Genomic DNA, 57,671 nt, shown 5'->3' with positions numbered 1-57,671 from the left:
ATTTGTGACTGTAAGTAACCCTCAAAGCACTCGCCCTGTTCGGTTTCCAGCCGCCAACTAAAGTCACTTTCTCGCGCACTGGTCCCTAAATGAAGCGCAATTTCGACTGGCTCATTCTCCTGTACCACTTGCACGGGCGCGAGCACATCCGCTTTATGTTTCTTCGCCGCCGATGCCAATAGCGCCTCGTCATTTCGTGTGTCATAGCCAAGTGACGTTAGTAAGTCATGTAAGGTACTGTCCGGCACGGCCGCTTCTGAGCCCCATGCACTGATATAGCGATCAGCGAGGTTGGCCATTTGTGCGACTGTCTTCAATGCAGATTCTTTCATCGCTTTCTCCGAGGGGTCTGCCCCCTTCTTTTATTGGGCAATATTGTTGTCATTATTGTTAGATGGCAAGGCTCATTCCCTGCCATCTATGAGGTTGTTAACCCATTATTTTGCAATTAGCGCTTAATCGCTTCTAACTGCCAAATGTTATTAACGTAATCACGAATTGAGCGGTCTGAGCTAAATTTGCCCACTAACGCGGTATTCAAAATCGCTTTGCGTGCCCACTGAGACGCGTCACGGTAATCACGGTCAATGTCATTGTGTGCGCGCACGTAATCGGCAAAGTCAGCCAAACACAGGTACGGGTCGCCGCTACCCATGACACTGTCAAAGACAGGACGCAACGCCCCAGGCTGACCTGGCGTAAACGTCTCATCCAACAGACTGTCCAAGGCGGCCTTCAATAGAGGCTGTCTATGATAGACCGCTTCAGGCTGATAGCCTTTTTTGCGCAACGCCGTGACGCCATCGACATCAAGACCAAAGATATAGATGTTGTCGTCACCCACTTCTTCACGGATTTCCACGTTCGCGCCATCCATGGTGCCAATGGTGAGCGCGCCGTTGAGTGCCATTTTCATGTTCCCCGTGCCAGACGCTTCTTTACCGGCCATAGAAATCTGCTCAGACACATCGGCAGCAGGAATAATGATTTCCGCCATACTGACACGATAATCAGGAATAAATACCACTTTGAGCTTGTCACCGACTCGTGGGTCATTATTAATGGTTTCAGCCACCTTATTAATCGCATAGATGATCGATTTTGCTAATTCATAGCCAGGTGCCGCTTTCGCAGCAAAAAAGACCACACGCGGCGCCATATCGAAATTCGGCTCATTGATGAGGCGCTGGTACAGTGAAATGACGTGTAATAGATTAAGGTGCTGGCGCTTATATTCATGCAGACGCTTAATTTGTACATCAAAAATCGCATCGGTATTTAGGGTGATATCGAGGTGCTCTTTGACCCATCCCGCCAAACGCTGCTTGTTGCGCTTTTTGACATCCATAAATGTCTTTTGAAAAGCAGTGTCATCCGCATATTGTGCTATCTGCTCGAGTTGCTCCAATTGCGCTGGCCACTGCTCACCGATTTTTTCACTGATCAAGTTGGACAAATCAGGATTACAGAACTTCAACCAACGACGCGGTGTGATGCCATTGGTCACATTTTGAATACGCCCTGGGTATAGCGCGTCAAATTCTGGGAATAAATCACGCTTAACCAACTGAGAATGCAAGGCGGCAACGCCATTCACCGCATAAGAGCCAACCACACATAAATTAGCCATGCGCACCATGCGCTCACCTTTGTCGTCAATCACAGACAACACCTGCTTTTTGGCCACATCGCCGGGCCACTTCGCTTCTACCTCTTGCATGAAGCGATGGTTGATCTCAAAAATGATCTCCATATGACGCGGCAGCAAACTGGCAATCAACGCCTCACTCCAGGTTTCCAGCGCTTCGGGCAGTAAGGTGTGGTTGGTGTAAGCAAAGGTACGACTGGCGATGGACCAAGCCTCATCCCAGCCCAGACGATAATCATCCAGCAATACGCGCATCAGCTCAGGAATAGCGATGGTGGGGTGAGTATCGTTCAACTGAATGGTTTCGTAGTCTGGTAATGCGGCCAATGCATGCCCTGCCTCTAGATGACGACGGAGAATGTCTGCTACAGAAGCTGCACTGTGGAAATACTGCTGCATTAAGCGCAATGTTTTACCCGCATCGTGGTTATCGTTGGGGTACAAGACTTTGGTCAAATTCCCTGCAGCGATGGCGGATTGCTGAGCCTGGGTATAGTCACCGTCATTAAAGGCATCAAGGGCAAACGGCGTTAACGCCCGTCCTTCCCACAGGCGCAATGGGTACACAGTATTGCTTTGATAACCCACAATCGGCAGATCCCAGGGCATGGCCTGAATTTTCATGCCCGGCACCCACTGACGGTACGTGTGCCCTGAGTCCTCAATCACCTCTACATGGCCATAAAAACCAATGGTTTGCGCTAAGTCAGGACGTACCACTTCCCACGGGTAACCTTCAGGCTCACGCCACGCATCCGGTGCTTCTTGTTGTGCGCCCTCTTTGAATGACTGGCGGAACAAACCATATTCATAGTGCAAGCCATAGCCGACCGCAGGATACTGTTGGGCCGCCAATGAATCCATAAAGCAAGCGGCGAGACGCCCCAAGCCGCCATTGCCCAAAGACGGATCACGCTCTTGTTCAAGTAAATCCGTTAACCCGAGGCCAAGCTCACTCACGGCATCGGCAATCGCATCGTACAAGCCCATGCTAATTAAATTGTTGCCGGTTAACCGACCAATCAAAAACTCGAGGGATAAATAGTTAACACTTTTAGCTTGTTTAATGGCTTGATCGTGTTCGGTGGCTACCAGATCACTCGTGGTATGTTCGGCTAATGCACGGCCCAGTGCGAGGTACCAGTCGCGTAGCTGAGCGGTGTCTGGTGCGTGACCTAGCTGGGTTAGGTGTTGAACCATACTGATTTTAAACGCACTTTTATCAAACGCATGTTGCTGTTTTGGTGTCATGTCGTCGCTCTCGATAATGGAATGAAACCTTGATGGTTATTCATCCTGCCCAACCCGAGCACGGCAAACATCCTCCCACGTCATTCTCATCAAAGGAGGAGACCACAGGGCGTAGAGAGCCAGGTCACATAGCAATAGTGAGCCGCCTCTCATCAAATCCATGAGCAGCCCTTTATCGAGTGACCTAAGTCACGCTATGAAACAAAAAAGGGGCTACGTCCACGGTGAAAAACATCGCTTTCCTTTTGTGATTTTTGTGCGCTAACGCAAATTAAGCCCTAATAAACCGAGATGGATGTGTATCTCAATCATTAAAAAGGCCACCAATATCACGTTTAAGTGATATAAATCACAATTAAAAGGCGTAGCTGCACTAAATTGGGGCATCCGTTAAGAGATCAGGGATAGATCATAGTTTGTGCGTTTGAAGTTACATACACTGCAATCAGGACAGAGGTGCGCACCAAAAAGGTCGCACCGCATTTGCAGTGAAGGACAGTGTCTTATGTGGATCCCATCAAAGCTGACTCGGCCTGGACGGCTTTATAACGCGATATTACGCCCGCGTGTGCTCGATATTTTACAACAAGCCCCTCACTATAAGCTGGTGCTGTTTCGCTCTCCGGCCGGATATGGCAAAACCACCATGGCTGCACAATGGCTCGCGGATCAATCCAATGTCGGCTGGTTTAGCATTGATGATAGTGACAACGACAGCTTTCGCTTCATTAACTACTTACTGCAAGCGCTGCACCACGCTACCCAAGAGGGCTGCGCCAACACGATAAAGCTGGCGGAAAAACGCCAATTCTCATCACTTCGTGCGCTCTTGTCTGATGTCTTTGCTGAACTGGCAGGGTTTCATGCCACTAGCTATTTGGTGTTGGATGACTATCAGCTCATTGATAACGAGGAGATTCATGAGGCGATGCGCTTTTTCATTAAGCACATGCCAGATAATCTCACTTTGGTGGTCACCTCACGCGCCAACCCTCCACTGGGCACCGCGAATTTACGCGTACGCGACTTGATGATTGAGATCGGCAACGAGCTTCTCGCGTTCGATAACGAAGAAACGACGCGCTTTTTTAATCAACGTGTCGACGATGGCGTGGATGAATCCACGGCGAACGCATTATGCAACTACGTTGAAGGTTGGCCGTCAGCCTTGCAGCTCATTGCGATTCAAGCGCAGCACCAAAAGCGCACCCTGATGCAAAGCGCCGCGTCTTACGCTGGTTTTAACCATGCCCACCTTTGGGACTATTTGGCCGAAGAAGTGTTTGATTTGCTTGATGCTGAGACACGACAATTTCTCATGAAAGTCTCCGTACTAGAGATGTTTAATGACGAGTTGGTTTTCGCACTCACTGAACGCGAAGATGCATTGAATATGCTCGAGTCACTGAATCGTTATGGCTTGTTTATTTATCCACTTGAGGGAGATAACAACTGGTTCCGATTCCACCATCTATTCGCGGAGTTTTTGGCTCATGAGCGCCAAGCACGGATCCCTCACCAACAACAACCCTTGCATAGACAAGCCGCACTGGCATGGTTGAAGTTACAATCTCCCCATCAAGCGTTGCGTCATGCACGCTACGCCAAAGACGATGCATTGTTGGCCGATATACTCAATCAGCACGGCTGGCGTATGTTTAATCGTGGTGAATTGTCGACACTAGAAGCCGCGATTATCAAACTCAGTGACGAGCTTTTATACCAATACCCAAATTTAAGCCTGCTACGCGCTTGGTTAGCGCAAAGTCAGCACAGGTATCATGAAGTTGGCGAACTTTTAGCCAGTGCAGAAAAAGCCTATCAAACCCGACAAATCCCACTTGATATCGATTACCAAGGCAATGCCAATGCGTTGCTCGCCCAAGTGGCCATTAACGCGAATAATCCTGAGCAGGCGATGCAGCTGGCAGAAAAAGCGCTCGAGCAACTCGATAGCGCCAATTACCGCGGTCGCATTGTCGCTACCTCGGTTGTGGGAGAAGTGAATCATGTGCTCGGTGAGCTGGATCGCGCCTTATCCATGATGCAACAAACCGAGAAATTAGCGCGGCAACATCAAGTTTACCATCAAGCACTTTGGGCGATTTTACAACAAAGTGAGATCTTACTTGCGCAAGGCTATGTGCAAGCCGCGTTTGAGTTGCTCGACAGCGCCGATCAGCTCATTGAGGATCAACAACTGCATCAAGTCCCTCTCCACGAGTTTGCCTTACGTCTACGTGCCCAAATCTTATGGTGTTGGAACCGGCTTGATGAAGCCGAAGCTTGCGCCTACAAAGGACTGCAGGTTTTAGAAAATCAGCCACCGAGCAAGCATTTGCATAGTTACTCCATGCTCGCACGCGTGGCCGTTAGCCGCGGTGAGTTAGATAAAGCGGCCAAAAGCATTGAGCACATAGAGCACCTTCTTCGAGAATCAGTTTATCATGTTGATTGGACCGCTAACGCGTCACTCTCGCTATTGCTCTATTGGCACGCCAAAAACGAACTGACCAATATGGATGAGTGGTTACATCAAGCCGTTCGCCCCGCGACCGCCTGCAACCACTTTAGCCAGCTTCAGTGGCGAAACATTGCCCGTGCGCATCTGCATTTGGGTCAGTATGACCAAGCACGTCAAGCGATTGATTTTCTGCGCCGCGAAGCGAACAGAGCCAATTTGGTGACCGATAAAAACCGCAATTTGATTGTTGAAGCCGTCCTTGCCAGCAAAGAACAAGAGACAGAATACGCCAAAAGCCTCTTGCAAGATGCGCTGATCCTCACCAATCAAACCGGCATGATGGGTAACTTTTTGATTGAGGGCGAGGCGCTCTCCCCGCTCCTGCATGCGTTAATTGAACAACACGCACTCGGCGCCCTCGAACGCCACCGCGCGCAACAACTCCTCAAGGAAATTGCGAGCCATCAACGCTCTCGTTCAACGCACTTTGATGAAGCCTTTGTCGAAAAGTTGGTCAACCACCCTAACGTGCCAGAGCTCGTGCGAACCAGCTCATTGACACAACGCGAGTGGCAAGTGCTCGGCTTAATTTATTCAGGCTTCAGTAACGAGCAAATCGCCCATGAATTGGATGTCGCGGGAACAACGATCAAAACCCATATTCGTAATTTATATCAAAAGCTCAATATCGCTAACCGCAAAGAAGCGGTCGTCACCGCCGAAAACCTTTTACAACTTATGGGGAATTAGTCAACCCTGTCTACGCCCTCAGGCTTTTCTTGGGGGCGTAGAGGCCTCGCGCTCTCCCCCTACCTTTCGTGATACTTTGCTGAATTTCATCATCTTTTCTGTAATGACACGCTGAATTTTAACCCGATCACGCATGGTAGATGCCCTCCTTGAGTAAGCTGCGCTCAGTATTGATAAATGAGGAAAGATCAATGAAGCGCACTCACTTTTTGCAACCACTCGGCACACCGGTCGCCGTTGCAGCTACCATAGCGTTAGCGGGTTGCAAAATCGAAAACGACCCCAATTTGCCCCCTAGAGACGCGGGCACCAGCGATGCCAGTGTGCTATTTGCTGACGCCGATACCCTGCTCACCCATCAAACTAACGCCACCTCGCTCACCTTGTATTACTCCGCTGATGGCACGATGCGCTATAACCCGGACACGCAGCAAGTGGAAAACGCCACTGCGAGTGTCGAGTCCACCCTTACCACGAGCGATAATTGGCAGACATCGTTTCCCCATTTGCAAGGTAACGTCAAAGGGTTCGATTTTGACTTTGTTAGCGCCAACATTGCCCTGAAGCAATGGCTTAAAGGACAGCTTCTCGCCATCGCCAAAGACGGTGATACCGTACTAACCGCAACCGATGTGCAACCGGCGCGGGCGCTTGATGCCTTGTATGCCGAACACGCCGAAAAACTTACCCTTGGTGCCATCCCTGACGCGGGACACACTGAATTTCGTATATGGGCTCCCACCGCACAGCAAGTCTCGCTAGTGCCCTATCAATCGACGAGCGAACAAAACGCGCCAAAGCAGCGCCAAACGCCAATTAAAATGGACTTCGACACCAACTCAGGAAGCTGGCATGTTGCCACCACGGCGCTGAATCATGGCGACTATTACCGCTATCAACTATCGGTTTATCACCCCACCACGCATCGTATCGAGCGTCTCGAAGTCACTGACCCTTACTCACATAGCTTATCGACCAACTCCAGCTATTCGCAGGTGGTGGATCTAAATGCGCCCGCGCTTAAACCCAGTGGCTGGGATACGCTGAGTGCACCTCACTCGCAGCAAAACCCTGCCAACAGTGTGATTTATGAGGCGCACGTGCGTGATTTTTCCGCACTCGATCAATCCACACCAGACAATCTACGCGGTAAGTATCTGGCTTTTACCCAAAATAGCACCGCCCCGGTCAATCACTTAAAAGCGCTTTCTCAATCCGGCGTCACCCACTTACACCTGCTCCCCGTGTTTGATATTGCCTCCATCAACGAAGACACGGCGCAACGTATCGATTTAACCGACCGTTTCTCCACGCTATGTGACAAAGCACCTTCGCTGAAAGAGACGCCAAGGCTGGCGAGTGAGTGCGACAACAACCAAACCATCCAAGCGGCCTTGACGGATTTAGCCACCCAAGACAGTGCGGATACCCCCTATGTGCAAACCGTGATGGCGGCGATGCGTCAGTACGACAGCTTTAACTGGGGTTACGATCCTTTCCATTACACCGTGCCCGAAGGCAGTTATGCGACCGAGCCTGAAGGCACCGCGCGTATCCTCGAGTTTCGTAAAATGATCATGGCAATTAAACAGAATATCGGCATGAATGTGGTAATGGACGTGGTCTACAACCACACCCACCAAGCAGGCTTAGGGCCCTATTCTGTGCTGGATAAAGTCGTGCCTTGGTATTATCAGCGCCTTAACCCCGTCACTGGAGACGTTGAACAATCCACTTGCTGCTCAAACACCGCGCCTGAGCATCGCATGTTTGCCAAACTGATCGATGACTCGATTGCCACCTGGGTGAAAGACTACAAAATAGATGCCTTCCGTTGGGATTTGATGGGTCATCATCCGCTGGCCCAGATCGAGCACACACTTGCCGTTGCCCGCGCCATCAACCCAGATGTGTATTTCTATGGTGAAGGTTGGAACTTCGGTGAAGTCGCCAACGATCGCCAGTTTGTCCAAGCCACCCAAACAAACCTTGCAGGCACAGGCATTGGCTCGTTTTCTGACCGACTTCGGGATGCGGTTCGTGGCGGCGGTCCATTCGATGGTGGCGAGTCTCTACGCAAAAACCAAGGCTTTGGCAATGGTCAGTGGGTCGCGCCCAATGATTTACAACAGCAAATCAGCGGGGAAAGAGCCAGTGCCCTGCATAATGCCGATCTAGTTCGTTTGGGCATGGCGGGTAACTTAAAAGATTTTCAGTTACAGATTGCCAATGGGGATACGGTCCGAGGCGACCAGGTCGATTACAACGGTCAACCGGCTGGTTACGCGCAAGATGCATGGGAAGTTCAAAACTATGTCTCCAAACACGACAACCAAACCCTGTGGGATAACAATCAATACAAATTCCCTTATGCCATGCCGCTCGCAACACGCGTTCGCGCCCAAGCCGTGTCACTCTCAACGGCACTGCTGGGACAAGGGATGCCTTTTATTCACATGGGCAGCGAACTGCTTCGTTCAAAATCCATGCAGCGTGACTCCTACGACTCAGGCGATTGGTATAACCGCGTCGACTTTACCCAACAAACCACGCAGTGGGATCAAGGGCTGCCGCGTGAAGATAAAGACGGCGACAACTGGCCAACGATTAAAACCGTGATTGCCAACCACAACAGCGAGGCCAAACCAACACCACAGGCAATCAGCAACATGGACAGCTACTTTAATGAGCTGGTGGCACTGCGCACTTCATCAGGGCTGTTCCACTTAGGCCAAGGCAGTGTGATCAAGCAGCGTATCAGCTTTCACAATACGGGCGACTCACAAATTCCCGGGCTAATTGTGATGCTGCTTGATAATGGCAGTCTGCACGACAGCTCGATTGATGCGACGCGAGACGGCATTATCGTCGCGATCAATGCCTCAAGCCAAGCCATCAATGACTTTGCCAACATCGACGCCACCGGCTATCAACTTCACAGCTTGCAAGCTAATGTGGGCAACCGCTCGATAGCGTATAACCAAAGGGCTGCTCAAGTGACCAACGGCAAACTCACCGTACCCGCTTGGTCCGTCGCCGTATTCGAGAAACCTCATCAACCTTAACTATTATATGGGGGAGTGCGGCTCCCCCGTTTCACTTGCCGCCCGGACATCTATCCGTAGCACAATCCTCATCGACCGCGTCCCCCCATTAAAAGGCCATTAATTACACTAGTTTTATGGCCCGCGCTCGCGTTATTTATAGTGATATCAACGCTTGAATACGCTTTGACAGTATTTCCTCGTTTTTTGTGTTGCTATTGGCATAAACGCTGATCGGTTCACTCAACACCCGAGTACAGGATGTGGTACGGTATTTCTCTCTAATTGGAACTGATATCACACTCATCAATAACCATTGATGAGTGTGAGCGGTCAACAAGGAATAAGTGAATGTTAAAAGATTTGGTCGTTGATGGGCGTTATAAAAAAACACTGGATCAGTCGATACACGCTATCGTGACCATCGACGAAAAAAATGACGTCATCTATTTCAACGATGCTGCGGAATCACTGTGGGGCTATCAGCGCAATGAAGTATTGGGTAACAACGTCAAAATGCTGGTTCCAGAAGAAATTCGGGGCAGTCATGACGGGTTCATTAATCATCACCGTATGACCCAAGAAAATCGCATCGTCGGCACCTCTCGCGATGTGCAATTAGAACGAAAAGATGGCTCTCGTGTATGGGTCAATATCTCGTTGAACCACATTAAACATGCTGGCAAATCCACTTACACCGCGTTTGTTCACGATATTTCTGCACAAAAACAAGCTCAAGAAATAGTCAACCAAACGCTCGAACAAGCATTGGATGCCGTGGTGACCATTGACGGTAATAACATTATCACCTTCGCCAACCGCTCTGCGGAGCGCTTGTGGGGATACACGCGTGAAGAGATGTTAGGAAACAATGTCAAAATGCTGGTGCCAGAGCAACACCGTCATGAGCACGATGAATTGGTCAACAAAAACCGCCGGACTGGCATCAATAAAATTGTGGGTTCAACGCGGGAAGTACCCGTTGTGCGCAAAGATGGTGAGCACCGTTGGGGCAGCTTTTCGATCTCGAAAATTGAACTCGACAACGAAATCCAATACACCGCGTTTGTCAAAGACGTCACAGAAGACGTTGAGCGTCGGGAAGAGTTCAAAATGCTATCGATGGTGGCGGATGAGACAGATAATTCAGTCATCATTACCGATGCCGACGGCTATACTCGTTATGTTAACCAAGGGTTTGAAAAACTCACCGGGTATACCATGTCGGAAATGCGCGGCAAAAAACCAGGTACCATGCTTCAAGGGCCAGGGACTAATACCGAAACAGTCGCGAAAATTTCACAGAAACTAAAAAACCGCGAACCCTTTTACGACGAGCTTCTTAATTATAACAAGCAGGGTGATGCCTATTGGATTTCTGTTTCTATCAATCCAATTTTTGATGACAACGGGCACTTATCTAGCTTTATTTCCATTCAAGCTGATATCACCGAAGCCAAGCAACGCTCATTGGAAGCAGAAAGACGCTTCGAAGCCATCAGTGTTAGCAACGGGATTATGCAGTGGCGGCTTGATGGTAAACCTGACTCGTTTAACTCGTATATGCTCGACCACTTGCGCGCAGAAACAGCATCAAACTCAGAAATTCTAAGCAACAACCTTAAGAATAAGCTCGGAGAGTCGGTGTTTAGTGATGTGCTATCGGGTCAACAAATAAAAGAAGTACTGCCGTTTACCGCTGCAGATGGAAGCGAACGCCGTTTCGATACTGTCGTCGCCCCCATTTTTGACTCCGAAGGAAACCCTGTTTACCTCGTCTCCTACGGCATTGATGTGACCAATAGAGCTCAAGCGGTTGATGTAACCGAGAAGGAGATGACAAAAGTCGAAGCATCTAGCAGCGAGATACAACAAATTATTGGTGTAATAAACGGCATCGCCGAACAAACAAACTTACTCGCGCTCAACGCGGCAATTGAGGCAGCTCGTGCCGGTGAGTCCGGCCGAGGTTTTGCCGTGGTCGCCGATGAGGTACGACAATTGGCACAACGCTCGGGAGAGTCTGCAGCAGAGATCCGCCGGCTAGTCGACCAAACCAACGAGCGCGTTCGCGCATTAGCCGATGCACTTCAAAATTTAAATGGCGAAGACGACTAGTCGTCCTGGCATAAGGAGGCCTATCACTCACCATTCATATCGGTATAATGCGCGTCTCAGCTTTTATCGATGAATGGCATTATGATCAAGAACCTGGTCTCAACTTACCTCAAAGGCATGGCGATGGGCGCTGCGGATGTGGTTCCTGGTGTCTCTGGCGGCACCATCGCATTTATTACTGGCATTTACACGCAGCTATTGGAGAGTATTCGGCGTATCACGCCGCGCCTTTTTACACTATGGCGCAAGGAAGGTTTCAAGGCGGTCTGGCAACATGTTAACGGTACCTTTCTTTGTGTACTCTTGGCCGGCATCCTGACCAGTATTGCCAGTTTGGCAAAAGGGATCAGTTGGACCCTCACCCATCATCCGATCCCGCTCTGGTCGTTTTTCTTCGGCTTGATCATCGCCTCAGCGTTGCATATTGCCAAACAGTTGCCCGCCCCCAAGGTTCGGCCTAAAACGGTTCTCGCCGTACTATTAGGGATTGGGTTTGCCTACTGGATTACCATTGCTAACCCGCTGCAGCTCACCGCGGGTCCGCTCACCGTCTTTCTCGCCGGTGCCATCGCGATTTGCGCCATGATTTTGCCGGGGATCTCTGGCAGTTTTATCCTACTGTTGCTGGGAATGTACAGCCCCATTCTGGATGCGGTTCACCAAGCGCAATTCGGCTTATTAGGATTGTTCGCTGTCGGCGCAGTAACTGGCTTACTGACGTTTTCGCACCTATTGTCCTGGCTGCTGCGCCGCTATTATGCACTGACGCTCGCGTTTCTCACCGGTCTGATGTTGGGCACATTGGGCAAAATTTGGCCTTGGAAACACACACTCACATGGCGTACAAATTCATCCGGTGAACAAGTCCCCCTCGTGCAAGATAACCTTTTACCCGGCGCCTACGAGGCAATCGTGGGACACTCGGCACAAGTTGGCTTGGCTATCGTTGCCATGATAGGTGGCTTTGTGCTGGTATTATTGCTGGAGCGTTTCTCGCCTGAGCAGGAATAGATGATGAATGAACCCTCCTCACGGCTCGCCGTGAGTCACCCCTTAATAATCACCGCCAGTATTGCGATGCTGACAGTGATAGCTTTTTTTCTCCCCTCGTGGCTGTCTGGCTTTTTCTCGACCGCCTCGAGTACAACTATCGCGCCAGCCGCCTACTGCTCGCTCAATCAGCAAACGTGCCAATACGAGGGCTATCAAGCTCGCTTGGGCAATCCGGATGTTCATCCACTACACGCCAATACCCTCACTGTGACCGCCCCCCAAGCGCTAAACACGGATACATTGCTCGTTAAGCTCAAAGGCGTCGAAATGAACATGGGTGAATATCGGCTGGTGCTTAAACAAACCGATAAACTGACTTATCAAGGGCAACTGATGCTGCCCGTTTGCACCGAAGACAGCATGACATGGGCAGGTTCGATTACGCTTGATCATGAAGCAAAGAAACATTTCCCTATCAAAGTACGCATGGAGCGACTATGAGTAAGAAAGCTTGGCTTGTCGCCATTATTGCCGTTTGTTTTGGCTTAGGTGGTCGCGCGCTATTTGATAACTATCAAACGTCACAAAAACAGGCTCAAGCAGGGGCATTACAATCACAAGGGCAACCGTTTAATCTTTACAATACCGATGACCCACGTCCGCGCATTGTTTATTTCGGCTATACCCATTGTCCTGATGTTTGTCCCACTTCGCTCGCCGTGTTATCTGCCGCGTTAAAATCGCTCCCTGAGTCGACACGAAACGCGGTGGCGCCAATCTTTATCACCCTCGACCCAAAGCGTGATACAAGCGAAAAAGCGGCGGAGTACGCGCATTTTTTCCATCCGGCCATCACCGGTGTCAGTGGTTCTGAGGCGCAAATTGCGCAGCTGGCAAAGCGCTACGGTGTGTTGTATCGCATCACCGAGCTGGAAGACTCCGCCATGGACTATGCCGTTGACCATAGCTCCTTTTTTTATTTTCTTTCACCGAACGGTGAACTCGTAGAGAAAGTCCCTCATACTTTAAACCCTGAAATGCTGATCGCAGCGATTGAACGGGTGACTGATCAAAATAAGGAATAACAATGACATCATTCAAATCTTTTGTTGCCGCTATCGCCTTTATGGTTGCACCATTCGTGCATGCCCATGGTGAGTTTTTTATTCATGATGCCTATGCGCGTGCCACTGCACCAGGCGCACCAAATAGCGCAGCTTTCATGGTTCTCGATAATCAAAGCAAGGTGCTAAAACGGGTAGTGAGTGCGAGCACGCCGGCAGCGAAACGAGTAGAGTTGCATGAGCATGCTATGGTGGATGGCATGATGGAAATGCGACAAATTGCGCAAATCCTGGTGCCTGAAGGCGAACAAGTGACACTAAAGCCAGGTGGCCTACATGTAATGTTGTTTGATCTGGCTCAGCCACTCAAAGTAGGCGAGCACATTTCATTGACATTAAACACCGCGGACGGTCATTCACTCACCAAGCAGATCCCAGTGAAATCGGTCATGGCGGGCATGAAACATCACAACAAAGAGATGCACGCAAACCACGAATAAGCACAATATCGGATACCTCTTACCTCGCTAAGTGTTAACTCGGTCAAGCTCTGCTATTTAAGTAAAGGATTATCCAGCAAAAATGCGTTTAAGCGTCTAAGGTTGACAATAGTCGCGTGGATGCGTGACCCTAATGACGCGATTGCTATGACAAACAACAATAGCGAGGTTATTTATGAAAATCCGTCCAATGGCGCTAGCTGCCGTCGCATCGAGCATGTTGCTCGTCGGTTGTACCAGCAACACAGCGTTACAGCAAAGCGTTGATGATTTATCAGCGAAAGTCGATGCATTATCGAATGATGTATCTATGATGAAAAGCGACGTGAGCGATACCAAAGATACCTCTCAAATGGCATATGACGAAGCAAAACGTGCCAATAAGCGCATTGATAATATGGCGCAGTCTTACACGAAATAGCGTATCGATTTAAACACCGATTACTCGCTGAACAAACAATGAATAACGGCGCGCGATGCGCCGTTTTTTTATGCTGTGATCTTATCCGGACTTTTACCGCTCAGATCGCGTCATTTGCTTGGCATCTACCTCCACACGCTCTAGACGCTGCCAGGCTTTCAACTGTGCTGGGGTCAGTGTAGCGATCTCTGTCGGCACGCCTTCTTGGACAGATAACGCCGCCCGGTAGCGCCGAGGTGACAATTCCAGCCGCGCTAAAATCGCTAACACCTGAGGATCAGGCTCAACCGACAAACGCGCTTTGGTCTCTTTTTCATTTTTTGACAAAGGACGATGCGCCTCTACTATCACTCGCCCATCAGGCTCAACGCTTAGCTTCGCGGGTTGATTGATAATTCTAACCGGGGTGTGGACATCCACTTGCTCAAACAGCCATGCCACATCGTCAGGTCGAAGCCGGATACAGCCAGCACTGACTCGCAGCCCAATACCAAACGACTTGTTAGTGCCATGAATCAAATACTCACCGTTACCGAAGCCCAACCTTAGCGCATGCTCACCTAAGGGATTGTTTGGCCCTGCTGGCACCACATCAGGCAAAATGATGCCGCGCTGTTTTTTATATTCCTCACGAATGCTCTGCGGTGGCGTCCACGTCGGATGTTCGCGCTTTTGGCTAATATAGGTGTTCATTGTGGGGGTTTCGCGACCCACTCTACCGATCCCGATGGGAAATACATGAACATCACGTTGCGCGTCCGTCTTTTCTCCCGTTACCTTAGCCCTAGCCTCTGGTTCAGGAAAATAATACAGGCGTAGTTCAGCAAGGTTGATCACTATCCCTGAGTGAGGTGGTGAGGGCAACAAGAGCTGGTTGGGTAAGCGCACCAGAGAGCCAGGCTCAGGCAAGTAGGGATCAATCCCTGGGTTGAGCGCTAAAAGCGCTAGAAACCCCATATCATAGTGTTTAGCAATGGCTTCCAAGTGCTCGCCCTCTTTGACGATGTGCGCCTCTGGATAGCCAACAAGTCGACTGCCGTCGGTGGGTAGCGGATACGGGGTGGCAAACGCTGTCGGCACAGCTAACACCCAAAGTACCACACAGGCTAATAATCTCTGTGTGGCGCCTTTGCCTACCATCGGCCAAGAGAGGTTAGAAATAAACTCGTGCTCCAGCAGCGCCTTCAAACTCAATATCGCCTTTCTCCTCCCAATACCAAGTGGTGCCCGCTTCTGCAAATAGTTCCACATCACCCGTACCCACCGGAAGAGTCACACCGAGCCCCGCACGTGGTCCCCACTGATGCGTTGAATCATCTACCCACTGACCTCCGGCATAGACATACATAGGCGCATATTCCATTCGCCCGAGCCATTCACCCAAATTCCAAGTCCCATCGACGGCCACTCCCACCTTATCGATGCCAGCTTGAATTTTAAATTGGTTTTGCTTCAAGGTCACACCAGACATTGGCGAACCAAGGAAAACCCCCGCAGCAAGGCCATCAGCCGCGTAAGAAGAAACGGGAAATGAGACAACAGCCAGACAGACTGCCGCACGAAGCCAAAGGTTAAAATTCATGGTATTCCGTTGTATTACTGTGATAAGCACATGGATTAAAGCAATTTTAGTGCCAAGGTTATAAAACCATAAAACAGGACTAGGTTTCCCTCTGAGCTAGGCAGGCAAAGCAAGAATACGGTGATCACTCGCGTTCCGAGGTGAACGCATCACCAAGCACCCACAGAAAGAGGCAATAATCTGCCAATACGGAAAGGTAAAAAGCGTACAAACCATGCCGCTTTAATCGGTCACAACATGACAACGATCGCCGCTCGCCCCGCCCATCGATGAGAAAGTGCGCACAAAGTAGCGTTTCTCCCTGATTTATTGGGCGATTTAAGTGATATACTGCATACTTTAGTCTGTGCGCCTTTATGAGTATGCGTGACAAGGCAGCATCCGCTTTCAAGACGTTTTTGGTAGGAGTAACGGGTTTTTGTTAGATGATCTGGTCTCGCTGGCACTGCGCCAGTTTCAGCAAGATTGTGTCAAATTGTGCGAGCATCACTATCCCACAGTCCACAATCGGGGAATGCGTGATCCCCACATGGGCAAAGCACTCGCACGTCGACTCATGCGGGTTCTCGAGGCGCATGACAAACCCGCAACGTTTAATTTGCTCGACGATACCCGACCACATAGCCAAACTGTCTATCAGCTACAACTTGACGGCAGCGCGATATACATACTGGCCCATCGCCTACTCAGTGGTAATAACGCCTGTCGTGATGCCTTGGTGCGTGACGTTGCTTGGCTACTGAATCATGGCATCACAAACCCTGCCGAGCCTGGGCGGGTCATTGTGGTCAGTGACCACTGGATTGATCGCACCAACGCCAGTAAGGCTGTTCCTTCTTGGTGGTTGGGACACCAACCTATCCACGCAGACGCCTATCGCGCGCAAGGAATACGCTTGACCAGCGCAACGTCGAGCCTGGCTGAGACCATCGCGCCCTTGGGTTTAACCGAGGGGCGATATCGTATCTTTCACCCTTTGTTTCGCAAAAAAGATGGCTTACCCCTGCACAAATACCTTTTGCTCACCGCCACCTTTCCGCTCGGTGTTGAAGAGGATAATAGCAGTCTTTAATGTGGTTTGTGCCACACGGCTTTGAAATCAAACCAACCCACCGCATTCGATGCCACATCTTGGAGATCTGGCGTCGCCATGACGCCCATCCAGATATGAAACAAGGGCACCATTTGATGCTCAACCAGGCGACGGGCTAAGTGCTCAGCACAGCTATCGTCTTGCGTCTCTCGCCAGCGCTGAGTATGACGCTCAATGGACTCGAGCATGGTATCTGTGCAGGCACTCAATACCAGATCATGCGTCCCTAGCCAGTTAAATAACCCCGCCTGCCCGCGTTCACCAAAGCTCATCGCCCCTAACCAGATGTCGATTTTGCGGCCATATTGACCACTAAAGTAGTCGGCGGATGACAATGCCAAGGTTTTCACTTGAATACCATCCTCAAGTAAGTGCGCGTGTATTGCCTTGGCGATAAGCGGGTATAAAGGATGATCGGATAAATACGCCACGGTCAGTGACGTTGGTGACGGAGCAACTGGCGACATGGACGAAAGACCATGATGCATCCAACCTGGCATCAGTCCATACGCATTGAACAATCGGTACTCACCCATTCCACAATGCGCCAAGCGTGGCAGTAATTGCAGCGATGACAGCTTTGCATGCAGGTATTCACGCCATGCGGGTTGCTTCGCTAATCCATCGCGACAATTCAACAACAGGTAACCAGCCCCCTGATCCATTTCTAACTTTTGACTCAGCGTGGTTTGATGGCTTGCTAATCTCTCCGGCGTCAGTGAGGTGCTGGGAGTGAGATAGCACATTGCGGCCTCATCAAACACCATAATCTGGATTTCATCGGTCAGGGCACGATAACCAAAATAATCATCAAATGCCTCGAGCACTAAGCGGTGTGGCTGTTTCTCTGCCACGCGATAAGGACCTGTCCCAATCGGTTGATAACCAAGGGATTGACTTGGATGGCGCTCAGCAGGACGAATAACCGCTTCTGGCAAGGTAAGCGCATGATCAAACCTTGAGTCGGGAGACGAAAGATGTACATCAATCATTCGCGGGCCCGGCGAGTCAACACGCGAAAGATGAGCAAAAAAACGCCGCGTAGAAAGCGCCGATAGGCTCGCTATCACATCCTGCTCGCGCATTGGCTGACCATCATGGAAGCGGACACCAGGACGAAGGTAAAATCGCCAATGTGTCGGCGACAACGCTTCCCAATGATGGGCTAAATCCGGTGTCACAATACGTTCACTACCACGATAACGCACCAAACCATTAAAAATTTGACCGACCAAGTGCTGCTCTGAGCGACGCAAAGGTTCGCGCGGATCCAGCGTCTCAAGCTGACGGTAATAGGGCAGGCGAACAATTTGCCGCCCGTTTTGCGTACTCGGCCCCATTTGTTTTTGGATTAAGGCAGCGAGTTTGGTCGAGTCATGATCAAGGCACGCCAACGCGTGATCCATTTTCCCTTGCACCAGCCAAGATGCAGCTTGCTCTTCTCGCAATGCCGTTTCACTACGCAAAAATGCCAAACGAGAGAGCTTGCCCCGCCCCACTGAAGGCTGCCACGTTAACCATCCTTGCTCTTCTAACTTACTGAGCACCATTCGCGCATTACGCCGCGTACATACCAAAATATCCGCCACAGCTTGTAGCGTTGTATCGGTGTTTTCGCCATTGAAATGATGATAAAGGCGGGAGAACTGAGCACGAAGTCGCTGACCTGACATAAAAGAGGAACCCAACAATCACAAAAACCAGTGGAAGTATTTCCTATTTTACGCAGAACAAGGCATAGCGTCTGCTCATATCTTGATCACACGCACTCAGGCTGTGATCTCTGGCAGGCAATAAGCACCGGCTTTCACGAGCAGAAGTTTGTTATTCCGTCTGACTCAGTTATGATGCCTCTCTTTGTCGATAATGAGTAGGGTGTTTATGATCGCGTCGGCCATTATTTCCCATTTTGATATCAAACAACGCTGGATGGCTTGCCACGTAAAAAAAGCGCAATTCCCAACCAAGGAAAGCCTTGCGGGTTTTGATATCTATCATGCCGCTGCTCATCCCCCACATCCTTTTGACAAACCTGACGCACCGACTCATCAGCCACTCACTCTCTATTGGGTCGACAATCACCCACTGATGATTAAGTATGCCAAGCTTCAGGCACAACAGTGGCCAGAATCAGATCGTGCCAATATGCTCGCTTACTTTGCCCAGCTTGCGCTTGAAGATGGTGTTGAAATCGCTGACGCCACGGTGTCGCTCTGTATAGGCACCCAAAACGGAGAAACCTGCGCCGCCGCCATGCGGGTCGATACGGTGTTAGACGGTCAAGCAGTCAGTGGTATTTATGATGTCGTCGCCCCTGATGAGAACGCACAAGCACAACTTCTCTATGCGCTCACTCAGGAGGAGAACGGCGATGACAGGCTGTGGGTCATCGGCCGCTAGCGGGAGAGGCGCTGGTTCTTGAGAGGGCGAACCACTTCCTCAAGCCCTTCAACTTTGAGCGCCAGGCACAGCTTCATTAGCTCTCCTAACTCGCCTTTCGGAAACTCGGCTTTGTTTTGGAACCACAACAGATATTCCTCTGGCAGATCAATCAACACGCGCCCAGCGTATTTGCCGAATGGCATGGGCATTGTGGCTAATTTCATAAGCTGTTGTTTATCCATCAATGCATCCCGTTTTAGGCTGTCGCATGTCGCTGTTCAAGACGTTGACTTGCAATCATTTCAAGCAACATGGTTTCACGTATCAACGATTGCCCGGCTTTGGCACTGTTCGCCATCACTGCTTTGTTATGCGCAATAGCATGATTAAGGCTCACCCACACAGGTCGCATACCATTATTGATTTCATAATGCTCAAAGGTCGGTGTACCGAGGTCTCGATCAACGCGGCAGTAGAAGCAGTATGACAACATATGCATCACATCCGCACCATCTCGATACCAAGGGCGGTACTCTTCAAAACAGCCAAATGGAGTGATATCACGGATCTGTCGTGCGCCCGTCTCTTCTTGCAGCTCACGGATCATTGCTTGCTCTGGGGTTTCGCCCGCATCCATACCGCCACCGGGGAGCGAATAATCATCATAACGTGCGGTATACATCAGCAAAATCTCATCGCCATCTAAGGCAATCGCGCGTGCTGCGTCGCGCTTAATGACGGATTTATTTTGCAGCGGCAGCACCCGCTCATCCGTATATTTGGCTATGATTTCCATTACTACTCAGATAGTCAAAAAACAAGCGCGGGAGTATAGCACAACCAAACAAGAGAGCAGAAAGGCGCTAACGGGTGCACAAAAATGAAATATGTCTCGCACCCGATACCTTAAGCCGCCCAAAAATCATTAGTATTATTGGTGATAAACACACAAGGTAGGACTGGGTACGATGCTGCAGAAAATTAGTATCCACAAGCTGACAATCGGGATGTACGTGGAACAAATAGAAACTGCCCAGTCACCCACCCGGATGACCAAACCTGGCTATGTTCGCCGTCCCGAGACAATCCAAAAACTAAAACAATGTGGTGTTAACTATGTTTGGGTAGATGCTGATCAGATCCTAGATATCAATGAAATCCAGTACAAAGGCGCACTCTACCAAGGTAAGTATGCGTCAACCGGCGCGGATATCGACAAAGCACGCGCGCTCATCGATTCGTCGAAGCAACAGCTGAGTCGCTTGCTTAATGACATTTATGCCAATAAACCCATTGATGTCGCGCCCCTTGAGGCATTGGGCAGTGACATTGTTGATAATATTTTTGAACGTCAGCACGCCGTTGCCTGGATCAGTGGCATTCGCGATAAAAGTGCTTACCTGATGGAGCATTCGCTCAACGTGGCCTTTTTGTTGGTGAGTTTTGGCAGGCATCTAGGGTTTGATCACGCGACCTTGCAAGAGCTCGCCGTCGGTGGGCTGGTGCATGATATTGGTAAAGTGCTAGTTGCCGACGAAGTGCTCAATAAACCGGGCAAACTGACCGCTGAAGAGTTCGACCACATGAAACTCCACCAAGTATTTTCTCAGCCGGTACTGGATAGTATCCCTGACTTATCACAAATTGCTCGCGACGTGAGTTTAATGCATCACGAAAAACTGGATGGCACTGGTTACCCAAACGGGCTAAAAGGCGAAGCGTTACATACCATTGGCCGCATGAGTGGCATTGTCGATATTTACGATGCACTGACCGCGGATCGTTGTTACAAACGAGCGATGTCACCGTCTGAAGCCTTTAAGATCATGATGGGACTCACGCCGTTTCATTTGGATCCCAATTTATTGCGCGCCTTTATTCAGTGTATTGGCTTTTACCCCGTTGGCTCCCTCGTTGAGTTAGCGGATGGACGCGTTGGCTTGGTATGGCAAGAAAACCTCGACGACTTGACTCGCCCTGTGGTCAAGTTGTTTTATTCAGTCCGCAGTCACCGGTTTCGTGAAGTGGAGTATATTGATCTCGCTAAGCGCCATGATTTGCGTATCGCCCGCGCCACCAGCGAGACAGCCCTTGATATCAATGTCGATGCATTTCGTTAATCCTGTGACGAGGCGAGGGCTTTTGCGTATACTGCCCTCCCTCAGTGACAATGCCTTTTAAGAAAGAGAGAGAAAAATGAGAGTTTGCGCGGTTGATTTAAAAGCTAACGAAGCGAATGTTGTGTTACTCGACAGTGACAACGATTTGTTTTCGGTACCTGAGTGTCGAGCCAAGAAAATCACGCTGCCCTCGCCAGAAGCGCAAGAGAGCATTCAACATTTCCATCGTACCATGAGCAAGCTCATCGAAGATTATCAGGTGGATAAAATCATTATTCGCGAGCGCCAAACCAAAGGGAAGTTCGCGGGTAGTAGTGCCGGCTTTAAAATGGAGGCCGCCCTACAACTGATCGAAGGCGTTGACGCCGAAGTCTTCTCCTCCAGCGTGATGAAACAAACGCTAAAACGTCATCCCATCGATGTAAATTTAAAAGAGCTAGGCTTGAAGCAATTTCAGGAAAATGCCTTTCTAACCGCGTGCGCCTATTGTAATAAAGACAAAAAATAACAGTAATAAAGACAAAAAAACACGTCGAACACGGAGGTACCATGAGCAAGAAAATCTACTCTTCCCCGCTAGGGCCATTAACACTGCAGGCCAATAGCCAGGGATTAACGGCTCTGTATCTCCCTAACCGCGCACCTAATCACCTTGTTCAAGACAGTTCGCAAGACAGCGTCGCCATTCTCGATCTTGCCTGCCATCAACTGGATGAGTACTTTGCAGGTACGCGACAGACATTCTCGGTGCCACTTGCACCGCAGGGAACGGCCTTTCAACAGCGCGTATGGCAGGCGCTTCAATCCATTCCCTTTGGTGAAACGGCCAGTTACCAAGCCATATCTCATCTTATCGGTAACCCAAAAGCCAAACAAGCCGTGGGCAGTGCGAATGGCAAGAATCCGATTTCGATTATTGTCCCCTGTCACCGGATTATTGGCCGTCAAGGTCAGTTGGTCGGCTATGGGGGTGGTTTAATCGCCAAACGCACCTTGTTGATTTGGGAGGCCACAGGCAAGTGGCCCGATTACGTCTCCAATGCGCTGACCAGCACAGATCCAGCGCTGCCTTAGTCTCCACTCAGGCGGCAAGCGGTTTGGTCAGCCGTTCTGGGGTCAGATGAAAACCACAATGGATATAAAAGCTTTGTGCGTCGTCTTTTTGGTAGCTTGGGACCACTTCAATGTGATCACATCCTTTTGCTATCAGCGCCTGCTCGGCAGCATTAAGCAGTTGACGTCCCAACGTCATATCGCGGAATGGCTCGTCGACAATAATGGTACTAATGCGACCCACGTGGCCTGACAAACCTAATTGTGGGATCACTTGACAGACCACCACACCCGCCACCAAACCGCAAAGCTCGGCCACGCTCACTGACACCAAGTCCTGATTAAGTAGATGCTTGATGTGCCGGTGCATCTGACGTTTGTCTATCTCATCTGACTGGCAATGGGCGCAGAGTTGGCTAATGGTTTCTATATCTTTATTAGTGGCTTGTCTTATCATTGTCGCCTTCCTTGTTTGGGTTTCCCCACCCGCAGACCGCCGTTCAATCTGCCGGTGAGGTTTTATGAGTTATCACGTCGCAAAACTCGCACGTATTAGTGACTAACGCTGGGCGGTTTGCGTCCCCGACATACGGCTTACTGTCACGCGGCGGTCAAAGAAAAAGCCCTCATTCCCCGCTTGGCTATCCAGTGGCTGACTGTCTCCATACGCCACCGTGTTGAGCTGACGCGGATCGACGCCCACGGACACAAGGTAATCTTTTACGGCCTGCACACGACGTTCCGATAGCGCTTGGTTATAGCCTTGACGTCCTCTTGGATCGGCATAGCCTGCGAGTTGCCATTGAGCGTTTGGCATTTGTTGAATAAATCCTGCGAGCTCATCAAGCTGGATCATAAAGTGCGGCTCAATATCAGCCGAGCTCGTGCGAAATTGAATATTCATCGCCAGCGTAAGGTCTTCCACCTGATTCTGCGCACTGCGTAACCGCGCGAGTTCAAGCTGCGCTTCATTATATTTTTGGCTGATGCGACTCAATGATTGATTCTCATCCCGGATAGTTTGAATCGTTTCATCCTGCTCGGTGGCCAAATTTTCATAGCTGGCATTTTGCCCCATCACGGTACCAATAATGGCCCCTGCAACCGCGCCGACAGGGCCCGCCACCACCGCTCCCGCGATAGCGCCGCTTCCCATCCCGATCAGTTCGGGTTGTTTATCACGTTCAATCTCACTGGCGGCCATCCCTTGTGGCGTGGCAACGGCGAACATTGAAACGGCAAATACAGAGTGAATCAGTTGTTTTTTAATATCCATCTTATCCTCGCTTACGATGAATCGTGCTGTTTGATATGGCGTTATTACAGCAAGCACTTAAGGCATTTTGCGGGAGTAAAAATGGCAATCTGGCGATCAATAGTGGCAAAAAAATGGCAATTTACGTTTCATACGCGAAGAGGGTTTTCTCTGCACACAGTTTGGGTATAGTCATCACAACGCAAGTAAGAAGACAGAGTTATGAAACACATCGCGATAGTGGAAGATGAAGCGGCGATCCGAGAAAACTACGCCGATGTTATCCGCCGCCAGGGTTACCAAGTCCATACCTACCAAGACCGGCCCAGCGCGCAAGCGGCCTTTGAGCGGCAATTGCCCGATCTAGCAATCATTGATATTGGCTTAGGCAGTGAGATCGATGGTGGTTTTGCTCTTTGCCAATCCCTCCGCGCCGTGTCGGCGACGGTGCCAATTATATTCCTCACCGCCCGCGACAGTGATATTGATACCGTGGTTGGTTTGCGGATGGGCGCGGATGACTATCTCACTAAAGATGTTTCCCTCCCACACCTCATGGCACGTATCGCCGCATTATTCCGGCGCTCTGATCTTTTGGCACAAACCCCCTCAAAAGAAGATAAGCGTCTACAATGTGGCCCTCTTTACCTCGATCTTGATCGTATGCAGGTCTATTGGCATGACCAACTGATTGATCTCACCGTGACCGAATTTTGGATGGTGCACGCCCTCGTCAAACGACCCGGGCATGTTAAAAGTCGGCAGGCACTCATGGATGAAGCACATGCTGTGGTGGATGACAGCACCATTACCTCACACATTAAACGAATTCGTAAGAAATTCATGGTGGTTGATGAACAGTTTGATTGCATCAGTACCGTTTATGGCATGGGCTACCGTTGGGATGAGGCACCCGAATGATCGCGAAGTTACACTTGCTTGCCCAACAATTATGGCAACACATCGCGGGTATCCGTACCAAGATTGTGGTGCTATCGAGCTTTTTGCTCCTATTGCCCTACTTGGGTTATCAATATGTGTGGGAGATGGAAAACGTCTTACGACAGGGACAAGAGCAGACTTTGATGGGTACCGCGCGCGCTTTCGCCATGGGGATGAACGACAGGCCCAGCTTGTTTTCCTATCGAGACATCCCCTCTCAACTCGACCCAGGAAAAGATCTGCACGCGTTTCGCCTCAATCATCCAATCACCTTGGACGGTGACTTAGGCGACTGGCAGCGCGACCGCCACCATCAACGCCACTATCAGCGTGATGGGCTTATTTTTAACCAAGGTCCCTACCACAACGATCAATTGGCATTATCTGTGCTCACTGGGAGTAATGGAGATGCCGTATACTTTGGCATCACAGTGACCGATGCCAGTCCTACCCCAGCACAGCGTACCGGCGATATCACCAGCCAAGATCACATGATCTTGGCGCTCACTTCCCCCCAAAGTGCCTTTTATCGTGTTGCGCTCAGCCAAGACAGTAACAGCAATAATGCTCACATCCGTCACCTGACCAGTGGACTACCCACTTTAGCTGACAAGACCTCGACAGAAGGCCCGGCTCAGCCTCTACCTATTGCTGCAAAATGGCAACCGACAGACAAGGGTTACAGCATTGAGGTGAAACTCCCGGCAAATTGGGTCGGCCAGCAGCTGGCTCTCGCCTACTATGATCGCGGCAATGGTTTCGAGCGGCCACTCAACGCCATTATTGGCAGTGCTTCAACGCGCGCTCCCACCTCATTAGGCAGCTTTATGATGCCCTCTGCGGCTATCCAATCTTTGATTGAGCGAATGAATAACGACGCCTCGCGGGTTTGGGTAGTCGATAAGCACAGTCGCGTGCTCGCCAAAGACGGCGATATTCAAACCTCCAATGGCGTTTGGCAGCCTCAGTCGCCTTCAGACCAACCAGAGGGATTGATCCCCTGGATAACCGACACACTACTGCGCCCCTGGTATGACCGCTTGCTCGTGACGCCACCCGATCACTTTGTCGACGCCATGCAACAAGCATCCATCTACCAAGGGGTGCAAGCACAGCAAGCATTACAGGGGCGGCCTTACGCAGGCTGGCGCAGCTCAGACGACAATCAAGCAATGATTTTATCGGCCGCTTATCCCATCTGGCTTGACGACCGTGTCGCCGGTGCAGTGATCGTCGAAGAGACGACCAATGGCATTCGCAGCTTACGTAATGAAGCGTTAGAAACTCTGTTTTCAGTCATGCTGGCGGTTATATGTACCGGCGTGCTTTTACTGCTCTTATTTGGATCGCATATCGCTAAGCGTTTACGTCGCCTACAGCACGAGGCCGATCATGCAATCGATAGCCAAGGCCGGGTTACCGGACATATCACCACCACACATAGCCATGATGAAATTGGTCGACTATCACGCACCATGGCCGATATGGTCAGCCGAATTGCCGGGTATAATCACTACTTGGAGGCCATGAGCTCACGGTTATCCCACGAGCTACGCACACCGATTGCCGTGGTACGCTCCTCGCTCGAGAACATGGCCTACACCCAGGAAAACCCCGAGCAACTGACCTATGTTAACCGAGCGCAGGACGGTGTTCACCGCTTAGCGGGCATTTTATCGACGTTAACCGAGGCCACACGCCTAGAACAAAGCTTTGATAACGCCGATAAAGAGATGGTGGATCTCAATGCCCTACTTGAAGGCTGTACCCAAGGCTACCAATTCGCTTATCCAGATAAGACCTTTACCTTAAGCCTTCCCCACCACACGGTAAACGTGTTAGGTGTCCCTGATTATCTGGCACAATTACTCGATAAGCTTATCGCCAATGCGGTGGAGTTTGACAACGGCGCCGCCCCCATCGCCTTATCGCTGTCACAAAATGCGCATCAGGTCGCGATGACCGTCAGCAATAGCGGCCCATTGCTTCCCGAGCATATGCGCGAGCAATTGTTTAACTCTATGGTCAGTGTCCGCCCTGAAGGTCACGGCGCGGATAAACCGCACCTTGGCTTAGGACTGTATATCGCACGGTTGATCGCTGACTTTCATCAAGCCGATCTTGTCGCTGACAACCGGCCACAACAAGATGGAGTGACACTGTCACTTATTTGGCCCAAGACACAGTTAATGACACACTGATTGATCTCAACCCTATTGGCCCCAATACTGACTAATAGTGCCCGACACTGATAAGGGCCCGCACTTTTCATGGGGTCACACATAGCGTGACGCCCCGAGCAAGGAGCCAATATGATTGAATTTTATTCTGCCGCGACACCCAACGGCCAAAAAGTTGCGATTGCACTAGAAGAGATGGGGCTGGATTATCAATTACACAGCGTTGATTTGATGGCAAATGAGCAAAAACAGCCTGACTTCTTAGCCATCAACCCCAACGGTCGCATTCCCGCGATTGTCGATAAAGCCAATGGCGACTTTCCGGTGTTTGAGTCCGGGGCGATTTTACTCTATCTCGCAGAAAAAACGGGGCAATTCTTACCCAGCGAGCCCAAGGCACGCTCACAAGCCATTCAGTGGCTGATGTTTCAAATGGGGGGCGTGGGGCCAATGATGGGGCAAGCCAATGTCTTCTATCGTTATTTTCCTGAAAAAATCCCCGCCGCCATTGAGCGCTATCAAAAAGAAGGCCGCCGCCTGCTTGAAGTGGTGGATAAGCAACTGCAACAGCATCCTTACTTGGCAGGGGATAGCTATACCATTGCCGATATGGCGACCTGGCCATGGGCAAGGATTCACGAATGGAGTGGCGTTGATGTAAGCGGATTAGACGCACTCAGCGCGTGGCTCGATAAACTTGCCGCGCGCCCTGCTTGTCAAAAAGCCTTACTCACCCCCGCACCCAAAGAGGCAACGGACGACGAACGTGCCGAACAAGTGCGTGGCATGGTGACGCGATAGCAAAATCGCTATACTAGATCGTGATCTTAGGTACCAGACAGGCAGCGTATCCCGCGGCCTGTCCGTCATTTATTTGTGTTGAGGAGCTCGCGTGTTAACACCTTGCATTGGTCATTGTCGACGTGAAGACGATATTTGCGTCGGCTGCAAACGTACGCTTGATGAAATTGTCCGCTGGGGAAAAATGACCGACGATGAGCGCGAATCCATTATGGCGCAACTCCCCAAACGGCCCGATCCTACCTCTGCCGTTCCCTCTTATCGGTCACGAAACCCGTTCAAGCGCCGCACTGGCTGAAGGCGCAAGCGGCTTACGATACTCAATGATCACCGTGCTTCCTTCATAATGCACGGCTTCAATCGCCCCATCGACAATCACTTTACTGGTGACAAGCACGTCTTGATCAACCTGTTCGCGATCGCGCAAGCTCGGTATGACCTTGTTCGGCTCCACCCCCATAGCTTGGCAAAACGCAAACACAAACCGACTATCGAGCACGGCGTCACCATGAATGCACCGAGAGAAGCTAAGGTGACTGATCTCAAGCTTTTTTGCCATTTCTATCTGGGTAATCCGAGCTTTAGCTTTATAAGACATCCATGTTTCGTACAAAGCCTGTCTGTCTTGGTCATTAAAGGTCATCACGGTTTCCACTGGCTATCATTTAAAAGCATCCAGCCTAGCAATCCTGTTACCTATAATGTCAGCACGGGGTAAACGGCGAGTAAATCTTGCTGGAATCGTGCGGCTCGGTTAGGATCCGAGTGCCCTGATCAGATAAGAGATGTGCTATGGACGTCAACTTGGCGAATCTACCTGCCGACGAGAAACAAAAAATTGAACTCGATAAACAAGCTGCCTACGCCGTATGGAAGGTAGTCAATAACCAAGCCCCACAAAGCCTTTACCAGCAAGAAGCCAGCGCCTTAGTCGACTGGCAACGCGAGGTGTATCTCGCCAGTGTAGAAAAATACCGTGCGCAACCTGACGCTTTTATCATCCCTGAGGCCCCTCCCTCCGAATAAGGTTTCACCAGCACCCTCACACTGGTGCTGGAACCTGTCAGTCAGCGTACGCCACACGGTTTTTATCGCCGAGCGCATCGCGCCATCCCTTCAGGCGTCTCAACGCCTTGCCAATGTTTGGTTTTATCTCACTTGCTGCGGATAAATGCTTAAAATAAGGCGCTTAGGTCAGTAAACATCTTACACGCGCGTTTAAAACCCGAACGCCTGTCTTTTTTTTCTAACAATACCTTCATTAAAAGCGCGCTAAAATGTCATACATTTTTCACCCCCTCACCTAGCAAAAAATGAACACTCGCCCTATTGTTATTCTTATCAAGAAGTCTTTCTTATTTGGCAGATAGACGCCATATAAACTAATTTCTAATAAACGTTGGCTGGGTGACTCCTTGGTGGGCAACACAAAAACCCGCACAAAAAAGCGGACAGAACACGCTCATCAAGCACAGGAAGCACCCTTACTTTTTAGACAGGCAAACTCGCGCTCAGTAAGGGGTAATCGCTATGACCTTAGGGTTTAAATCTCGCATTATTTGGGGGGTAGGACTGCTCGTCACACTCTCACTCGTGATCCTCGGTTCAATTAACGCACTGTCGCTGCGTGACAGAATGGTTGAAGCCTTGGTCACCCAAACTCAAAATAAACTCGATCATCATGTCATCGAGTTAGAGCAGCTGGTGCAGTCTCAGCTCACTGCGGTAGAGCAAGGTGCCGGCCACTTCTCAACCGATCTCACCGGTCAGGAGAATGTGGCGCAAGTACGAATGCTGGCAGATACCGCCGGTATTGCTAATGTCATCATGACCTACGAAAACGGTGCGTCGTACATGTCTAATCACAATGGTAATGGTGTGACCACCAATGAATATAACTTCCGAGACCGAGACTGGTACCGCACGGTTAAATCCGATCAGTCCATTCACTTGACTGACATTTACACGGACAAGGTCACCGGTGAGAAAGTGATCAGTGCCGTGGCTCCTGTGTTTGAAAACGGCCAGTTTATCGGCGCGCTGCTTGGTGATATTCCGTTAGAAGATGTCATCACGCAAGTCAGTGAGATGCGCTTTGCCGGTGGAGCCGCGACATTGACGGATCAAAACGCGGTGTTTTTTGCCAGTGATGACCCCAATGATATCGGTAAAACCCCCTCTCAAATTAGTCCTAACTTTTCACAAATGGAGAGCATGTTCCGCAGTAGCGAGCAAGGTCACCTCACGTTCCCCTATTTAGGCATTCAATTTGATGGCTATTTCCAGCGAGTCAACTTAACCGAAGACAGGTATTGGACCTTGATGGTCTTTGTTGACCAAAAAACCGCCCTGGCGGGGGTTCGCGATGCACAAATCGATTCTGTCGGAACAGGCGTGATACTGCTCATCGTCAGTCTTGGCGCGATTTATGCGATTATTCAATTTTCATATCGCCCCTTACTCAAACTCAAAGAAGCGGTGCTGGATCTGTCACGTGGCGAAGGGGATCTTACCGCTCGTCTCGATGTGAACGGCAATGATGATTTGGCGCAAATCAGTGACGGCTTCAACCGCTTTGTCGAAAATCTACAAGGCATGATGTTGAGCGTCGCCGAGTCCAGCCAAGCCATTTCAGCCAATATTAGCCAGCTGTCACAAACCACCAGCGAAAATGAGTCCGTACTGGATGCTCACTCAGCTGAAACCGAGCAAGTGGTTACTGCCATCACTCAAATGAGCGAAAGCGCGAGAAACATTGCAGAAAATGTTTCCCAATCGAACAGTATCACTGCCTCGGCAAGTAAGGAGGCAAGTCAATCACTTAAAGTGGTCGACAATGCGGTGATCACGGTCAGTGCCTTAGTGGATGAGGTGGAAGAAATGTCGGGGCGGATCACTAGCATGAACAAAGATGCGAATCGAATTAGTGACGTGCTGACAGTGATTGGCGAAATTTCTGAACAAACTAATTTGCTGGCATTGAATGCCGCCATTGAAGCAGCGCGCGCTGGCGAACAAGGACGAGGCTTTGCGGTCGTCGCCGATGAAGTGCGTGCGTTAGCCGCTCGCACACAAAGCAGCACCACGGAAATTTCCGAAATGCTTACCGCGTTACTCGATGGCACTTCGAGTGTGGTCGAGGCCATGGAGAAAACCAAAGAACAGTGTCAGACCACCGCAGACAAAACCTCGGAAGTGTCTAACAGCTTGACCATCATGAGTTCGTCTGTCACCGAAATCGACGATGTGAGCACCCAAATTGCGACAGCGACTGAACAGCAAAGCTCTGTCGCTGAAGAGCTCAGTAAAAACATGCTGTCGATTCGCGATATGGTGAATAAGCTGGTAGACAGTGGCAATCAAACCACGGCGGCCACTCAATCCCTCACCCATTCAAATGAGGAGCTGGATCGCATGGTGCATAACTTTAAATTGCAGTAAATCGCCAAGGCCAGACCGCGACGCGAATGAGTTTGGCTGACGTTCACTGAATCAGGCAGCGAGACGCTGCCTGATCCCCATTGGGGAGGATTGTTTTTATGTCTTGTTCCTTACCAACACACGCCTTAACCGCGACGTTTACACAACAATACCAAACCATTCGTCAGCACTTTTTCAATCGAGACCCTGATCGTTGGCCCGTCTATCGGACGCCAGAACTGGCTCATTGGTTGGAGAACGGTATGCATCCTGCGGTGGCCGACGCTGCGCATCCATTTAGTCAACAAACGCATGTTCCCGAACAAAGTGATATTAGCGCCAAGACACTGCCTAACCTGGCACTGCAAGCCGCCACCTACTCCAAAGATTGGACATCGCCCCGTGCCGTGGAAAACGTGATCACGGCGCCGTGTGATCCCGCGATACATGGGGCATTACTAGCGACGATGGCTAACCCCAACTTGGTGTATAGCGAATACGCGGGGATGTCTGTTGAACTAGAAAAAACACTCGTACGTCAAGTCGCAAACTTAATTGGCTATGATCCTGACCAAGCAACCGGGATCTTTACCCAAGGCGGGACGTTCGGCAACTTATACGGCTATTTAATGGGGCTAAGAAAGCAGTTCCCGCTATCAGGCCAGCGGGGGTTCCAAGGGCAAGACTTCCGCATGATTAACTCGCTGGCTGGCCATTATTCCAATATGACCAACCTCGGCTTACTGGGCACAGATATCCCCAACCAAGTCCTGCGTATTAAAGTGGATGCCAACAACCGGCTTGACTTGGATGACTTTGCCTATTCGCTCAATCATTGTTTAGCAGAAAAGATGCCGGTGCCCACCATCTTGCTGACCTTTGGTACCACAGACACGTTCGCCATTGACGACATTGAACGCGTCTATCAAATCACAACACGCGCCTGTGAGCGTTTTAACACGTCGGTTAGGCCACACATTCACGTCGATGCGGCCGTGGGCTGGCCATTAGTGATGTTCAACGACTATGATTTTGCCGCCAACCCGATAGGGATCAACGCGGCGACACGGAATAAACTGCAAGCATTAATACCCCGTATTCGCGGGCTACGCTTTGCCGACTCCATCACTATCGATTTTCAAAAGTGGGGGTTTGTACCCTATACCGCCAGCTTGGTGATGTTCAAACAGAAAACGGACATGGAACACCTTAAGCAAGATCCGCATTACTTTTCTTATTTTGAAACCAGCAAAACGCAGCAAACGCATTTGCAGTCAACAATAGAGTGCTCGCGTGGTGCAGCAGGCGCCTATGGGAGTTATTGCGCCCTCAATATGTTGGGCAAACGTGGTTATCAGACCATGATTGCGCACAGCCTGCAAAATGCCGAGTATTTAAAAGCCCACCTAGACGCCCTCCCCCATTGCAAGATCGTTGCTGGTGATAACTTGGGCCCTACGGTGGCATTTCGCCTCTATCAACCTTCCCCTACACTGGATGTAAATGTCATGTTCCAGCAAGAACAAACCTTGCATCAAGTCGGGGCGCGCATTGACAGCATTACCCAACATAGCCTGTTTCACCGTCAGCACTTTCTTGCCCGGCAAGGTAAAACGCTGCAAACCAACTGGGTCGAGTCCATTGCACACACGGAGTTTGACCCCAATGGCCAATGCCTATTTATTCCTGGTGAAAAAGCGGTATTTTTAAACCCTTACACGCGCTACACACACATAGATGAGTTTGTGGCTTCACTATGCCCCGAGCACGCAGAGCAATTGGTTTAGTTACCAACGCCAAAAGTGCGGCATAAACAATGCCAGCACGGTGAAGTACTCCAAACGACCGAGGATCATGGCAATGTTTAGGATCCAGATCCCTGTGTCTGTCACGGGCTGGAAGTTACTCCCGACTTCACCAAACCCTGGCCCAAGCACATTGATACAAGCGACTACGGCGGTAAATGCAGACCAGAAATCGAGCCCTGTCATCATCATCAATAGGGTAAACACACCTGTGGTCAGCGCTGCTAGCGACATAAACGCCATTACCGCTTGGGTCACATCGTTCGAGACCACCTTATCTTGATAACGGATGGGGATGATCGCGGAGGGGTGCACCAATTGATGCAATTGGCGACGAATGATTTTAAAGGTAACAATATCGCGAATAATTTTATTACCGCCCGCCGTTGAGCCTGAGCACCCGCCAAGATAGGCACAAAACACCAGGAATAAGGCGGTTGCCGCTGGCCACGAGCTTAGATCCGCTGCCCCAAACCCAGTACTGGTAATGAACGAAACCACATGGAACGCTGCAAAGCTAAGTGACACCCAGAGCGATTCATAACGGGCTTCACCATAAAGGTAAAAGCCCAACACCAGAGACAGGCACGCCACCACAATCAAAAACACCCGTGATTCTTCGTCATCAATATATAGCTTTAGGCCGCGCCAACCGATACGGAAAATCCGAAAGTGCAAGCCAAAGTTGATCGCTCCTAACAGCATAAAGATATTAGAAATCATTAAGATAAGATGGCTTTGAAAGTGCCACATACTGGCATCGTGGGTGGAGAACCCCCCGGTTGAGACGGTAGAAAAACTATGTGCGATCGCATCGTACACACTCATTCCAGCCACATAATAGGCCAGCGCACATACAATGGTGATTACCATGTACACCCCCCACAAATAGTGCGCCGTTTTTGATATTCGAGGAGAGAGTTTTTCGTCTTTGATTGGTCCGGGGGTTTCCGCTTTTAATAGCCGCATACCACCCACGTTGAGCATCGGCAATACCGCGACCACAAATATCACCACACCAAGTCCCCCCATCCATTGTAAAAACTGGCGATAGAGCAGGAATGAAGCAGGCATATTGTCCAGGCCACTCAAAATGGTGGCACCCGCCGTACTCAGCGCACTGATCGACTCAAAGGTGGCATCAGTGAAACTCACACCAGTCACTAGTTCTATCGGGATACCGCCAAGCAAACCCACTAGTATCCAGGTCAGCGTTGAAAATAGTAAAGCGTCGCGAAAGGTGACCTGATTGAGTTTGCTTTGCCGAAACAGCCACGAGATAGCCAATGATGAAACCATCATCAGCAAAGAGGGATAAAAGAAGTGCTTTGAGACCCCATCGCGGAAAATAAAAAGCGATAAGAGTCCAAAAACAAATTGGACAACACCCATCCATAAAATAGGCATGCCCAGAAGACGCAGGGTATTTTTAAAGTTAATCATGACAGAGGCAACTCATCATTAACACGCTCGTGGTTTATCGATCCATCGCCACCACGCGTAGCGACAAACAGTGGCGTGACGCTTATCACCTCACCGCTTAACTATATCGGTCTTGTTCCAGAATGTCATGGTGGATTAAAGACCTCATATCTACGTCGTTAATACCCTGCATACAAGGCATTACATCGCAGACACGTTATAAAAAAGCCGGGCATCACTGCCCGGCTTCCTACTTTTACTGTGCTTGACGACGTTCGCCGCGCGCAGAGCCACCACGACGCTCGTTGCCGCGGTCACGGTTGAAACGACGTTCGCCACGGCCACGTTCATTGCGGCCACGACCACCGCCATTGCGGTCACCACCGCGACGCTCGCGCATGATTTGACCTTCAACACGCTGTGCATTGGTCTCTTTTTGACGAATACGCAGTTTTTGCAATTGTGCAAACACGTCTTTCGGCATGGTTTTAGGCAGCTGCACAAACGTGTGTGCCGGTGCCAGTTTAATCGCGCCAATGTTTTGCTTGTTTAAGCCAAGCTCATTGGCAATTGCGCCGACGATATCTTTAACTTGTACACCTTGCTCACGACCCACGTCCAACTGATACGTATCCCAATCAGCCGGGTTAGTATCACGACGGTCAGTACCATTTTGACGATCGTCACGACGACGTTCACGGCGTTGTTTCTCACGCTCCATCGCTGCAATCATCGGGTCTGGGCCTTTGTAGAATAATGGACGCTTGCCTTGCTGGCGTTGCAGCAACATCGCCGCCAAAGTGGTTGCATCCACGTCAATATCGTTTTGCAGTTGCTCAATCAGCTCAACGAAAGGTGCCATGGCATCGCCATCTTTCTTCTCAGCCAACTCACCCGCTAGCTGAGCGACACGCGCTTCCGCCACTTTATCGCGGTTTGGAAGCTGAATTTCTTCCATTTTGGTCTGCGTGACACGCTCAACCGTGCGTAGCATGCGCATTTGGTTAGGACGCACCAACAGAATCGCTTTACCGGCACGGCCTGCACGCCCCGTACGACCAATACGGTGAATGTACGATTCGGCATCAAACGGAATGTCGTAGTTAAACACGTGAGTGATACGCGGCACATCAAGGCCACGTGCCACGACGTCGGTCGCGACCAAAATATCAATCACACCACGCTTTAAGTGATCAACCGTGCGCTCACGCAGTGACTGTGGGATGTCCCCATGCAATGCCGCGGCTTTAAAACCACGCGCTGATAACCAGTCGGCAAGGCGCTCAGTATCTTGACGGGTACGCACAAACACGATTGAAGCGTCGGTATCTTGCGTTTCTAGCAGACGGCTCATGGCTTCGTCTTTTTCAACGCCTTTAACCACCCAGAACTGCTGCTCAACTTTTTCAACGGTGCGATTACTTCCCGCCACATCAACACGCGCCGGTTCACGCAAGAAGCGGTCAACAATTTGTTTAACGATAGGAGGCATGGTTGCCGAGAACAGGATACGCTGTGCACTCTCAGGCGCTTGCTCCATGATCCAGGTAACATCGTCCACAAAGCCCATTTTGAGCATTTCATCCGCTTCGTCGAGGATAAAGGTATGTACTTCGTCAAGCTTCAAGCGATCGCGGTTGATCAAATCTTTCACACGCCCTGGTGTGCCCACCACGATGTGCGCGCCGCTTTTTAGCGCTTTCATTTGGTCAACAATCGATGCACCACCATAGATCTCAAGCACTTTGAGGCCTTTGATGTTCTGTGCCAGCGTCTTCATTTCCGCCGCGACTTGGATAGCAAGCTCACGAGTCGGAGCCATAATGATAGCTTGTGGTTTACGCTGGCTTAGATCGACTTTATTCAGTAGTGGCAGCGAAAATGCAGCGGTTTTACCTGTACCGGTTTGTGCTTTACCAAGTGCGTCACGGCCTTCAAGAAGGACAGGGATGGAAGCGGCTTGAATTGGTGTCGGTGTTTCAAAGCCCATTGAGTCAAGCGCAGACAAAAGGGTGTCGGCCAGATCTAACTGGCGAAATTTGGTTACAGATTCTTGCATTGGGATCCCAATCTATAGAGTGTAGCGAAACGGGGCCCCTCAAGCGTTCTGCTCAACCATGCAACACTGTCTTTCATGCAGTGACAGTCACCAGCGCCATGGGCCTCGGTCATTAAGGATGTGCATTCTGCGCTATTTACACCAAAAAAGCCAGAAAAAGTTGAACAAGTTCACAAAATTTGCGGCGTGTGGGCAGGTTTATAGCAATTTGTTCACAGAGGCATCGAAATCCGTAGGTATTCCCCGCACTTTCCATGCATTTAAGTCAGGTCACAGGATTTTAGTGCCACGGGTTGGTTTTGAAACAGTGAATCCGTATAGTGTGGCGATCCGTTTATCGAGACCCGAGTTATGTTTCAAGACAATCCCCTGCTAGCACAGCTAAAGCAACAGATCCAAGAAACCTTGCCGAAAAAAGAAGGCCAGGTAAAAGCCACCGAAAAAGGCTTCGGCTTCCTCGAAGTTGATGACAAAACCAGCCTTTTCATTCCGCCTCCTTATATGAAGAAAGTGCTTCACGGTGATCGAGTAGAAGCCTTTGTTCGCACCGAGAAAGACCGCGAAGTGGCTGAGCCGGATACGCTGGTAGAAGCCAGCTTAGATCGCTTTATTGGCCGTGTGCAGTGGATCCGTAATCGCTTAAACGTCGTCCCCGATCACCCGCAAATGAAAGATGCTCTGCGCGCTAAAACGCAGCGTGGCTTGTCGCAAGACAACTTGAAAGAAGGTGACTGGGTCGTGGCGTCCCTCATCCGCCACCCGCTGAAAGGCGATGACAACTTTATGTGCCAGGTCAGTGAAAAAATCACCGATGCGGACGATAAAATTGCCCCTTGGTGGGTCACGCTGGCCAAACACAACTTGCCCAACCAAGAGCCAGCGCCAAAAGATGCGTGGCCATTGTTGGAGCAAGGGCTAGAGCGTCGCGACCTGACTGATTTACCGTTTGTGACCATCGACAGCGAATCCACCAAAGACATGGATGATGCTCTGTATGTAAAAGCTAACCCGCAAGGTGGCTTCACCATGACAGTGGCTATCGCCGATCCAACAGCATACATCGATGCCGATGAGGCGCTTGATCAAGTCGCTCGTGACCGTGGGTTCACTATTTACTTGCCTGGGCGCAACATCCCAATGCTGCCTCGTGATCTTAGTGATGACTTATGTTCACTGCGTGCAAATGAAAAGCGCCCAGCGCTATGCTGCACCTTTAATATCGATGCTGATGGCACCATTGCCGACGATGCTGAATTCTTCTCCGCTTGGATCCAATCACACGGTCAGCTTGCTTACGATAAAGTCTCTGATTACATCGAACTCGGTGAACAAGCGCAGTGGCAGCCAGAGAGCAGCGACATTGCGGATCAAATCCATCAATTACATCAATTTGCGCTAGCCCGTATTCAGTGGCGTGAGACGCATGCCGTCACCTTCCCCGACCGTCCTGACTACCGCTTTGAACTCAGCGAAGATAACGATGTGATTGCTATCCACACCGATCAGCGTCGTATCGCTAACCGTATCGTGGAAGAGTCAATGATCAGCGCCAACATCTGCGCGGGTCGAAAGCTTCGTGACGCATTCGGGTTTGGTATCTTTAACACACACGCCGGCTTTAACAGTGAAAAACTCGACGATGTGGTCGAGCTAGTAAAAGCGCATGACGGCGAGGCGGACAGCGAAAGCCTAGCCACCGTCGAAGGCTTCAGTGCGCTCCGTCGCTGGCTAAACAGCCTAGATACCACCTATCTCGATAATCGCTTACGCCGTTTCCAAGCGTACAGCGAGATTGGCCATGAGCCAGCGCCACACTACGCGATGGGCCTAGATGTCTACGCCACGTGGACATCACCTATCCGTAAATACGGCGATATGATTAACCACCGTTTGCTCAAAGCGATTATTCGCGGCGAAACAGAGGCCAATGCTCCTGCCGATACCGTGGGTGAAGAGCTTGCCGGCTACCGTAAACATCACCGTATGGCTGAGCGTGATGTCGCTGACTGGCTATACACCCGCTTGCTCAAGCCAGAAGTTGAAGCGCAAACCCGCTATACCGCTGAGATTTTTGACATCAACCGGGCCGGAATGCGTGTACGCTTGCTGGAAAACGGCGCGCCTGCCTTTATTCCATCGTCGCTGATCATCGATAACAAAAGCCGGATTGCCTGCGATAAAGAAACAGGCACAGTCACTATCGACGATAACGTTGAGTTCAAGCTCGGTGATAGCCTAGAAGTGGTGATTGCCGATATTAAAGAGACAACGCGCTCGATTGTGGCCAAGCCAACCCAGGTATTTACCCTGCCAGAGGCGTCACAGAGCGAATAAACGTGTTCTCACTCTAACCACGCACATCATGCGAAACGTCAGCAGAAAGCCAAGCCATCGCTTGGCTTTCTTTTTGCCCCCAAAATGATAATCTAATCATTAAATTAAAGAGACTCGCTAGACCATTGCTGTTATCACATTCTGAGCGTCAGGCCATCCCCTAACAAGCGATCCGTGGTAAGTTAATGGTGTTACCTCAACCCAATAAGAGGTTTCATGGGATTTTTGCGTTCATCCGTGGTCCGTATGGGGACGCCCATTGTTTTACTGCTGCTGCTTGCCGTGAGCTATCAACCCTTGATTGCTGCGCTAGCCCCCTATTACAACTTAATTTACGCAGCGCCGTATTTTCTGTTATTCACCGCACTACTTTTAAGCCACTTATTCAAAAGCGCCCGTGTCGGTATGATGGTCGTGATCTTATTGGTGGGATACACAGTGATCCTCACGCGGCTGCAATCGCCACTCAATCACGGCACAACCTACATGGAGTACTTGCTGCTCACCGTCGCCCTTCCGATTAACTTGCTGTATATGATCATCGTGCGCGATCAAAAACTCACCTCTCGGTTTGGTCTGTTCTTTTTCCTCGCGATTGGTATGGAAATTGGTTGGTGCGGCCTTTTGGTGCAGCAATTCGGTGAACTCTCCACCTATCTCCATCAGCATCCGGTATTAGTCAGAGTGACCGCCGTTAGTCCCATGCCGCTGCTGCTGATCGTGTTGCTCTCGATTTTGGTCTGTGTCAGCACCATTCGACTGTTGCGCAAAAATAGCATTGAAGATCATGCCGCCTTCGTCAGTGTATTATGCGGTGTCACGACCTTGGTGTTTTTTAATGTGCCTTTCATCTCTTCGCTGATATTTTCATTGGCCGGCGTGTTATTGATTGCCAACCAAGTCTCGCTAAGCCACCAACTGGCATTCATTGATGGGCTTACCGAAATTGCAGGGCGTCGCGCACTTGAAGACGAGCTCAAACACCTAGGCAGACAATACACGCTCGCCATGCTGGATGTGGATCACTTTAAGCAATTCAATGATAAATACGGTCACGAAACCGGCGATGATGTTCTTAAGCTCGTTGCCAAACATATGGCACATTGTGAAGGAGGCGCCAGTGCCTTTCGCTACGGCGGTGAAGAATTTACCCTGCTATTCAAAGGAAAAACCACCGAGCACTGCTTGCCGTTTCTCGACGCCCTACGTGAGGACATCGCCAACTACCCTTTGATACTGCGTGATGAATCTCGTCCTCATGATGACAAGCAAGGCCGACAAAAGCGTGGACGCGCAAGCGAACAAAAGCCCGTTAATATTACTGTCAGTATTGGCTTTGCCGATGCCTCACAAGCCGACACGCCCGATGAGGTATTGCAGTTAGCGGATAAAGCCTTGTACAAAGCCAAAGAAGCAGGGCGCAACTGCATTAAGGGCAGCGCATAAAGAGTGAATCAACAAAACACAGTGAAATACAATAGGCTCGATGGATACGAGCCTGTAACAGTATTAGTGACTAAGTATCTGATCCAAAAACTGTTTAGTACGATCGAACTGAGGAGCATTAAAGAATTCAGTCGGCGTGTTTTGTTCAATGATTTCCCCTGCGTCCATGAAAATCACCCTGTCGGCCACTTCTTTGGCAAACCCCATTTCATGCGTCACACATAACATGGTCATCCCGCCCTCCGCTAATTCCACCATCACATCTAGCACTTCTCGCACCATCTCTGGATCAAGTGCTGATGTGGGCTCATCAAACAACATGACATTTGGGTTCATACACAGTGAGCGCGCAATGGCAACACGTTGCTGCTGGCCACCGGAGAGCTGTCCCGGGAATTTTAAGGCCTGATGAGGAATTTTCACCCGCTCTAGGTACTGCATGGCAATCTCTTCGGCCTCGGATTTTGGCATTTTCTTCACCCAAATCGGGGCAAGCGTACAGTTATCTAACACGGTCAAATGGGGGAATAAATTAAAATGCTGAAAACACATGCCCACTTCATCCCGTACCGCTTGGATGTTCTTGATATTGTCATTTAGGGGCACACCCGCAACGGTTATCTGACCTTGCTGATGCTCCTCCAGGTGATTAATACATCGGATCATGGTCGACTTTCCCGATCCAGATGGCCCACAGATAACAATCTTCTCGCCTTTTTCAACTTTAAGATTAATGTCTTTCAACGCATGGAATTCACCATACCACTTGTTCATTTTTTTAATTTCAATCACATAGTCTTTGTTGATAACGTCCATTTTTAATCCTTACTGCCGCTACGCTTAATGGCCCGTATGTAGGCGCTTCTCAAGCCAAATTGAATACCGAGACATACCCGAGCAGAAAATCCAGAAAACAAAAGCCACAAACACATAACTTTCAGTGGCAAACCCTAACCACTCCGGATCAGTGTTTGCAGTTTGCCCAATCCCTAGCACATCAAACATACCGATAATTAATACCAGGCTAGTGTCTTTAAAGAGACTAATAAAGGTATTAACAATCGATGGAATAGAAATCTTTAACGCTTGAGGAAGAATAACCAGGATGGTTTTTTTCCAATACGTTAACCCTAGCGCATCTGCCGCTTCATACTGCCCTTTGGGGATCGCTTGCAACCCACCTCGTACCACTTCGGCCATATAGGCTGAAGCAAACATCACTACACCAATCAGCGCTCTCACCAACTTGTCGATATCGGTTCCTTCGGCAAGAAATAAAGGCAACATAACCGATGCCATAAATAGCACAGTGATCAGCGGTACACCTCGCCATATTTCGATATAAATCGTGCTGAACGATCGTATGACTGGCATGGTAGAGCGTCGACCAAGCGCCAATAGAATGCCAATAGGCAAAGACGCAATAATGCCGACCAAAGCAATGACAAGCGTAATTAATAGTCCCCCCCACATATGGGTTTCGACTTTTTCTAAACCAAAGACACCGCCATACAGCAATGTAGCAATCAAGATCGGGTAGGCACTGATGGCAAACGCGCCTAGCCAACGTTTATAAGGGGTTTTATCGTACATAAGCAGCACGACCAATATCGCCAGCGTGCCGTAAAAAAGCTGCGGTCGCCATAACTCCTCAGCGGGATAAAACCCATACATAAACTGGTCCCAACGCACACCAATAAAAGCCCAACAAGCGCCGCTACTGCTGCATGCTTCGGGGCTTTGACCAACCCAATCGGCATTGACAATCACCCAGCTAGCAACGGGTGGGATGACTCCAAACAGTGCCGTCAACACGAGCATTGTCAGAACCACATTGAACGGACTGTTAAATAGGTTTTCTTTCGCCCAATAAAAAACACCATGGTTGTTGATAGGTGGCGCTTCATCTTCCTTAAAATGATATTTTTTCATCCTGATACCACTACCTTTCCGTCAACATAACTTTCTTGTTATAAACATTCATTACCAGAGATGTGGCGAGGCTAAGTGTGAGATAAACGGCCATTGTCATTGCAATGATCTCTATCGCTTGCCCAGTTTGGTTTAAGGTGGTTCCGGCAAATACAGACACTAAGTCTGGATACCCGATAGCCATCGCCAGTGAAGAGTTTTTTGTCAGGTTTAAATATTGGCTGGTTAATGGAGGAACAATGACCCGCATAGCTTGAGGGATCACAATAAGCTTTAACGTCTTCACTGGACCAATACCCAAAGACAGCGCCGCTTCCTTTTGCCCGTCACTCACCGAATTAATCCCAGAGCGTACGATCTCTGCGATAAACGCCGCGGTATAAATACTCAAAGCGAGTAACAAGGCCACTAATTCGGGGATGACTGTGATACCACCAGAGAAATTAAACCCCTTTAACACCGGCATGTTAACAGTGACCGGACTACTACTAAAAAGGAATACAACAGCGGGAGCGACGATACACAACACCAGCGCGACGCGGCCCATTGGCACTTGCTTACCTGTGTGTGCTTGATAGGTTTTCCCCCACAAACGCGTAACAAAGGTAAAGCACACACCCAAGATTAGGGTCCCAAGCAAAAAATACCCTTCGGGATTAAAACCAATAGAGGGCACATACAAACCTCGTACATTGAGAAAAATGGCTTCCCCGAGGCTCAAGCTATTACGAGGAGAGGGCAAGGTTTGTAGCACTGCGAAATACCAGAAAAATATTTGCAATAGCAAGGGAATATTTCTAAATATCTCTATATAGGCAGACGCAACCTTTTTTATTAGCCAGTTGGAAGACAAGCGGGCCACACCAATAATGAACCCGAGTACTGAAGCCAGTACAATACCGAGAAAAGAAACGAGGACGGTATTGAGCAAACCGACAAAAAACGTTCTGCCATACGTGTCACTGCCACTGTATTCAATCAATGACATCGAGATATTAAAGCCCGCTTTTTCTGATAAAAAGTCGAACCCAGTGGTGATCCCTCTCGCCTCCAAGTTAGCTTGTGTATTATTAACAATCGAATAGAGAAATGCCGCAATAGCGATCAGGGATAGGACTTGGAAAAGTATTGATCGAAAAGCGGGGCTATAGATTATGCTCGTCTTCTGAGCTTTATGTTCTGAAATAAATGGCGTGCTCATGCTTCGATAACCTACCAACTTACTTAAACATCGCTAAAAAGAGCGATGATGCATCGCTCTTTCGCATCCAGTATTAGGTTTCTACTTAACGAATCGGTGGTGCATACATAAAGCCACCATCACTCCACAGTGCATTCACGCCACGTGAAATGTTTAATGGTGAACCAGAACCCACTTGCGATTCGAACAACTCGCCATAGTTGCCCACCTGTTTAACAACGTTATAACCCCACATATCCGGTAAACCGAGCGACTTTCCTTTGGGGCCATCAACACCGAGAATTCGCTGAATGTTCGGATCATTCGATTTAAGCATGTCATCGGCGTTCTCAGAGGTGATCCCATATTCTTCCGCATTGATCAGCGAGAACAATACCCATTTAGCCACATTAAACCAGGCATCATCGCCTTGCCTGACTACCGGTCCAAGTGGCTCTTTTGAAATAATGTCAGGCAGTACCACCGCAGACGATGGATCTTTTAAATTCAAGCGCAGCGCATAAAGCTGCGACGTGTCTGAGGTGAGAACATCACAACGCCCGGAATCAAACCCTGCCGCCGTTTGCGACGCGGTATCAAAAACAACAGGATTGAAAGACATGCCATTTTTGCGGAAATAATCAGCGACGTTTAATTCTGTGGTGGTGCCGGATTGAATACAAATCGACGCACCGTCCAACTGGCTGGCATTTTCCACCCCCAGTTCTTTCGAAACCATAAATCCTTGGCCATCGTAGAAAGTAGTGCCGACAAAGTTTAAGCCAAGCGCCGTATCACGGTGCAATGTCCACGTGGTATTGCGCGATAAGACATCCACTTCACCTGATTGCAATGCCGTGAAACGCTCTTTCGCCGTTAAAGGCACAAACTTTACTTTTTCCTTATCTTCCAGCACAGCTGCCGCCACGGCTTGGCAATAAGCCACGTCGATCCCTTTCCATTCCCCCTCAGAGTCAGGGTTTGAAAAACCCGGTAATCCCGTGCTCACACCACAGGTCAAATAGCCTTGTGATTTAACTTTCTCCAAGGTCGACCCGGATTCAGCAGCAAAGACATTTGTCGACATCGCAGCCGCTGTCAGCATTACTGCACTAATCGTCTGAAGTTTTCCTTTCATGTATCCTCCATGAGGTTTTTAAAACCAGTGACATTCATCCTATGAACGCTGTGTCATCACATGCCGCCCTACACCTAGCAAGACAATCGTCTTTACAGAAAACAAAAAACAATTTATTTATCTGCCTTGATGACTTAATCAACGTGAAAACAGCATGAATAATAATGACAAAAGAGTAAATAGTGCAAGAGCGCACCAAAAAAGGGACGCTTCCCTTTATTTTGCTCAACGGAGGAATTCAGAGAAAAAAACGCTTTGAATACGTAAAAGGCGAAGAAACCAAGGGCATCGTGATGAAAAAAAGAATAAAAAACATCCAGCAAAATTGTACTTGCACTTCTCTAGTGCAAACTCAAAGATGAGGTATAACGTGTGATAACTCTTTACATCAGCGGATGATAATGGCGATATACTAGATCTGATTTTGCGGTATGATTAGTTGAGCCGTGCTTATGAAAACGCTGACGCTTACTCAATTCGCTAGACAAGTGATGATATTTGGGTTCATCGCCCTGTTGCAGACAGGCTGTGTCACGCAGCGTGACGCGGCAACAACATCTGATATGCCTAGTTCGGACAGGACGATTAGCGATCAAGCGCTAGACCAAGCACTTACCCAACTTTATCGTCAGTGGCAAGGCACCCCCTATCGGTGGGGAGGCACCACGCGGCAAGGTATTGATTGTTCCGCGTACACCCAACACGTGTATCAATCGGCGCTCGCTACCCCACTCCCGCGCACCACCCACGGCCAAGCAAAAACCGGCTATGCCATTGATTATCAATCCGCACGCCAAGGGGATCTGGTGTTTTTTCATATTCGCCCCGGCCTTCGCCATGTGGGCATATTTCTGGGTGGACAGCGTTTTATGCATGCTTCCGCCTCAAAGGGAGTGACAGTGTCACGATTAGATAACCCTTATTGGCAAGCGCGCTTCTGGCAATTCCGTCGTTATTTCTGAGGCGAGGCTTTTACCGAGTCAGCCAATTCGCAACAGGGTTGATACCGCGGACACGTGACGACATGATCATTGACCATGCCGAGCGCTTGCATCAGCGAATAACAAATCGTCTCACCCACAAATTTAAAGCCGCGCTTTTTCAAAAAACGGCTCATGGCGCGGGACTCGTCCGTCGCGGTAGCGACATCGGCATCCGATTGGTGATGGTTTACAATGGGCACGCCGCCGGTAAACTGCCAAAGGGCTTTAGCCAATGAACCGTACTCCTCCACCAGCGTCACCGCCGCCTTGGCATTGGTAAATACAGAGGCCACCTTCAAACGATTACGGACAATTTCATGGTTGGCCATGATCTCAGCGATATTCGGTTCGGCCACGTTCGCGAGTTGGTAAAAGTCGAAATCGAAGAAAGCCGCGCGATAAGCCGCACGCTTTTGTAAGATGAGGCGCCAACTCAACCCAGCTTGAGCGCCCTCTAAACAAATGAATTCAAAAATCAGCTGATCATCAAATGTCGGCACACCCCACTCGCTATCGTGGTATGCCCGCTCAGCTTCACTGTGTTGTGCCCATTGGCAAATGTCCATCTTTTCCCTCACCCTTGTCATACAATCGTTGCGCAGCCGTTTTGTTGCTTGTGGCACGAAATCAGCGGCTTAACCTTGCAAAAGCTATCGTTTCGCTGAATATAACGCTATCTTTGATCGCGATAAATTCATGAAACGTAATAAAACCGTTACTCCCTGTTGTTGATGACATCCATAAACAGAAAGGAAAACGCGTGACAAAAAAGCATCTCTTGATCACTGGCGCCGGGCAGCGTATCGGCTACGCACTTGCCTGTCACTTTCTTCACCAAGGTCATCAGGTGACCCTATCTTATCGCACCGAACGGCCTCAAGTGGCTGACTTACGTGCACGCGGCGCACACTGTCTCCAAGCCGACTTTTCCTCTGATGAGGGCGTGTACGCATTTATCGAGTCGCTCGATGCGATGCATCCGACCTTCGATACCGTAATACACAACGCATCGTCGTGGGACAGTGAAACGCAAAGCCAAGATATTGCCACGTTATTCGATAATATGATGCAAATTCACGCCAAAACGCCTTACCTCATTAACATGGCCGCGTCACGCTGGATGCAGCAGGGCGATATTATTCACCTTACCGACTATGTCGCGCAAAAGGGCAGCGCTAAGCATACCGCCTACGCAACCAGCAAAGCGGCGCTAGAAAACCTGACGCTCTCCTTCGCGCAAAAGCTTGCGCCACATATTAAGGTGAACAGCATTTCACCTGCGCTAATCATGTTCAACGAAGGCGATGATGACGCCTATCGTGACAAAGCTCGCCGTAAATCGATTTTAGGCACTGTACCGGGTGAACAAGAGGTAGTGAATGCCTGCGAATTTATTCTCGCCAGTCAACATATGACCGGCCAATCTATCAAGCTGGATGGCGGACGCCATCTCATTTAATTTCGTGACCAGGGAAAGATTATGAACGACGCTGTCATTAAAGTAACCAACCTGCGCCTGCGTACTTACATTGGTTTTAATCCCGACGAGCAAGAGAAAAAACAAGATGTAGTGATCAATGTTGAGATCCACTATCCCGGCCACAAAGCCTGTGAAGAAGACAACGTAGATGATGCACTCAACTATAAAGTGATCACGAAAGCGATTATCGATTACGTCGAAAATGGCCGTTTTTTATTGCTGGAGAAGCTTGTGGCAGGCGTGCTAGACATTGCACGTGACCATCACTGGGTGCGCTATGCGCAAGTCACCATTGATAAGCCTCACGCACTTCGCTTCGCTGATTCCGTCTCTCTGAGCTTGAGCTGGACCGCCGACGAGTCCTAACCCAGTCAAGAGTTCGTTAGAATTATTCGAACATCTTGTTCAAGGGGAAACGGTTCTGAATTACCATTCACCCTATATACTGTGTTGGCATAGTGAATAGGAGCAGCAACGATGACAACGAAAACGGGCTACGATCTGATAATGCGTACGCTACATTGGCTATCAACCATTGTGATCATTGGTCTTTTCGCTGTTGGGCTTTGGATGGTCGATCTCAGTTATTACAGCAGCTGGTATCAGACGGCGCCGCATTGGCACAAATCCATTGGGTTATTGCTCGCCCTTGCCACCTTGTTTAGGCTCGTGTGGAAAGCGACACACACCATGCCTGCTGTCGAAGGCAAAGCGTGGGAGCGCAAAGCAGCAACGGCTGGGCATCATACAATCTATCTGCTGCTTATCACTTTGTTTGTCTCCGGTTATCTGATCTCAACATCAGATGGGCGAGGGATAGATGTCTTCACTTGGTTTACCGTGCCAAGCGCCGGTGAGCTTTTCCCCAACCAGTCAGATATTGCTGGGGATGTACACTACTACGTTGCCATTACCTTGATTGTATTGGCCGCTGGCCATGCAGTCATGGCACTTAAACACCACTTTATTGATAAAGACAATACGTTACGGAAGATGATCGGAGGAAACTCGAAATGAAAAAACTCATGTTAGCCATGGGAATGAGCGCCGCGACACTCTTATCTGGGCCTGCACTCGCAGACACTTATATGATTGACACCAAGGGCGCACACGCCTCGGTCAACTTCAAAGTGCCACACCTAGGTTACAGCTTTATCAAAGGTCGCTTTAATCAGTTCGACGGCCAGTTTGAATTCGACCCAGACAACATTGGCGCATCCAGTGTCTCTGTCACTATTGATACAACCAGTGTCGATTCTAACCACGCCGAGCGTGATAAGCACATTCGTAGCGGTGATTTCCTGGATGTGGGCGAATATGGCCAAGCATCCTTTGAAAGCACCAAGGTCACCGACAACGGTGACGGCTCGATGACCATCGCAGGCGATCTCACCTTACATGGCCAAACTAAGCCGATTGAAATCGACGCAGAACTGGTTGGCCACGGTGAAGATCCATGGGGCAACTACCGCGCAGGCTTTATGGGTAACACCCGTCTTGAGCTCGAAGACTTCGGTATTCCTACCATGGGCCCTGCCACCTATGTTGATATGGAGCTTCACGTCGAAGGTATCCGTCAATAAGCGGCGAGTCTCTCACCATCCGAATTCAAACGCCCCGGCATCTGCTGGGGTGTTTTTTATCGACCACTAAAACATTCACTATACTCATGAAAAGCGACGCCTTGGTCTGGCGATGATATCCATTGTTCGATAAGGATGACTGGCTATGAGGCCCACCTCTTTTAAGCGTTTTTTCCTCGTTTTTGCTCTCTGTATCTTCACTCTCTCTGCGTATGGCAAGATGAAAATCATTACCGCAGTGAACGACGCCTGGCCACCTTACGTCACCCGCGATAATGCAAGACCCGGCTTTTCTGTTGAAGTTGTCACCGCGGCACTCCATACGCAAGGCTACGATATCGAATTTCTACTCTTCCCTTGGGCGCGCGGCTTACACGAAGTCAGAAACGCACGCATCGACTTAATTACCACCACCTGGTACACCGACGCACGCAGTGAATATCTCGTTTACAGTGATCCCTATTTCGCAACCAATATCGATATTATGATGCGAAAAGATACAATTTTTGATTATAACGGCCCTAAAAGCCTCAAGGGAAAACGTATCGCCAGCGTACGTGACTACGGCTATGATCAATGGTTTTTAGACGCAGAATATTTTCAGCGAGTGGAAACCACCTCACTGATGTCTAGCTTACAAATGCTCGCCGCCGGTCGCGTTGATATGGCGGTGGGCAATCGCTTTGTCATGCAACAAGAGCTCGAACCTTTAAACCTAGATACTGATGATTTTCACTTTTCTCCCACCCCGATGATCAAACAGCACATCCATGTCACCGCCGGCAAAGCCAACCCTAAAGCGCAAGAATACATTCAAGCCTTTAACCGCGGGTTGGAAATAATCAAACAAAATGGCACCTTTGACGATTTGAAGCAAAAATACGGGCTGCTCTTACCAGACGATACCACTGCAAACTGAAACCCAATCGTCATAGTTGTTGTCTAGGATGGACGGCATGAAAAACAATCAGCAATTGGCTATGACTGCACCTATCAACATCGCATTTTTTGATCTCGACGAAACCCTGATCGCCACCGATACCAAACAAGCGTGGCTGGATTATTTATACCAACAAGGGCGCGCGTCGAGTGATCGAGTCGCTCAAGAGCAGCAAGCCTATCTCGACTTTAAAAAGGGTCGAATTAACCTTGAACAATATATGCACGTTCAGCTTACCCCACTCAAAGGCCGCTCAACCCAAACGGTCGATGATTGGGCCACGGACTTTATCGATAGGTTCGTCGCCCCAGTGGTGGTTCCGCAAGCGTTAGAACGCATTGAATGGCATCGCAACCGTGGCGATCATTGTGTGTTGGTATCAAATACCGCCGCACACTTAGCAAGGCCGATTGGCGCATTACTCAAACTCGATACTGTGATCGCAATTGAGCTCGAGACCATTAACGGTGTTTATACGGGCAGTATTTCTCATTGTGTGCGTGATTTTCGTGGTAAACATGACTATATGCAGGCATGGCTCTCTGACCGCCACGACACCGTGGGCCACACCTACGGCTACAGTGATTCGCACTGGGATGTGCCGCTTCTCGAACAAGTTGATAATGCGTTTGCAGTGAACCCCGATCCACACCTAAGTCTGCACGCACAAAAGAAAGATTGGACCATCATGGAGTGGGCGAGACACGATACCATTCGCGATTAATCTGTCATGCACCTTACGTGCAAATACACAGATGCAATCTCTCACGGGCGCTATCGGCGTCCTTTTTAATAATACTTACTTGAGAATGATTATCATAACCGTTATCTTTAACTTATGATCGGCTGGCGGCACCGCGCCGTAGTCACACGCATCGTTAAAGAGATAAAGGCTTATGAAGAAGAACATCATCATTATCGTCGTGCTCTTGCTCTCTCCACTGGCGCACGCGAACAAGTTAAAAGTGGTGACCAGCTTTACCATTCTCGCTGATATGGCTGCCAACGTAGCGGGCGAGCATGCCGAGGTGGTGTCACTTACTAAACCCGGTGCTGAGATCCACAACTACCAACCCACTCCGGGAGATATTCTGCGTGCGCGAGGTGCGGATGTGGTGATGTGGAATAGATTAGGCCTAGAGCGTTGGTTCGAACGCTTTTTCCAGCACATTGATGAGGTGCCGAATGTGATCTTATCGGACGAAGTGGAGCCGATTGTGATTGCCTCGGGCCCATATCGTGGCAAACCTAACCCACACGCGTGGATGTCGCCCTCAGATGCAATGCGATACGTTGATAATATCGAGCAAGCCCTGATTAAGTACGATCCAGCCAATCAAACGCACTACCAAACCAATGCCAAAGCCTACAAGGCACAAATTCAAGCCGTGTTCGCGCGTGCGCAAGACGCACTATCCGCTGTCCCCGAATCCCAGCGTTGGCTAGTAAGCAGCGAAGGCGCTTTCTCTTATCTGGCGCGTGATTTAAACCTCAACGAAGCCTATTTATGGCCGATTAACGCCGAGCGTCAGGGCACACCGCAACAAGTGCGCGCACTGATTGATACCGTACGAGAACACCAAGTGCGTGCCGTCTTCTCCGAAAGCACCGTGTCTGATGCGCCCGCTAAACAGGTCGCCGCGGAAACCGGCGCGCACTATGGTGGTATTTTATATGTCGACTCGCTCAGTCAAGCTGACGGACCCGTGCCTGACTATCTATCCTTACTGACAGTGACCACAGAAACCGTGTTAGCGGGGTTACGCCATGACGCACTATGATTTAACCGACGGCACGCCCAGTGTATTAGATGTCAACGAGGTACGTGTCGTCTATCGAAACGGCTTGTGTGCGCTTGAGCACGCCAGTTTCTCGCTGCCAGCGCAAACCATCACTGCTTTGGTGGGTGCCAATGGCAGCGGCAAATCCACCTTGTTTAAAGCGATCATGGGGTTTGTGAATCCCGGCAGTGGCAGCATTGCGGTCAACGGTACTCCCATTAAGCAAGCGCAAAAAGCAGGCTTGGTCGCTTATGTCCCTCAATCCGAAGAGATCGACTGGTCGTTCCCGGTGTTAGTGGAAGATGTAGTGATGATGGGCCGCTACGGCAAGATGTCATTTATGCGTCGCCCCAAAGCGGCGGATCATCAAGCGGTGAATGAGGCCTTGGCCCGCGTTGATATGAGTGCATTTCGCCAGCGCCAAATTGGCGAACTGTCCGGCGGACAGAAAAAACGCGTTTTTCTTGCCCGTGCTCTGGCTCAGCACAGCCCGCTGATTTTACTGGATGAGCCTTTTACTGGCGTAGATGTCACCAGTGAAGAGTCGATTATGCGTTTGCTACTCGAGCTCAAAGACGAAGGCAAAACCATTTTAATTGCCACCCATAACCTCGGTACCGTACCCGACTTTTGCGATCGCACCGTGTTGGTCAATCGCGCGGTGGTGGCTGGCGGACGCACTGAGCATGTGTTTACCACCGAGAACCTCAGTGCCATTTTTGGCGGCAAACTGCGCCAGTATGTGATGCCTAGCGATCAGCTCCACCAAGACGCCGATCCGCGCGAGCTATCGGTGATTTCCGACGACGAGCGGCCCTTGGTGGTGTATGGCAAGCGCGAACAAAGCGCGCAGGAGCGGCGCGAATGAGCTTACTTGATCCCCTCGCCTATCAATACATGCAAAAAGCATTGCTGGTCACCACCTTGATTGGCGGCGTGTGCGGCTTGCTCTCCGCCTTTTTGATGCTCAAAGGCTGGTCGCTGATGGGCGATGCCCTTTCCCATGCGATTGTACCGGGCGTTGCCGGCGCGTATATGCTAGGCCTGCCCTTTTCGCTTGGTGCCTTTGTTGCCGGCGGTATGGCCGCGAGCGTGATGCTGTTTTTGCACCAACGCAGCCACATCAAACAAGATGCGATCATCGGTTTGATTTTTTCGAGCTTTTTCGCCTTCGGCCTCTTTTTAGTCTCCATTTCGCCCGTCGCGGTCGATATTCAACAAATTATGCTGGGTAATTTGCTCGCCATTGCCCCACTCGATGCGGTGCAAATGCTGATCATTGCCTTGGTGAGCCTCACCGTACTGGCGGTGAAATGGCGTGATTTTATGCTGACCTTTTTCGATGAAAGTCACGCCCGCTGCATTGGTTTACCTGTACTGGGGCTTAAAGTGCTGTTTTTTGCGCTGCTCAGCGCTTGCACCATGGCGGCACTTAAAAGTGTCGGTGCCTTTTTGGTGATTTGCTTGGTGATCGCCCCCGGCGCCACCGCCTATTTATTGAGTGATCGCTTCGGGCCCGTGTTGGTGCTGAGCAGTGTCATCGGCACACTCACCTCGCTATTTGGGGTGTACATCAGCTATTTCGCCAACCTTAACGCTGGCGCACTGATTGTGCTGGCCCAAGTGGGACTCTTCTTAGCCGCCTTTGTGTTTGGCCCCAAACACGGTTTACTCGCGCGGCGCGCCAAACGTCAGGAGGCACTGCAATGAATCCGTATCAACTGACTTTTATGCAAGATGCACTGCTGATGGCCGTCTTAGTGGCACTACCCTGCGCGCTGCTTTCTTGCTATTTAGTATTAAAAGGCTGGTCGTTAATTGGCGATGCGGTAGCTCACGCGGTGCTGCCGGGGTTGGTGTTGGCAAACTTATTTGGCCTGCCGCTGATTGTCGGCGCCTTTGCCGCCGGCTCCGCATGCGCCACCAGTGTGCATTGGCTCAAACAAAATAGCCGTGTCAAAGAAGACACCTTGCTGGGGATTGTGTTTTCTGGCTTTTTCGCGCTGGGGCTGATTTTGCAAGGCCAGTTCCCGTCTGATTTGCACCTTGATCATATTCTATTTGGCAACCTGTTGGGAATTAACCACCAACAGCTGCTCACCGCCGCCATTACCGGCTTAGTCGTGCTTGCGCTCGTGCTGCTTAAAGGGCGAGATTTAATGCTGCTATCGTTCGACCCTGCACAAGCCAGCGTGCTCGGGCTCCCCGTACAAAAGCTTCACTGGCTTCTGCTTTCAGTAATGATTGCCACCATTGTTGCAGGCTTACATGCCGTGGGGATCATCTTAGTGGTGGCGATGTTGATTGCACCGGGCGTCACCGCCTTTATGCTCAGCAAGCAATTTAGCCGCATGTTATGGATTGCCTGTGCGATCGCCTTAGTCACCGCCGTGGGCGGCGTCACTCTGTCGTTTTACCTCGACAGCGCACCCGGCCCAACCATTGTACTGCTACTCACCGGCTGTTTTGTGGTGACCTTCGCGTGGCAGCAATACCAAATCCACCGCAACCAACAACGCCCGCAGCCGACGCACCAAACCACAAAAGCAACGCGCTCTGCCACCACCCATTCAGCGCAATCGCACTGATCGGCATCGGTGAACACAGCGTCACCCCATCCTCAGCAGTGCGCGAGACGGAGCCATAGCCCTAATCGCGCACCGCCCCATCAACCCGACTCGTTCCTTGGCGCTCTAGCCAACTTCTTGTACCCACCTCACAAAACATGGCTTATCTAACACTTTGGACAATAGCGTACGAAAACCAAAACAGCCCTTGATAAACTAATCCCAAATCTGCCAGCTCAATGGCGTGTTAGGTGCCGACAACTAACTGGCGGTAGCATGGCAAAACACAGGATGATTAAAAGTATCCATGAGTCATATAGTTACAGTTTAATGCTTGGGGATAGTGTGAACGCCCGAGCAGAGATAGGCGGCATGCACGCTTTCGCGGAAGAGCAATATCCATTAGAGGTGAGAAATTCTATTGGTAACAGCCAGTTAGGTAGAAAAGAGTGCGGATAACGGTTTTGGGAAATCGTGCATGCGCACTAATGCAATGTCAAGGGGCTGGGTTCCCAGGAGCCAAATAAGGATTTTTAATGAGACTGCATGAGATCCAAATAAAAAATTTTAGAAAACTTAAGAACTGCCACATCAAATTTAGAGACACTACCTTTCTTATCGGTCCGAACAACGCTGGAAAATCTAGCGTATTTTCTGCGTTGGAACATTTCCACAAAAATTCGAATTTGGATAGGGAAGATTATTCAAAAAAATATAACGAAGACGAAGAGAGTTATACCTACGAAAAAGACGTTGAAATCATATGTGAATATCACAATTTACCGAATGAAGCTAATAGCTGGCTGGGATTTAAAGGTCGAGTTATACCCTCTCAAGAACAACTTGAAGGAGAGACGGGTAATTCTATTGTCTATAAAAAAGTTTGGTCTCTTAATCAAAGTAAGCCAAAGATATTCATGAAAGAATATCCGAGAACAAGAAGTGCTTTGTATGCTGACTGCAAAAAGGTATCCGATCTTGTTGGAGAGCATTACTCGGAAGTGTTTTTAAAAGATCATTTTGGCGAAGCTAATTTTGAGAAAGGTCTAACGACTGCAGCAATAAAACATAAGCTGTTAGATTTTCCAGAATGCTGGGACGTGCAAGTGGACGAAGAACCTGCTTGGGTAGAAAATCCAGGCGGCATCCCCGGTAACGTGTTATCCAAGCTTCCTATAATCGTCGTAATACCAGCAGAATCTTGTATCTCAGAGCTGACAAGTTCTGGTGGGGCATTGTTTAATTTGCTGGGTGGACTGTTTGATACGGTTAGAAGCAAGTCCGAAAATTACGCTCAAGCACAGACTTTTCTTAATGCTCTAGCTTCCGAGCTTAATCCAAACGATGAAGAAACGGATTTTGGGCAGCTAATTCGCGACCTTAATGGGATGGTGGATACCCTTTTCCCTGATTCTTCCGTACATGTTAGCGCGACACTCGACGTACCAGATAAATCAATCAAGCCCCAGTTTAAAGTGGAAATGGAAAGTAATGTAAAAACTTCTGTTGACTATCAGGGGCATGGAATGATCAGGGCAACAGCATTCCAGTTGCTAAGGTTTGTACAAGACTTTATAAATAGAAATACTGATAACCCTCGGGCAACCATATTTTGTTTTGAGGAACCTGAAATATATTTACACCCTTCGGCTGCAAACCAAATGCGGGACTCATTGTATGACTTGGCGGGTCCAAACTGTCAGATCATAGCGACTACTCATTCGCCTTATATGGTTGATCTTGGATCAGAAAAGAGTATGAGTCTCACGAAGTTTAGTTTTACTGAAGACGAATTTTCGACAGCAAATTCTTTCAACCTAGAAGAGGCCTTCATTACGCTCGTCGGCGATGAAAGGCAAAACTTGAAAATGCTCTTAAAGGTTGATGACTATATATCAAGAATGTTTTTCTCGAAAAAGTGTGTTTTTGTAGAAGGTGATACAGAAGAAGTCGTCGTGCGCGAGACCATCAAAAGGCTGTCTCATGAGGATAAGGCAAGGGTTATAGGAAACTGTGAGTTTCTAAGGGCAAGAGGAAAAGCAGTACTCATATCAATCGCAAAATATTTGAATGCACTAGATGTGAACTATATTTTCATGCACGACCGTGACGCAGGAGTAGAGCGCGCGGAAGCGATGAATGCCCCAATACTAGCTCAAACTGGAAATGACCGAAGGATTATGATTGAGGAGTGCATTGAAGATTTGTTGGGGTATGACGCTCCGAGTAGTGAAAAGCCGTATAAGGCTCACTTATATATACAGAATAACTGGGGAGATAGATTTGTTGATTTGCCTGATGCTTGGAAATCTACGTTCATTAATTTGTGCAGCCCATACTTGGATCATCTTCGAGAAACCCCTTAACAAACGCGTCAAATGCGACGCTCGTCCCTCGCGCGCCATACGCGGGCGTTAGCTTTTAGGAGGAAGCGTGGAAGAATTGAGTTTATTAAACGAACTGGGCTTTGAATCTCATGTAAGCATCGGTGCAGCATTCGTACTACTGTCTTTCATCATAAAGAGGCTATATACCGAGCATATGCAACGATTTATGCGCGAGGCTTGGGGATTTATATCTAGGAGGCTCATTCAGTATAAAAGTAATATTCCTCCATCTTTATATGAAATGATGCCTGTGAGAGCTCAATGTTGGTTTGATACTTTTGAAATGACATGTGGTTATACTGTGGTGTTAGTTTGCTTGGCTTATGAACTATTCATCATTTATTGGACTACTAAGCCTGAATTTTGGTTGTTGCCACTAGATATGCAGATTAAGTTAGCGGGAATGTTTTGTTTGCTTGTTCTTTTTAAATTTACAGCATTGAAAATTAGTAATCGGATCTTACATCAAAAATTAAAAAGTAGATGATAAAGCATAACAAATTTCTCGTTCCCACGCTCCCGCGTGGGAATGCATATTTAGTTATCATTCAGACACTGAATGTTCCATAACCTGAGTAAAATCACGCCGTCTAGAGTATTGAACCGGATTGTTCGCTAAAGATATTGACGCTGTCCGCGAGTGTTAGAACAGAGATCAAGTGCAGTTCGGTGATCTTTTGGCGAATCGTGCCCATGATTCAAAATCCATATACATTCCCACGCAGGAGCGTGGGAACGAGTTAATGGAACAATCTCCAGCGGAACCTCCCTCGTCGTGACTGAGAAGGTTGGGTGTCCAAACAAGGAGCCGTTATAGAACGTTGAACTTGAAAAAGTAAATGTCTCGAGTTTTGCTCCGATCAAATAGTGCCAAATATTTTGCAACTGTTCTTTGCGTTATGTGAAATAAACCTGAAAAACTTAGGAAGGAAATTACTATGAAGCGAGCTGGATCTGTTTGCCCAGAGTGTGGTTCTACCAAAACACCACACAAAGAAAAAATCATGGGGTAAGACACACAAGATCTAATTTGTGCTGATTGTAAACATATTGGTTGGTGGGCTGACTTTCAGCCTGAAAATCAAAAGAATAAAAAAGATAAGGGTGAGTGATCACCTGTCCTCACACAACAAGCAAAGGCAGGATCGCCCTTCGGACTGGACGCGCTAGCGCGCGCCGGTGCTTCGGGCGTTTTTCAAAAAAATGGGAATCCCTGCCACACTTTTTAAGCGAGTTCCAACCAGAATATCTCGAGCTCTTTGATTTCGTTATTTATTCTGTCATAGATTTTTTCGTAGTTACCATTGAAGAAGTACTCTTTTCCTGAGGTTAAGTCTAAAACTGAATATTCAAAGCCACTGTCATTAATTGAATCCTCCATCAAAGCACAGATAATGTTCGCTCTTTCCTGAGTCATTTTGTCACTCAGGGCGAGCGCATGAGTGTTTATTTTTCAACCATCGCCGGTATGCCTGCGGCTAAAACCTTTTCTAAGAAACTGGGATTCATGAGACAGCGCTTCTGTTTGGCCACCAAGCTGATCTTGGTCGGCT

Annotated in this window: 52 protein-coding genes and 1 pseudogene (1 of these 53 running past the window's edge); 36 read left to right on the top strand and 17 right to left on the bottom strand. The window is 49.4% G+C overall.

The window, feature by feature from the left end; genetic code table 11:
* Positions 1–332, bottom strand: partial view of a 4-alpha-glucanotransferase gene (gene malQ / locus EHW56_RS03320; protein ID WP_152798596.1) — the 5' portion only. It extends 1,855 nt beyond the left edge of the window; only the first 332 of its 2,187 coding nucleotides appear in the window; its start codon is at positions 330–332; its stop codon lies beyond the left edge, outside the window.
* Between the two features lie 116 nt (positions 333–448).
* Positions 449–2,899: a glycogen/starch/alpha-glucan phosphorylase gene (locus EHW56_RS03315; protein ID WP_152798594.1), complete on the bottom strand. Its 2,451-nt coding sequence runs from the start codon at positions 2,897–2,899 to the stop codon at positions 449–451.
* Between the two features lie 505 nt (positions 2,900–3,404).
* On the opposite strand from EHW56_RS03315, the gene malT reads away from it, so the two are divergent.
* The 8 genes and pseudogenes from malT to EHW56_RS03275 all read left to right on the top strand — a co-directional run bounded on the left by malT (position 3,405) and on the right by EHW56_RS03275 (position 14,253).
* A complete protein-coding gene (gene malT, locus EHW56_RS03310; protein WP_152798592.1) occupies positions 3,405–6,113 on the top strand; it encodes an HTH-type transcriptional regulator MalT in 2,709 nt (902 codons plus the stop codon).
* 191 nt (positions 6,114–6,304) lie between these two features.
* Positions 6,305–9,178: a pullulanase-type alpha-1,6-glucosidase gene (gene pulA, locus EHW56_RS03305; protein ID WP_227988116.1), complete on the top strand. Its 2,874-nt coding sequence runs from the start codon at positions 6,305–6,307 to the stop codon at positions 9,176–9,178.
* A 330-nt stretch (positions 9,179–9,508) separates the two neighbouring features.
* Positions 9,509–11,195, top strand: a pseudogene (locus EHW56_RS15595) (PAS domain S-box protein); the annotation flags it as partial.
* 161 nt (positions 11,196–11,356) lie between these two features.
* On the top strand, positions 11,357–12,286 hold the full coding sequence (locus tag EHW56_RS03295; RefSeq protein ID WP_152798586.1) for a DUF368 domain-containing protein: 930 nt from the start codon (positions 11,357–11,359) through the stop codon (positions 12,284–12,286).
* A 3-nt stretch (positions 12,287–12,289) separates the two neighbouring features.
* Positions 12,290–12,769, top strand: a complete 480-nt coding sequence (locus EHW56_RS03290) for a hypothetical protein (RefSeq protein WP_152798584.1) — start codon at positions 12,290–12,292, stop codon at positions 12,767–12,769.
* Positions 12,766–13,353 carry an SCO family protein gene (locus EHW56_RS03285; protein ID WP_046075906.1) on the top strand — a complete coding sequence of 196 codons (588 nt, stop codon included), beginning with the start codon at positions 12,766–12,768 and terminating at the stop codon, positions 13,351–13,353. Before EHW56_RS03290 ends, EHW56_RS03285 begins: the two co-directional genes overlap by 4 nt.
* A 2-nt stretch (positions 13,354–13,355) precedes the next feature.
* A complete protein-coding gene (locus EHW56_RS03280) occupies positions 13,356–13,832 on the top strand; it encodes a copper chaperone PCu(A)C (protein ID WP_077638904.1) in 477 nt (158 codons plus the stop codon).
* 175 nt (positions 13,833–14,007) lie between these two features.
* Positions 14,008–14,253 (top strand): Lpp/OprI family alanine-zipper lipoprotein, encoded by a 246-nt coding sequence (locus EHW56_RS03275; protein ID WP_046075907.1) that lies wholly within the window; start codon positions 14,008–14,010, stop codon positions 14,251–14,253.
* Between the two features lie 93 nt (positions 14,254–14,346).
* Here the strand turns inward: EHW56_RS03275 and EHW56_RS03270 are convergent, their stop codons facing one another.
* Positions 14,347–15,447: a L,D-transpeptidase family protein gene (locus EHW56_RS03270; protein ID WP_227486438.1), complete on the bottom strand. Its 1,101-nt coding sequence runs from the start codon at positions 15,445–15,447 to the stop codon at positions 14,347–14,349.
* Positions 15,407–15,835, bottom strand: a complete 429-nt coding sequence (locus EHW56_RS03265) for a hypothetical protein (RefSeq protein ID WP_077579327.1) — start codon at positions 15,833–15,835, stop codon at positions 15,407–15,409. The genes EHW56_RS03270 and EHW56_RS03265 overlap by 41 nt, the downstream gene beginning before the upstream one ends.
* A gap of 418 nt (positions 15,836–16,253) precedes the next feature.
* On the opposite strand from EHW56_RS03265, the gene EHW56_RS03260 reads away from it, so the two are divergent.
* Positions 16,254–16,907: a hypothetical protein gene (locus EHW56_RS03260; RefSeq protein ID WP_046075909.1), complete on the top strand. Its 654-nt coding sequence runs from the start codon at positions 16,254–16,256 to the stop codon at positions 16,905–16,907.
* Here the strand turns inward: EHW56_RS03260 and EHW56_RS03255 are convergent.
* Positions 16,904–18,601, bottom strand: coding sequence for an SgrR family transcriptional regulator (locus EHW56_RS03255; protein WP_152793948.1), 1,698 nt, complete (start codon positions 18,599–18,601; stop codon positions 16,904–16,906). The two genes, EHW56_RS03260 and EHW56_RS03255, sit on opposite strands and share 4 nt — an antisense overlap.
* Positions 18,602–18,809: 208 nt before the next feature.
* On the opposite strand from EHW56_RS03255, the gene EHW56_RS03250 reads away from it, so the two are divergent.
* The gene (locus EHW56_RS03250) at positions 18,810–19,328 is read left to right on the top strand and encodes a hypothetical protein (protein WP_152793946.1); all 519 of its coding nucleotides are present in this window, start codon (positions 18,810–18,812) and stop codon (positions 19,326–19,328) included.
* On the opposite strand, the gene EHW56_RS03245 is transcribed toward EHW56_RS03250, so the two are convergent.
* Both EHW56_RS03245 and EHW56_RS03240 read right to left on the bottom strand, forming a co-directional pair.
* Positions 19,325–19,552 (bottom strand): DUF3820 family protein, encoded by a 228-nt coding sequence (locus EHW56_RS03245; RefSeq protein ID WP_046075911.1) that lies wholly within the window; start codon positions 19,550–19,552, stop codon positions 19,325–19,327. The two genes, EHW56_RS03250 and EHW56_RS03245, sit on opposite strands and share 4 nt — an antisense overlap.
* Positions 19,553–19,566: 14 nt before the next feature.
* On the bottom strand, positions 19,567–20,106 hold the full coding sequence (locus tag EHW56_RS03240) for an NUDIX hydrolase (protein ID WP_152793944.1): 540 nt from the start codon (positions 20,104–20,106) through the stop codon (positions 19,567–19,569).
* A 172-nt stretch (positions 20,107–20,278) separates the two neighbouring features.
* On the opposite strand from EHW56_RS03240, the gene EHW56_RS03235 reads away from it, so the two are divergent.
* The 3 genes from EHW56_RS03235 to EHW56_RS03225 all read left to right on the top strand — a co-directional run bounded on the left by EHW56_RS03235 (position 20,279) and on the right by EHW56_RS03225 (position 22,504).
* Entirely contained in the window at positions 20,279–21,430 is a 1,152-nt protein-coding gene (locus tag EHW56_RS03235; RefSeq protein WP_152798582.1) for an HD-GYP domain-containing protein, read from the top strand.
* 76 nt (positions 21,431–21,506) lie between these two features.
* Positions 21,507–21,938, top strand: a complete 432-nt coding sequence (locus EHW56_RS03230; RefSeq protein ID WP_046075914.1) for a DUF3010 family protein — start codon at positions 21,507–21,509, stop codon at positions 21,936–21,938.
* 41 nt (positions 21,939–21,979) lie between these two features.
* Complete coding sequence (locus EHW56_RS03225; protein ID WP_152798580.1) at positions 21,980–22,504, top strand: methylated-DNA--[protein]-cysteine S-methyltransferase; 525 nt, start codon at positions 21,980–21,982, stop codon at positions 22,502–22,504.
* 7 nt (positions 22,505–22,511) lie between these two features.
* Here the strand turns inward: EHW56_RS03225 and EHW56_RS03220 are convergent, their stop codons facing one another.
* Together EHW56_RS03220 and pdsO are read right to left on the bottom strand one after the other, a co-directional pair.
* Positions 22,512–22,940: a GNAT family N-acetyltransferase gene (locus EHW56_RS03220; RefSeq protein ID WP_052708147.1), complete on the bottom strand. Its 429-nt coding sequence runs from the start codon at positions 22,938–22,940 to the stop codon at positions 22,512–22,514.
* Positions 22,941–23,042: 102 nt separating this feature from the next.
* Positions 23,043–23,759 (bottom strand): sortase-associated OmpA-like protein PdsO, encoded by a 717-nt coding sequence (gene pdsO / locus EHW56_RS03215; RefSeq protein WP_152793940.1) that lies wholly within the window; start codon positions 23,757–23,759, stop codon positions 23,043–23,045.
* Positions 23,760–23,960: 201 nt separating this feature from the next.
* Between pdsO and pdsR the strand changes: the two genes are divergently transcribed.
* The 4 genes from pdsR (at position 23,961) to EHW56_RS03195 (ending at position 27,959) form a co-directional block, all read left to right on the top strand.
* On the top strand, positions 23,961–24,659 hold the full coding sequence (pdsR, locus tag EHW56_RS03210) for a proteobacterial dedicated sortase system response regulator (RefSeq protein WP_077607234.1): 699 nt from the start codon (positions 23,961–23,963) through the stop codon (positions 24,657–24,659).
* Complete coding sequence (gene pdsS, locus EHW56_RS03205) at positions 24,656–26,881, top strand: proteobacterial dedicated sortase system histidine kinase (RefSeq protein WP_152798578.1); 2,226 nt, start codon at positions 24,656–24,658, stop codon at positions 26,879–26,881. The genes pdsR and pdsS overlap by 4 nt, the downstream gene beginning before the upstream one ends.
* A gap of 111 nt (positions 26,882–26,992) precedes the next feature.
* Positions 26,993–27,661, top strand: coding sequence for a glutathione S-transferase family protein (locus tag EHW56_RS03200; protein WP_077638895.1), 669 nt, complete (start codon positions 26,993–26,995; stop codon positions 27,659–27,661).
* Between the two features lie 91 nt (positions 27,662–27,752).
* Complete coding sequence (locus EHW56_RS03195) at positions 27,753–27,959, top strand: DUF1289 domain-containing protein (RefSeq protein ID WP_046075919.1); 207 nt, start codon at positions 27,753–27,755, stop codon at positions 27,957–27,959.
* On the opposite strand, the gene EHW56_RS03190 is transcribed toward EHW56_RS03195, so the two are convergent.
* On the bottom strand, positions 27,927–28,259 hold the full coding sequence (locus tag EHW56_RS03190) for an XRE family transcriptional regulator (RefSeq protein ID WP_227986256.1): 333 nt from the start codon (positions 28,257–28,259) through the stop codon (positions 27,927–27,929). The two genes, EHW56_RS03195 and EHW56_RS03190, sit on opposite strands and share 33 nt — an antisense overlap.
* A 194-nt stretch (positions 28,260–28,453) precedes the next feature.
* Here EHW56_RS03190 and EHW56_RS03185 point away from each other — a divergent pair, with 194 nt between their 5' ends.
* The 3 genes from EHW56_RS03185 to EHW56_RS03175 all read left to right on the top strand — a co-directional run bounded on the left by EHW56_RS03185 (position 28,454) and on the right by EHW56_RS03175 (position 32,868).
* On the top strand, positions 28,454–28,687 hold the full coding sequence (locus EHW56_RS03185) for a DUF3283 family protein (protein ID WP_046075920.1): 234 nt from the start codon (positions 28,454–28,456) through the stop codon (positions 28,685–28,687).
* A 504-nt stretch (positions 28,688–29,191) separates the two neighbouring features.
* Positions 29,192–31,102, top strand: coding sequence for a methyl-accepting chemotaxis protein (locus EHW56_RS03180; protein WP_152793936.1), 1,911 nt, complete (start codon positions 29,192–29,194; stop codon positions 31,100–31,102).
* Positions 31,103–31,200: 98 nt separating this feature from the next.
* Complete coding sequence (locus EHW56_RS03175) at positions 31,201–32,868, top strand: pyridoxal-dependent decarboxylase (protein ID WP_152798576.1); 1,668 nt, start codon at positions 31,201–31,203, stop codon at positions 32,866–32,868.
* Here EHW56_RS03175 and EHW56_RS03170 read toward each other — a convergent pair whose 3' ends face one another.
* Together EHW56_RS03170 and EHW56_RS03165 are read right to left on the bottom strand one after the other, a co-directional pair.
* Positions 32,869–34,329 carry a TrkH family potassium uptake protein gene (locus tag EHW56_RS03170; RefSeq protein WP_152793932.1) on the bottom strand — a complete coding sequence of 487 codons (1,461 nt, stop codon included), beginning with the start codon at positions 34,327–34,329 and terminating at the stop codon, positions 32,869–32,871.
* 235 nt (positions 34,330–34,564) lie between these two features.
* Positions 34,565–36,367: a DEAD/DEAH box helicase gene (locus EHW56_RS03165; RefSeq protein WP_077638889.1), complete on the bottom strand. Its 1,803-nt coding sequence runs from the start codon at positions 36,365–36,367 to the stop codon at positions 34,565–34,567.
* A gap of 351 nt (positions 36,368–36,718) precedes the next feature.
* Here EHW56_RS03165 and EHW56_RS03160 point away from each other — a divergent pair, with 351 nt between their 5' ends.
* Positions 36,719–38,701: an exoribonuclease II gene (locus EHW56_RS03160; protein ID WP_152798574.1), complete on the top strand. Its 1,983-nt coding sequence runs from the start codon at positions 36,719–36,721 to the stop codon at positions 38,699–38,701.
* A 216-nt stretch (positions 38,702–38,917) separates the two neighbouring features.
* The gene (locus EHW56_RS03155; RefSeq protein WP_152793926.1) at positions 38,918–40,147 is read left to right on the top strand and encodes a diguanylate cyclase; all 1,230 of its coding nucleotides are present in this window, start codon (positions 38,918–38,920) and stop codon (positions 40,145–40,147) included.
* A 63-nt stretch (positions 40,148–40,210) separates the two neighbouring features.
* Here the strand turns inward: EHW56_RS03155 and EHW56_RS03150 are convergent, their stop codons facing one another.
* The 4 genes from EHW56_RS03150 to EHW56_RS03135 all read right to left on the bottom strand — a co-directional run bounded on the left by EHW56_RS03150 (position 40,211) and on the right by EHW56_RS03135 (position 44,364).
* Complete coding sequence (locus tag EHW56_RS03150; RefSeq protein WP_152793924.1) at positions 40,211–40,963, bottom strand: amino acid ABC transporter ATP-binding protein; 753 nt, start codon at positions 40,961–40,963, stop codon at positions 40,211–40,213.
* 24 nt (positions 40,964–40,987) lie between these two features.
* Complete coding sequence (locus EHW56_RS03145) at positions 40,988–42,079, bottom strand: amino acid ABC transporter permease (RefSeq protein ID WP_152793922.1); 1,092 nt, start codon at positions 42,077–42,079, stop codon at positions 40,988–40,990.
* A 10-nt stretch (positions 42,080–42,089) separates the two neighbouring features.
* Complete coding sequence (locus tag EHW56_RS03140) at positions 42,090–43,280, bottom strand: amino acid ABC transporter permease (protein ID WP_152798572.1); 1,191 nt, start codon at positions 43,278–43,280, stop codon at positions 42,090–42,092.
* Between the two features lie 85 nt (positions 43,281–43,365).
* Positions 43,366–44,364 (bottom strand): amino acid ABC transporter substrate-binding protein, encoded by a 999-nt coding sequence (locus tag EHW56_RS03135; RefSeq protein WP_370517127.1) that lies wholly within the window; start codon positions 44,362–44,364, stop codon positions 43,366–43,368.
* Between the two features lie 215 nt (positions 44,365–44,579).
* Here EHW56_RS03135 and EHW56_RS03130 point away from each other — a divergent pair, with 215 nt between their 5' ends.
* On the top strand, positions 44,580–44,759 hold the full coding sequence (locus EHW56_RS03130) for a hypothetical protein (protein WP_152793918.1): 180 nt from the start codon (positions 44,580–44,582) through the stop codon (positions 44,757–44,759).
* Positions 44,760–44,849: 90 nt separating this feature from the next.
* Positions 44,850–45,359, top strand: coding sequence for a C40 family peptidase (locus EHW56_RS03125; protein WP_227486439.1), 510 nt, complete (start codon positions 44,850–44,852; stop codon positions 45,357–45,359).
* On the opposite strand, the gene EHW56_RS03120 is transcribed toward EHW56_RS03125, so the two are convergent.
* Positions 45,350–45,946 (bottom strand): DNA-3-methyladenine glycosylase I, encoded by a 597-nt coding sequence (locus tag EHW56_RS03120; RefSeq protein WP_077638887.1) that lies wholly within the window; start codon positions 45,944–45,946, stop codon positions 45,350–45,352. The genes EHW56_RS03125 and EHW56_RS03120 overlap by 10 nt on opposite strands.
* A gap of 194 nt (positions 45,947–46,140) precedes the next feature.
* On the opposite strand from EHW56_RS03120, the gene folM reads away from it, so the two are divergent.
* The 12 genes from folM (at position 46,141) to EHW56_RS03060 (ending at position 56,605) form a co-directional block, all read left to right on the top strand.
* The gene (gene folM / locus EHW56_RS03115) at positions 46,141–46,839 is read left to right on the top strand and encodes a dihydromonapterin reductase (protein ID WP_046075929.1); all 699 of its coding nucleotides are present in this window, start codon (positions 46,141–46,143) and stop codon (positions 46,837–46,839) included.
* 21 nt (positions 46,840–46,860) lie between these two features.
* Positions 46,861–47,226, top strand: coding sequence for a dihydroneopterin triphosphate 2'-epimerase (folX, locus tag EHW56_RS03110; RefSeq protein ID WP_046075930.1), 366 nt, complete (start codon positions 46,861–46,863; stop codon positions 47,224–47,226).
* A 111-nt stretch (positions 47,227–47,337) separates the two neighbouring features.
* Positions 47,338–47,877: a cytochrome b gene (locus tag EHW56_RS03105; RefSeq protein ID WP_046075931.1), complete on the top strand. Its 540-nt coding sequence runs from the start codon at positions 47,338–47,340 to the stop codon at positions 47,875–47,877.
* Entirely contained in the window at positions 47,874–48,443 is a 570-nt protein-coding gene (locus tag EHW56_RS03100; RefSeq protein ID WP_046075932.1) for a YceI family protein, read from the top strand. The genes EHW56_RS03105 and EHW56_RS03100 overlap by 4 nt, the downstream gene beginning before the upstream one ends.
* A 145-nt stretch (positions 48,444–48,588) precedes the next feature.
* The gene (locus EHW56_RS03095) at positions 48,589–49,362 is read left to right on the top strand and encodes an ABC transporter substrate-binding protein (RefSeq protein ID WP_077579307.1); all 774 of its coding nucleotides are present in this window, start codon (positions 48,589–48,591) and stop codon (positions 49,360–49,362) included.
* A 37-nt stretch (positions 49,363–49,399) separates the two neighbouring features.
* Positions 49,400–50,107, top strand: a complete 708-nt coding sequence (locus EHW56_RS03090) for an HAD family phosphatase (protein ID WP_172969892.1) — start codon at positions 49,400–49,402, stop codon at positions 50,105–50,107.
* Positions 50,108–50,279: 172 nt separating this feature from the next.
* Positions 50,280–51,164, top strand: a complete 885-nt coding sequence (locus tag EHW56_RS03085; RefSeq protein ID WP_152800398.1) for a metal ABC transporter substrate-binding protein — start codon at positions 50,280–50,282, stop codon at positions 51,162–51,164.
* A complete protein-coding gene (locus EHW56_RS03080) occupies positions 51,151–52,032 on the top strand; it encodes an ATP-binding cassette domain-containing protein (RefSeq protein WP_152798565.1) in 882 nt (293 codons plus the stop codon). Before EHW56_RS03085 ends, EHW56_RS03080 begins: the two co-directional genes overlap by 14 nt.
* Entirely contained in the window at positions 52,029–52,874 is an 846-nt protein-coding gene (locus tag EHW56_RS03075) for a metal ABC transporter permease (protein ID WP_152798564.1), read from the top strand. Before EHW56_RS03080 ends, EHW56_RS03075 begins: the two co-directional genes overlap by 4 nt.
* Positions 52,871–53,752 (top strand): metal ABC transporter permease, encoded by an 882-nt coding sequence (locus EHW56_RS03070; RefSeq protein ID WP_152798562.1) that lies wholly within the window; start codon positions 52,871–52,873, stop codon positions 53,750–53,752. The genes EHW56_RS03075 and EHW56_RS03070 overlap by 4 nt, the downstream gene beginning before the upstream one ends.
* A 515-nt stretch (positions 53,753–54,267) precedes the next feature.
* The gene (locus EHW56_RS03065) at positions 54,268–56,097 is read left to right on the top strand and encodes an ATP-dependent endonuclease (protein WP_152798560.1); all 1,830 of its coding nucleotides are present in this window, start codon (positions 54,268–54,270) and stop codon (positions 56,095–56,097) included.
* A 67-nt stretch (positions 56,098–56,164) separates the two neighbouring features.
* The gene (locus EHW56_RS03060; protein WP_172969891.1) at positions 56,165–56,605 is read left to right on the top strand and encodes a hypothetical protein; all 441 of its coding nucleotides are present in this window, start codon (positions 56,165–56,167) and stop codon (positions 56,603–56,605) included.
* The last annotated feature ends 1,066 nt before the right edge of the window (positions 56,606–57,671 follow it).

Origin of the sequence: Salinivibrio sp. VGrn1 (assembly GCF_009377995.1) — a bacterium.
In the GTDB taxonomy this organism is placed as follows: Bacteria; Pseudomonadota; Gammaproteobacteria; order Enterobacterales; family Vibrionaceae; genus Salinivibrio; species Salinivibrio siamensis.
This window is presented reverse-complemented; position numbering and strand designations above follow the sequence as displayed.

What these genes read in the sequence shown, in the direction of transcription:
- EHW56_RS03315 (WP_152798594.1), bottom strand. Translation starts at nt 2,899, where the DNA reads ATGACACCAAAACAGCAACATGCGTTTGATAAAAGTGCGTTTAAAATC.
- malT (WP_152798592.1), top strand. Translation starts at nt 3,405, where the DNA reads ATGTGGATCCCATCAAAGCTGACTCGGCCTGGACGGCTTTATAACGCG.
- pulA (WP_227988116.1), top strand. Translation starts at nt 6,305, where the DNA reads ATGAAGCGCACTCACTTTTTGCAACCACTCGGCACACCGGTCGCCGTT.
- EHW56_RS03295 (WP_152798586.1), top strand. Translation starts at nt 11,357, where the DNA reads ATGATCAAGAACCTGGTCTCAACTTACCTCAAAGGCATGGCGATGGGC.
- EHW56_RS03290 (WP_152798584.1), top strand. Translation starts at nt 12,290, where the DNA reads ATGAATGAACCCTCCTCACGGCTCGCCGTGAGTCACCCCTTAATAATC.
- EHW56_RS03285 (WP_046075906.1), top strand. Translation starts at nt 12,766, where the DNA reads ATGAGTAAGAAAGCTTGGCTTGTCGCCATTATTGCCGTTTGTTTTGGC.
- EHW56_RS03280 (WP_077638904.1), top strand. Translation starts at nt 13,356, where the DNA reads ATGACATCATTCAAATCTTTTGTTGCCGCTATCGCCTTTATGGTTGCA.
- EHW56_RS03275 (WP_046075907.1), top strand. Translation starts at nt 14,008, where the DNA reads ATGAAAATCCGTCCAATGGCGCTAGCTGCCGTCGCATCGAGCATGTTG.
- EHW56_RS03265 (WP_077579327.1), bottom strand. Translation starts at nt 15,835, where the DNA reads ATGAATTTTAACCTTTGGCTTCGTGCGGCAGTCTGTCTGGCTGTTGTC.
- EHW56_RS03255 (WP_152793948.1), bottom strand. Translation starts at nt 18,601, where the DNA reads ATGTCAGGTCAGCGACTTCGTGCTCAGTTCTCCCGCCTTTATCATCAT.
- EHW56_RS03250 (WP_152793946.1), top strand. Translation starts at nt 18,810, where the DNA reads ATGATCGCGTCGGCCATTATTTCCCATTTTGATATCAAACAACGCTGG.
- EHW56_RS03245 (WP_046075911.1), bottom strand. Translation starts at nt 19,552, where the DNA reads ATGGATAAACAACAGCTTATGAAATTAGCCACAATGCCCATGCCATTC.
- EHW56_RS03240 (WP_152793944.1), bottom strand. Translation starts at nt 20,106, where the DNA reads ATGGAAATCATAGCCAAATATACGGATGAGCGGGTGCTGCCGCTGCAA.
- EHW56_RS03235 (WP_152798582.1), top strand. Translation starts at nt 20,279, where the DNA reads ATGCTGCAGAAAATTAGTATCCACAAGCTGACAATCGGGATGTACGTG.
- EHW56_RS03230 (WP_046075914.1), top strand. Translation starts at nt 21,507, where the DNA reads ATGAGAGTTTGCGCGGTTGATTTAAAAGCTAACGAAGCGAATGTTGTG.
- EHW56_RS03225 (WP_152798580.1), top strand. Translation starts at nt 21,980, where the DNA reads ATGAGCAAGAAAATCTACTCTTCCCCGCTAGGGCCATTAACACTGCAG.
- EHW56_RS03220 (WP_052708147.1), bottom strand. Translation starts at nt 22,940, where the DNA reads ATGATAAGACAAGCCACTAATAAAGATATAGAAACCATTAGCCAACTC.
- pdsO (WP_152793940.1), bottom strand. Translation starts at nt 23,759, where the DNA reads ATGGATATTAAAAAACAACTGATTCACTCTGTATTTGCCGTTTCAATG.
- pdsR (WP_077607234.1), top strand. Translation starts at nt 23,961, where the DNA reads ATGAAACACATCGCGATAGTGGAAGATGAAGCGGCGATCCGAGAAAAC.
- pdsS (WP_152798578.1), top strand. Translation starts at nt 24,656, where the DNA reads ATGATCGCGAAGTTACACTTGCTTGCCCAACAATTATGGCAACACATC.
- EHW56_RS03200 (WP_077638895.1), top strand. Translation starts at nt 26,993, where the DNA reads ATGATTGAATTTTATTCTGCCGCGACACCCAACGGCCAAAAAGTTGCG.
- EHW56_RS03190 (WP_227986256.1), bottom strand. Translation starts at nt 28,259, where the DNA reads ATGTCTTATAAAGCTAAAGCTCGGATTACCCAGATAGAAATGGCAAAA.
- EHW56_RS03185 (WP_046075920.1), top strand. Translation starts at nt 28,454, where the DNA reads ATGGACGTCAACTTGGCGAATCTACCTGCCGACGAGAAACAAAAAATT.
- EHW56_RS03180 (WP_152793936.1), top strand. Translation starts at nt 29,192, where the DNA reads ATGACCTTAGGGTTTAAATCTCGCATTATTTGGGGGGTAGGACTGCTC.
- EHW56_RS03175 (WP_152798576.1), top strand. Translation starts at nt 31,201, where the DNA reads ATGTCTTGTTCCTTACCAACACACGCCTTAACCGCGACGTTTACACAA.
- EHW56_RS03170 (WP_152793932.1), bottom strand. Translation starts at nt 34,329, where the DNA reads ATGATTAACTTTAAAAATACCCTGCGTCTTCTGGGCATGCCTATTTTA.
- EHW56_RS03165 (WP_077638889.1), bottom strand. Translation starts at nt 36,367, where the DNA reads ATGCAAGAATCTGTAACCAAATTTCGCCAGTTAGATCTGGCCGACACC.
- EHW56_RS03160 (WP_152798574.1), top strand. Translation starts at nt 36,719, where the DNA reads ATGTTTCAAGACAATCCCCTGCTAGCACAGCTAAAGCAACAGATCCAA.
- EHW56_RS03155 (WP_152793926.1), top strand. Translation starts at nt 38,918, where the DNA reads ATGGGATTTTTGCGTTCATCCGTGGTCCGTATGGGGACGCCCATTGTT.
- EHW56_RS03150 (WP_152793924.1), bottom strand. Translation starts at nt 40,963, where the DNA reads ATGGACGTTATCAACAAAGACTATGTGATTGAAATTAAAAAAATGAAC.
- EHW56_RS03145 (WP_152793922.1), bottom strand. Translation starts at nt 42,079, where the DNA reads ATGAAAAAATATCATTTTAAGGAAGATGAAGCGCCACCTATCAACAAC.
- EHW56_RS03140 (WP_152798572.1), bottom strand. Translation starts at nt 43,280, where the DNA reads ATGAGCACGCCATTTATTTCAGAACATAAAGCTCAGAAGACGAGCATA.
- EHW56_RS03135 (WP_370517127.1), bottom strand. Translation starts at nt 44,364, where the DNA reads ATGCTGACAGCGGCTGCGATGTCGACAAATGTCTTTGCTGCTGAATCC.
- EHW56_RS03125 (WP_227486439.1), top strand. Translation starts at nt 44,850, where the DNA reads ATGAAAACGCTGACGCTTACTCAATTCGCTAGACAAGTGATGATATTT.
- EHW56_RS03120 (WP_077638887.1), bottom strand. Translation starts at nt 45,946, where the DNA reads ATGGACATTTGCCAATGGGCACAACACAGTGAAGCTGAGCGGGCATAC.
- folX (WP_046075930.1), top strand. Translation starts at nt 46,861, where the DNA reads ATGAACGACGCTGTCATTAAAGTAACCAACCTGCGCCTGCGTACTTAC.
- EHW56_RS03105 (WP_046075931.1), top strand. Translation starts at nt 47,338, where the DNA reads ATGACAACGAAAACGGGCTACGATCTGATAATGCGTACGCTACATTGG.
- EHW56_RS03100 (WP_046075932.1), top strand. Translation starts at nt 47,874, where the DNA reads ATGAAAAAACTCATGTTAGCCATGGGAATGAGCGCCGCGACACTCTTA.
- EHW56_RS03095 (WP_077579307.1), top strand. Translation starts at nt 48,589, where the DNA reads ATGAGGCCCACCTCTTTTAAGCGTTTTTTCCTCGTTTTTGCTCTCTGT.
- EHW56_RS03090 (WP_172969892.1), top strand. Translation starts at nt 49,400, where the DNA reads ATGAAAAACAATCAGCAATTGGCTATGACTGCACCTATCAACATCGCA.
- EHW56_RS03085 (WP_152800398.1), top strand. Translation starts at nt 50,280, where the DNA reads ATGAAGAAGAACATCATCATTATCGTCGTGCTCTTGCTCTCTCCACTG.
- EHW56_RS03080 (WP_152798565.1), top strand. Translation starts at nt 51,151, where the DNA reads ATGACGCACTATGATTTAACCGACGGCACGCCCAGTGTATTAGATGTC.
- EHW56_RS03075 (WP_152798564.1), top strand. Translation starts at nt 52,029, where the DNA reads ATGAGCTTACTTGATCCCCTCGCCTATCAATACATGCAAAAAGCATTG.
- EHW56_RS03070 (WP_152798562.1), top strand. Translation starts at nt 52,871, where the DNA reads ATGAATCCGTATCAACTGACTTTTATGCAAGATGCACTGCTGATGGCC.
- EHW56_RS03065 (WP_152798560.1), top strand. Translation starts at nt 54,268, where the DNA reads ATGAGACTGCATGAGATCCAAATAAAAAATTTTAGAAAACTTAAGAAC.